At 33.8% G+C, this 57,671-nt stretch carries 48 protein-coding genes and 6 pseudogenes (1 of these 54 running past the window's edge); 18 read left to right on the plus strand and 36 right to left on the minus strand.

The genetic code is table 11. From position 1 onward, the window contains the following. Positions 1 to 296: 296 nt before the first annotated feature. The gene (locus TZ01_RS07750; protein WP_048102507.1) at positions 297 to 2,213 is read right to left on the minus strand and encodes a DUF2075 domain-containing protein; all 1,917 of its coding nucleotides are present in this window, start codon (positions 2,211 to 2,213) and stop codon (positions 297 to 299) included. Between the two features lie 168 nt (positions 2,214 to 2,381). Here TZ01_RS07750 and TZ01_RS07755 point away from each other — a divergent pair. Next, positions 2,382 to 2,720: pseudogene (locus TZ01_RS07755) on the plus strand (transposase); the annotation flags it as partial. A gap of 44 nt (positions 2,721 to 2,764) precedes the next feature. Here the strand turns inward: TZ01_RS07755 and TZ01_RS07760 are convergent. The 3 genes from TZ01_RS07760 to TZ01_RS09875 are packed head-to-tail and all read right to left on the minus strand — an operon-like array spanning position 2,765 to position 3,983. Then, a complete protein-coding gene (locus TZ01_RS07760; RefSeq protein ID WP_048102278.1) occupies positions 2,765 to 3,355 on the minus strand; it encodes a DDE-type integrase/transposase/recombinase in 591 nt (196 codons plus the stop codon). A gap of 30 nt (positions 3,356 to 3,385) precedes the next feature. After that, positions 3,386 to 3,685 (minus strand): IS3 family transposase, encoded by a 300-nt coding sequence (locus TZ01_RS07765; RefSeq protein WP_231563457.1) that lies wholly within the window; start codon positions 3,683 to 3,685, stop codon positions 3,386 to 3,388. 28 nt (positions 3,686 to 3,713) lie between these two features. After that, positions 3,714 to 3,983, minus strand: coding sequence for a transposase (locus TZ01_RS09875; protein WP_052656854.1), 270 nt, complete (start codon positions 3,981 to 3,983; stop codon positions 3,714 to 3,716). Between the two features lie 195 nt (positions 3,984 to 4,178). Here TZ01_RS09875 and TZ01_RS07775 point away from each other — a divergent pair, with 195 nt between their 5' ends. Genes TZ01_RS07775 through TZ01_RS07785 form a run of 3 tightly spaced genes read left to right on the plus strand, consistent with a single transcriptional unit; the run spans position 4,179 to position 7,881 of the window. After that, entirely contained in the window at positions 4,179 to 5,255 is a 1,077-nt protein-coding gene (locus TZ01_RS07775) for a DUF917 domain-containing protein (protein ID WP_048102281.1), read from the plus strand. Further along, on the plus strand, positions 5,252 to 6,799 hold the full coding sequence (locus tag TZ01_RS07780; RefSeq protein WP_048102282.1) for a hydantoinase/oxoprolinase family protein: 1,548 nt from the start codon (positions 5,252 to 5,254) through the stop codon (positions 6,797 to 6,799). The genes TZ01_RS07775 and TZ01_RS07780 overlap by 4 nt, the downstream gene beginning before the upstream one ends. Next, positions 6,799 to 7,881: a DUF917 domain-containing protein gene (locus tag TZ01_RS07785; protein WP_048102283.1), complete on the plus strand. Its 1,083-nt coding sequence runs from the start codon at positions 6,799 to 6,801 to the stop codon at positions 7,879 to 7,881. Before TZ01_RS07780 ends, TZ01_RS07785 begins: the two co-directional genes overlap by 1 nt. Before the next feature lie 100 nt (positions 7,882 to 7,981). Here the strand turns inward: TZ01_RS07785 and TZ01_RS07790 are convergent, their stop codons facing one another. From TZ01_RS07790 to TZ01_RS07800, 3 genes are all read right to left on the minus strand, one after another. Beyond that, positions 7,982 to 8,389, minus strand: a complete 408-nt coding sequence (locus TZ01_RS07790; RefSeq protein ID WP_156150343.1) for a hypothetical protein — start codon at positions 8,387 to 8,389, stop codon at positions 7,982 to 7,984. After that, a complete protein-coding gene (locus TZ01_RS07795; protein ID WP_082180487.1) occupies positions 8,376 to 9,791 on the minus strand; it encodes a cytosine permease in 1,416 nt (471 codons plus the stop codon). Before TZ01_RS07795 ends, TZ01_RS07790 begins: the two co-directional genes overlap by 14 nt. A gap of 175 nt (positions 9,792 to 9,966) precedes the next feature. Beyond that, positions 9,967 to 10,704, minus strand: a complete 738-nt coding sequence (locus TZ01_RS07800; protein WP_052656855.1) for a transposase — start codon at positions 10,702 to 10,704, stop codon at positions 9,967 to 9,969. A gap of 370 nt (positions 10,705 to 11,074) precedes the next feature. On the opposite strand from TZ01_RS07800, the gene TZ01_RS07805 reads away from it, so the two are divergent. Together TZ01_RS07805 and TZ01_RS07810 are read left to right on the plus strand one after the other, a co-directional pair. Beyond that, positions 11,075 to 12,253, plus strand: coding sequence for an IS110 family transposase (locus TZ01_RS07805; RefSeq protein ID WP_231563447.1), 1,179 nt, complete (start codon positions 11,075 to 11,077; stop codon positions 12,251 to 12,253). Positions 12,254 to 12,556: 303 nt separating this feature from the next. Continuing rightward, positions 12,557 to 13,558 (plus strand): radical SAM protein, encoded by a 1,002-nt coding sequence (locus tag TZ01_RS07810; RefSeq protein ID WP_156150344.1) that lies wholly within the window; start codon positions 12,557 to 12,559, stop codon positions 13,556 to 13,558. Here TZ01_RS07810 and tcmP read toward each other — a convergent pair. From tcmP to TZ01_RS09630, 3 genes are all read right to left on the minus strand, one after another. Then, complete coding sequence (gene tcmP, locus TZ01_RS07815) at positions 13,548 to 14,492, minus strand: three-Cys-motif partner protein TcmP (protein WP_048102286.1); 945 nt, start codon at positions 14,490 to 14,492, stop codon at positions 13,548 to 13,550. The genes TZ01_RS07810 and tcmP overlap by 11 nt on opposite strands. A 119-nt stretch (positions 14,493 to 14,611) precedes the next feature. Beyond that, the gene (locus TZ01_RS07820; protein WP_048102288.1) at positions 14,612 to 15,154 is read right to left on the minus strand and encodes a hypothetical protein; all 543 of its coding nucleotides are present in this window, start codon (positions 15,152 to 15,154) and stop codon (positions 14,612 to 14,614) included. Next, positions 15,141 to 15,284: a hypothetical protein gene (locus tag TZ01_RS09630; protein WP_156150345.1), complete on the minus strand. Its 144-nt coding sequence runs from the start codon at positions 15,282 to 15,284 to the stop codon at positions 15,141 to 15,143. The genes TZ01_RS07820 and TZ01_RS09630 overlap by 14 nt, the downstream gene beginning before the upstream one ends. Positions 15,285 to 15,421: 137 nt before the next feature. Here TZ01_RS09630 and TZ01_RS07825 point away from each other — a divergent pair, with 137 nt between their 5' ends. The 3 genes from TZ01_RS07825 (at position 15,422) to TZ01_RS09250 (ending at position 17,379) form a co-directional block, all read left to right on the plus strand. Then, positions 15,422 to 15,733, plus strand: coding sequence for a DNA adenine methylase (locus TZ01_RS07825; RefSeq protein ID WP_048102512.1), 312 nt, complete (start codon positions 15,422 to 15,424; stop codon positions 15,731 to 15,733). A gap of 63 nt (positions 15,734 to 15,796) precedes the next feature. Then, positions 15,797 to 16,504 carry an aspartate/glutamate racemase family protein gene (locus tag TZ01_RS07830; RefSeq protein WP_048102289.1) on the plus strand — a complete coding sequence of 236 codons (708 nt, stop codon included), beginning with the start codon at positions 15,797 to 15,799 and terminating at the stop codon, positions 16,502 to 16,504. A 5-nt stretch (positions 16,505 to 16,509) separates the two neighbouring features. Then, entirely contained in the window at positions 16,510 to 17,379 is an 870-nt protein-coding gene (locus TZ01_RS09250; RefSeq protein ID WP_052656856.1) for a DUF6282 family protein, read from the plus strand. A gap of 12 nt (positions 17,380 to 17,391) precedes the next feature. Here TZ01_RS09250 and TZ01_RS07840 read toward each other — a convergent pair whose 3' ends face one another. Both TZ01_RS07840 and TZ01_RS09635 read right to left on the minus strand, forming a co-directional pair. Continuing rightward, positions 17,392 to 18,687, minus strand: coding sequence for an MFS transporter (locus tag TZ01_RS07840; RefSeq protein ID WP_048102290.1), 1,296 nt, complete (start codon positions 18,685 to 18,687; stop codon positions 17,392 to 17,394). Between the two features lie 313 nt (positions 18,688 to 19,000). Next, positions 19,001 to 19,166, minus strand: a pseudogene (locus TZ01_RS09635) (IS256 family transposase); the annotation flags it as partial. 158 nt (positions 19,167 to 19,324) lie between these two features. Between TZ01_RS09635 and TZ01_RS07845 the strand changes: the two are divergent. Further along, positions 19,325 to 20,623, plus strand: a complete 1,299-nt coding sequence (locus TZ01_RS07845; RefSeq protein ID WP_048102291.1) for an ATP-binding protein — start codon at positions 19,325 to 19,327, stop codon at positions 20,621 to 20,623. Between the two features lie 265 nt (positions 20,624 to 20,888). Continuing rightward, positions 20,889 to 21,758: pseudogene (locus TZ01_RS09460) on the plus strand (DDE-type integrase/transposase/recombinase). Here TZ01_RS09460 and TZ01_RS07855 read toward each other — a convergent pair. From TZ01_RS07855 to TZ01_RS07875, 6 genes are all read right to left on the minus strand, one after another. Next, positions 21,696 to 22,160, minus strand: coding sequence for a transposase (locus tag TZ01_RS07855; RefSeq protein WP_052656858.1), 465 nt, complete (start codon positions 22,158 to 22,160; stop codon positions 21,696 to 21,698). The pseudogene TZ01_RS09460 and the gene TZ01_RS07855 overlap by 63 nt on opposite strands. A gap of 284 nt (positions 22,161 to 22,444) precedes the next feature. Continuing rightward, positions 22,445 to 23,437: a proline racemase family protein gene (locus tag TZ01_RS07860; protein ID WP_048102292.1), complete on the minus strand. Its 993-nt coding sequence runs from the start codon at positions 23,435 to 23,437 to the stop codon at positions 22,445 to 22,447. A gap of 488 nt (positions 23,438 to 23,925) precedes the next feature. Next, complete coding sequence (locus TZ01_RS09990; RefSeq protein ID WP_369796409.1) at positions 23,926 to 24,051, minus strand: hypothetical protein; 126 nt, start codon at positions 24,049 to 24,051, stop codon at positions 23,926 to 23,928. Positions 24,052 to 24,090: 39 nt separating this feature from the next. Further along, positions 24,091 to 25,686 carry a prolyl oligopeptidase family serine peptidase gene (locus TZ01_RS09995; RefSeq protein ID WP_052656859.1) on the minus strand — a complete coding sequence of 532 codons (1,596 nt, stop codon included), beginning with the start codon at positions 25,684 to 25,686 and terminating at the stop codon, positions 24,091 to 24,093. 801 nt (positions 25,687 to 26,487) lie between these two features. After that, positions 26,488 to 27,711, minus strand: a complete 1,224-nt coding sequence (locus tag TZ01_RS07870; protein WP_197065872.1) for a hypothetical protein — start codon at positions 27,709 to 27,711, stop codon at positions 26,488 to 26,490. An 8-nt stretch (positions 27,712 to 27,719) separates the two neighbouring features. Continuing rightward, entirely contained in the window at positions 27,720 to 28,403 is a 684-nt protein-coding gene (locus tag TZ01_RS07875; protein ID WP_048102294.1) for an MvaI/BcnI family restriction endonuclease, read from the minus strand. 923 nt (positions 28,404 to 29,326) lie between these two features. Here TZ01_RS07875 and TZ01_RS07880 point away from each other — a divergent pair. Both TZ01_RS07880 and TZ01_RS07885 read left to right on the plus strand, forming a co-directional pair. Further along, positions 29,327 to 30,748: an APC family permease gene (locus TZ01_RS07880; RefSeq protein ID WP_048102295.1), complete on the plus strand. Its 1,422-nt coding sequence runs from the start codon at positions 29,327 to 29,329 to the stop codon at positions 30,746 to 30,748. A 2-nt stretch (positions 30,749 to 30,750) separates the two neighbouring features. Continuing rightward, the gene (locus TZ01_RS07885) at positions 30,751 to 31,881 is read left to right on the plus strand and encodes an aminotransferase class III-fold pyridoxal phosphate-dependent enzyme (protein WP_048102296.1); all 1,131 of its coding nucleotides are present in this window, start codon (positions 30,751 to 30,753) and stop codon (positions 31,879 to 31,881) included. Positions 31,882 to 32,058: 177 nt separating this feature from the next. Here the strand turns inward: TZ01_RS07885 and TZ01_RS07890 are convergent. Further along, positions 32,059 to 32,295: pseudogene (locus TZ01_RS07890) on the minus strand (transposase); the annotation flags it as partial. Positions 32,296 to 32,813: 518 nt separating this feature from the next. Here TZ01_RS07890 and TZ01_RS07895 point away from each other — a divergent pair. Together TZ01_RS07895 and grrM are read left to right on the plus strand one after the other, a co-directional pair. Continuing rightward, positions 32,814 to 32,999, plus strand: coding sequence for a hypothetical protein (locus TZ01_RS07895; protein WP_048102298.1), 186 nt, complete (start codon positions 32,814 to 32,816; stop codon positions 32,997 to 32,999). Further along, positions 32,972 to 34,129, plus strand: a complete 1,158-nt coding sequence (gene grrM / locus TZ01_RS07900) for a cyclophane-forming radical SAM/SPASM peptide maturase GrrM/OscB (protein ID WP_048102299.1) — start codon at positions 32,972 to 32,974, stop codon at positions 34,127 to 34,129. Before TZ01_RS07895 ends, grrM begins: the two co-directional genes overlap by 28 nt. An 88-nt stretch (positions 34,130 to 34,217) precedes the next feature. On the opposite strand, the pseudogene TZ01_RS07905 reads toward grrM, so the two are convergent. The 6 genes and pseudogenes from TZ01_RS07905 to TZ01_RS09465 form a co-directional block, all read right to left on the minus strand. Further along, positions 34,218 to 34,649 (minus strand): annotated as a pseudogene (locus TZ01_RS07905) (IS481 family transposase); the annotation flags it as partial. 105 nt (positions 34,650 to 34,754) lie between these two features. After that, positions 34,755 to 36,272 carry a glycosyltransferase family 2 protein gene (locus tag TZ01_RS07910; RefSeq protein ID WP_048102301.1) on the minus strand — a complete coding sequence of 506 codons (1,518 nt, stop codon included), beginning with the start codon at positions 36,270 to 36,272 and terminating at the stop codon, positions 34,755 to 34,757. Position 36,273: 1 nt separating this feature from the next. Continuing rightward, on the minus strand, positions 36,274 to 38,913 hold the full coding sequence (locus TZ01_RS07915; protein WP_231563448.1) for an AAA family ATPase: 2,640 nt from the start codon (positions 38,911 to 38,913) through the stop codon (positions 36,274 to 36,276). Positions 38,914 to 39,142: 229 nt separating this feature from the next. Then, on the minus strand, positions 39,143 to 39,619 hold the full coding sequence (locus tag TZ01_RS07920; RefSeq protein WP_048102303.1) for a PIN domain-containing protein: 477 nt from the start codon (positions 39,617 to 39,619) through the stop codon (positions 39,143 to 39,145). Continuing rightward, on the minus strand, positions 39,600 to 40,142 hold the full coding sequence (locus TZ01_RS07925) for a hypothetical protein (protein WP_048102304.1): 543 nt from the start codon (positions 40,140 to 40,142) through the stop codon (positions 39,600 to 39,602). The genes TZ01_RS07920 and TZ01_RS07925 overlap by 20 nt, the downstream gene beginning before the upstream one ends. Before the next feature lie 139 nt (positions 40,143 to 40,281). Next, a pseudogene (locus tag TZ01_RS09465) lies at positions 40,282 to 41,168 on the minus strand (DDE-type integrase/transposase/recombinase). 356 nt (positions 41,169 to 41,524) lie between these two features. On the opposite strand from TZ01_RS09465, the gene TZ01_RS07940 reads away from it, so the two are divergent. Together TZ01_RS07940 and TZ01_RS07945 are read left to right on the plus strand one after the other, a co-directional pair. After that, positions 41,525 to 43,174 carry an acyl-CoA dehydrogenase family protein gene (locus tag TZ01_RS07940; RefSeq protein ID WP_048102306.1) on the plus strand — a complete coding sequence of 550 codons (1,650 nt, stop codon included), beginning with the start codon at positions 41,525 to 41,527 and terminating at the stop codon, positions 43,172 to 43,174. 4 nt (positions 43,175 to 43,178) lie between these two features. Beyond that, complete coding sequence (locus TZ01_RS07945; protein ID WP_048102307.1) at positions 43,179 to 44,684, plus strand: AMP-binding protein; 1,506 nt, start codon at positions 43,179 to 43,181, stop codon at positions 44,682 to 44,684. Positions 44,685 to 44,705: 21 nt separating this feature from the next. Here TZ01_RS07945 and TZ01_RS07950 read toward each other — a convergent pair whose 3' ends face one another. The 10 genes from TZ01_RS07950 to TZ01_RS07995 form a co-directional block, all read right to left on the minus strand. Beyond that, the gene (locus TZ01_RS07950; RefSeq protein ID WP_048102310.1) at positions 44,706 to 45,335 is read right to left on the minus strand and encodes a hypothetical protein; all 630 of its coding nucleotides are present in this window, start codon (positions 45,333 to 45,335) and stop codon (positions 44,706 to 44,708) included. A 68-nt stretch (positions 45,336 to 45,403) separates the two neighbouring features. Beyond that, entirely contained in the window at positions 45,404 to 46,699 is a 1,296-nt protein-coding gene (locus TZ01_RS07955; RefSeq protein WP_052656863.1) for a TldD/PmbA family protein, read from the minus strand. A 5-nt stretch (positions 46,700 to 46,704) separates the two neighbouring features. Then, positions 46,705 to 48,054, minus strand: coding sequence for a TldD/PmbA family protein (locus tag TZ01_RS07960; protein WP_231563449.1), 1,350 nt, complete (start codon positions 48,052 to 48,054; stop codon positions 46,705 to 46,707). A gap of 34 nt (positions 48,055 to 48,088) precedes the next feature. Continuing rightward, positions 48,089 to 49,168, minus strand: a complete 1,080-nt coding sequence (locus TZ01_RS07965; protein ID WP_048102315.1) for a CBS domain-containing protein — start codon at positions 49,166 to 49,168, stop codon at positions 48,089 to 48,091. Positions 49,169 to 49,172: 4 nt separating this feature from the next. After that, on the minus strand, positions 49,173 to 50,327 hold the full coding sequence (locus TZ01_RS07970; RefSeq protein WP_048102316.1) for a DegT/DnrJ/EryC1/StrS family aminotransferase: 1,155 nt from the start codon (positions 50,325 to 50,327) through the stop codon (positions 49,173 to 49,175). A 171-nt stretch (positions 50,328 to 50,498) separates the two neighbouring features. Then, complete coding sequence (locus TZ01_RS07975; protein WP_048102317.1) at positions 50,499 to 51,764, minus strand: M20 family metallopeptidase; 1,266 nt, start codon at positions 51,762 to 51,764, stop codon at positions 50,499 to 50,501. Between the two features lie 9 nt (positions 51,765 to 51,773). Further along, the gene (locus TZ01_RS07980) at positions 51,774 to 52,568 is read right to left on the minus strand and encodes an SDR family NAD(P)-dependent oxidoreductase (RefSeq protein WP_048102318.1); all 795 of its coding nucleotides are present in this window, start codon (positions 52,566 to 52,568) and stop codon (positions 51,774 to 51,776) included. A gap of 68 nt (positions 52,569 to 52,636) precedes the next feature. After that, positions 52,637 to 53,692 carry an isocitrate/isopropylmalate dehydrogenase family protein gene (locus tag TZ01_RS07985; RefSeq protein WP_052656864.1) on the minus strand — a complete coding sequence of 352 codons (1,056 nt, stop codon included), beginning with the start codon at positions 53,690 to 53,692 and terminating at the stop codon, positions 52,637 to 52,639. Positions 53,693 to 53,814: 122 nt separating this feature from the next. After that, the gene (locus TZ01_RS07990) at positions 53,815 to 54,720 is read right to left on the minus strand and encodes a P1 family peptidase (protein ID WP_162200882.1); all 906 of its coding nucleotides are present in this window, start codon (positions 54,718 to 54,720) and stop codon (positions 53,815 to 53,817) included. Further along, positions 54,710 to 56,014 carry an MFS transporter gene (locus tag TZ01_RS07995; RefSeq protein WP_048102321.1) on the minus strand — a complete coding sequence of 435 codons (1,305 nt, stop codon included), beginning with the start codon at positions 56,012 to 56,014 and terminating at the stop codon, positions 54,710 to 54,712. Before TZ01_RS07995 ends, TZ01_RS07990 begins: the two co-directional genes overlap by 11 nt. Positions 56,015 to 56,295: 281 nt before the next feature. Here TZ01_RS07995 and TZ01_RS08000 point away from each other — a divergent pair, with 281 nt between their 5' ends. Next, positions 56,296 to 56,955, plus strand: coding sequence for a metal-dependent hydrolase (locus tag TZ01_RS08000; protein WP_048102322.1), 660 nt, complete (start codon positions 56,296 to 56,298; stop codon positions 56,953 to 56,955). A 5-nt stretch (positions 56,956 to 56,960) separates the two neighbouring features. On the opposite strand, the gene TZ01_RS08005 is transcribed toward TZ01_RS08000, so the two are convergent. Continuing rightward, positions 56,961 to 57,671: the final stretch of a DUF2079 domain-containing protein gene (locus TZ01_RS08005; protein WP_048102323.1), read on the minus strand. The gene runs 1,293 nt beyond the window's last position; 711 of the gene's 2,004 nt are visible here — the last part of the coding sequence; the start codon falls outside the window, past its right edge — the gene reads right to left on this strand; its stop codon occupies positions 56,961 to 56,963.

Genomic DNA, 57,671 nt, shown 5'->3' on the forward strand with positions numbered 1-57,671 from the left:
ATACTGCAATATTTTAAAATTTGAATTTTCCTGGATTTGGCATAAAAATTAAGAAATTTTAATACTAAAATAATAATAATAGAAGATAATTAAAAATAAAAGGATTATTTGGTTAGACTTGCTATTAAGTACTTTCCTATATAATAAAACAAAACATTTTTAAAATTTTCCGTCCTGATAATCAAAAATTAAGTGACATTATTAGATATAAATTATTAAATTCAATAGGCGGGAATATATAAAAATTCCTATTATGAGATACCATTTTAAATATGATTGCCTTGTAGATGATAAGTTTAATTTTTAATTTTATACATTTCTATTCTTGATTTCACAAATTTTTCAGTATCCTTGTCAACAAAATATACATAAACACCATACCTTGCCCTGGTAAGCAATGTTCTGTATATATTCTTAATATGTATGGTAAAATTTTTATCCCTTTTTATTACAGGGTCCTTTGAATTCTCCGGCTTGCCAACCCAGTCATGGATATTATAATCATAAACCAAATCATTTCCCCATATGAGGCCAATATAATCAAATTCAAATCCCTGAACTGTGTATATACTTCCAACCTGTTCGGCGCATTTTGGATCTATGGGCCACAAATTCCAAGGTGGTGTTTCAGGCTTTTTATTAAATTTTACATGATTGAAGTCCTTTAATTCCCATGTGGCCCTGAAATTGCCTATGACAATATCCTCCTTTAATGTTCCATCTTCAGTTGGATCGCTCCACGGCCAGCAGAATCCGGCAACCATCCTTGCAGAGTTTGGATTTTTCTTATTTAAATTTCTTATTTCATCTCTAAGTTCCTCTGGAGAATCCATAATGATAAATTTCATTTTATCATTTTTTGTTAAAAATTCATTTCCGGTGTCATTTATATTTAGCATGGAATCGACCCAGTTTAGATAACCATCTGAGCCACTGCACCTGAACTGTGTTTTTAATGTGAATTTATACACATCAGCGTTATATTTTTTCGCAGTTTCCTCAATTAATTTTATGCTTCCTATTTCTTCAGGCCTGACAACCTGGTTTTCATCTATAAAAAATACGGAAACCTTTGCAACATTTATTAATTCATCTATTTGCGGGATGTTGCTGCGCCTTTCCTTTTTTGTAAACCTGTTGTTGCTGGATTTCCTCAACCTGTGTGCCTCATCAGCTATTAAAACATCTATTTCATTGCTTTTTGTATTTGAAAATGAATTAAAATAAAGGAACAAATTTTTTGCGCTCTGGTTTTGCGGGCTCTTTACCCTATCAGAGCTTAATATTTTCTGAAGTGACGATGTAAATGATTTCGACCCTGTGGCATGGTATACCTTTAATCCCATTGATAAAAGCTCTGCCATTGCATTTAATGCAATTACTGATTTTCCTGTTCCCGGACCGCCCGAAACTATTATGACCGATTTGTTTTTTAATTTAGATGCTTTTTTTGCCCGGTCTATTATAGTATTGTTTGCAAGTATTTGGTCATCTATTAATGAGAATATTTTCTGGTTCCTTAAAATATTGGATGTAAAATCAATCAATTTTTTTGATGGTTTAATGCTGCTATGTATAAAATCATTATAAACATCAAGGCCGCCACCATTGTTTAGCTTTTCCTTTAAATACATTCCAAAATTTTTAAAATCATTTTTGGTGAATAATGGAAATTTGGATATAACATCATGGAAAGGATCGCTGAACATCGGGTCATTGATTTTAGGCGAATAATTATGACAGTATGCACATGCATATATTCCATAACAGTTTTTTGAGAATATATCCATAAAATCCTTTAAATAATAGTAATAACCTGATACCTGTATAGATGGATGAGGCTCACACCTTAGTGCATATCCTACATATGTTTTCACATTCCCATCTATTGGTGATAGCTCCACACTTGACCACTGCTTTAACTCCAAAATTACAATATTTTTTATATTATCATTATTTTTGCCAAGTAATATTGCATCTATCCTTTTTGCACTATATGGCAGCTCATATTCTATTATGACCCATATGTTAAATAAGTTATTTACCTGAAGTTCATTTTTAACAAACTGAAATGAATTATTCCATGCATTTATCTCTGCTTGGGATGGCCTGTGGCCGTAATATGATATAAAGGCGTTTTCCAATTTATCAGAAAGTTTATTGCAGTTTATATCATTTATTAATTGTTGAGCAGAGTTTTCATACAAACGCATAATAATAGTATAATTATTTTATATATAAATTATTTTTATATTTTATTATTTATTATTTTTGGGTTGTGTACCATATTTTGTGTAAATATAAATCCCCCTGTTAATAATGAAATGATCATTAAATAACAGGGAGAAATACCTCTTCTGAACTCAAGGAGGTAATAAAATATGGAATATGGCAATATAAACATATCGGATATAGAGAAATTAATAGAACAGACAGTAAATGAAAAAATAGAAACACTTATGAAAATAGAGCATGATCAGTACTTAGAGGAGAATCCTGGAATAAAGAATGGTTATTATAAGAGGAACCTAAAAACAAGGTATGGCGAGATCAAGGATTTATCAGTGCCAAGGAACAGGGATAATAAATTCCACAGTGCTATAATAGACAATAATAAGTCCATAAGCCTTGATGAATTAATAACATCAATGTATTCAAATGGTATATCAACAGGAAGAATATCAAATATATTAAGGGAGATATTCAATAATAAGTATTCTCCATTGATGTTGGATAGTGATTCTTAAACAAAAATCTTTCCATTTCATGAGACATTTATCATCGACCTCCTATAATAATTGTGTTTTCTTCTTTTATAGCTGTCCTTAAGATTCTTTATAAATCCTCTGTAATACTCCCTGAAGGTGCTGTCATTATTCCATTTATCCAGAAACTGCATTGGTGAATAGTAATCCAATGTGGAATGTGGCCTTATGTTGTTGTAATCATAGAATGCTTTTTCTATTATTATTTTGCCATCACTGAAATTGTTGATTTCATTGATCCATGTGTAATCAGTCTTAATTGAATTATGGAAACTTTCTATGTCACCATTATCCTCAGGTGTTTCCCTTTCTATATATTCATGCTTAATTCCCATTGTTTTAAGATAATTATTGAACTCCCTAGAAATATACTGTGGACCATTGTCCGTCCTTAATGTAATATTATCAGGCAATTTTCCTTTAAATTTCCTGATAATGGCATTATCAATGGCATTTATTGCATCCCTAGATGTGCATGATGTATTATAATTATGGCCATACCATTCCCTGGAAAATGCATCCTTAATGCACATTAAATAGGTCATTCCATTGTTTGTTGGGATATATGTAATGTCTGTTTCTATCAGCATTTCTGGTTTATCAGCCCTTAGTAATTTTAATTACCTTATATTCTTATGGTTATGCAATGGCAATGTTAAATTATTGTTCCTCATTATTTTATACACTGTTTTCTTAGCTATATTTATGCCTGAATTCCTCAATAATGCCCGGATTCTATTATAGCCATATGTTATTCTTTCTTTGCATGGTTCTATTATTTTATTTATAATATTATTATCAATCCTTGTTATACGCCTTTTATCCTCTTTATTTTGATGCTTCTTATTGTAATAGTATGTTATTCTGTTAATTCCAGAATAATAGCATGCTTTTGTTATTTCAATTCCATTATTATTCATCTCATCCACCGAACTCACCTTTTACTTTTCATATAATTTTTTTTAATACTTCATTTGCTATGGTCATCTCACCTATTATTGACTTTAATTTTTCATTCTCTTTAATTAAGGACTTATCAGCGTCCTTTCCTTCCAATCCCTTTTTGCCTCCCTCTAAAAACTGTTCCCTCCATTTATAAAATAGTGATACTGCTATTCCATGGTTCCTGCATATTTCTGCTATTGTAATATTTGGATTCTGGAATGATTCCATTATAATATTGAATTCCTCCTCACCTGTATATGTTCTTTTAAGTATTTACATTACCTCTTTTATATATTTATATAAATCATTCGTTATATATCTCTTTAGATGTGTATAAGTTCAAACTATCAATAACCAGTTTTATTTATTGAATCCTTGAACAGATATAGTTATTACTATTAATCAGACACACAGGGAGTCTAACTTACATAAAAATATTTTTATATTCTTGACAAATTTAGCCATATAATGAGGAATCTAACAATATGTGATCTAGATATGCTAGAAATTGGCTCAGGAATTTTAGGTGCAGGTGGAGGAGGAGACCCTTATATAGGAAAATTAATGGTAAAGGAACAGATTCTGCGTGGAAGATCTATTAGTCTTATAAGCATTCAGGACATAGAGAACGATTCTGAAATTCTTCCAGTAGCAATGATGGGAGCACCCGTTATTATGATTGAAAAGATTCCTAGTGGTAATGAAATAATAAAATCATTGGAGTATTATGAGCATGCTTTAGAAAAAAAGGTCGATTATTTGACACCTATTGAAATTGGGGGAGTAAATTCCACTATTCCACTTGTTGTGTCGGCATTAACTGGAAAGCCCGTATTAGATGGTGATGGAGAAGGAAGGGCCTTCCCAGAATTGCAAATGGTTACTTTCCATCTTGGTGGGGTGCAAGCATCACCTGTGACAATGTCTGATGAGAGGGGCAATACGAATATTATTATAGCCACAGATAATCATTGGGCTGAGAGAATAGCAAGGTCGGTAACAGTGAGATTTGGCGGGAGTGCGTATATTTCACTTTATCATATGACCGCTGACATATATAAAAAATGGGCCATTAAAAACACTATTACGAAATGCATCGCTATTGGAACAGCAATATTAGATGCAAAAAAAGGTGGAAGAAATATATTAGATAGTCTTCTAGATGAAATTAGTGGTATTCTTATATTTACAGGCAAAATTATTGAAGTCCAAAGGAAAGTGGAAAATGGATTTGCAAAAGGAACTGCCATAATTGAAGGAAGCGGGGATTTTAATGGGAAAAAGATGAAGATAGATTTTCAAAATGAAAATTTAATCGCTGAAATAGATGGCTTGGTCATTGCCAGCGTTCCAGATATCATAACTGTGCTTGATGTCGAGTCTTTACTAGCTATAACTACAGAGCATTTAAGATATGGTTTTAAAGTAAATGTAGTAGCTATCAAATGTGATGAAAGGTGGAGAACTAAGAAAGGTTTAGAAACTGTTGGCCCGAAATATTTTGGTTATAATATAGAATACAAACCTATAGAGGCATTAATATGAATATAAGAATAGGTATAGATGTTGGGAGTACCAACACAGATGGCGTAGCTATAGATGAAAATAATAAAATACTCGTGACAGAAAAGAATCAAACGAGTGCAGACATTTCAACCGGTTTATTTAAAACTCTTACGAACGTTATAAAGAAGCTCGGCACCGATAAAAGCCAGATAAAGCAGGTAATGATAGGAACTACACATGGGCTCAACGCAATATCAGCTAGAGTGGGATTAGAAAAAGTTTTAGCAATAAGGATAGGTTTACCAGCGGGTGAAGGTATTCCTCCCATGTCTGATTGGCCTCTAGACTTAAAAGAGGCCATTGGTAATAATATTTTAATGGTACGTGGTGGTCATGAATATACAGGTGATGAAATAGTACCTTTCGATGCTGAAGGTCTCAAAGAAAAATTAAAAGAATATAAGGGCAAAATTCATTCAGTTGCAATTACCTCTATTTTTTCATTTGTAAATCCTAAGCATGAAATAGAAGCGGAGAATATAGTTAAAGAGGTGTTAGGTGATGATACATCTATAACTTTGTCGCATAATATTAGTAGCCTAGGTTTATTGGAACGTGAGAATTCAACAATCCTTAATTCTGCTATAAGACTACTTATGATTAAAATAATAAACTCTATTAAAGAAACTTTAGTAAAACTAGGTTTAAATGCAGTTAATTTATATTTTTCCCAAAATGATGGTACAGTAGCTTCTTCAGATTTCGTAGAGAAGTTCCCAATATTTACTGTTGCAGGTCCTATTTCAAATAGCATAAGGGGGGCTTTTGTTCTTACTCATGTAGAAAATGCCGTTGTTTTTGATATTGGTGGTACTACCACCAATATAGGGGTTTTAACAAACGGATATCCTAGGGAATCAAGCAATCCAGTAATTATTGGCGGAGTCCGAACAAATTTTAGAATGCCAGATATCATAGCAATTCCTTTGGGAGGAGGAACCATAATTGATAAAAATGTAGGGCCAAGATCAGTTGGGTACAAACTTACAAAAGAAGCTATATCTTTCGGAGGAGATACGCTTACAGCAACAGACGTCGCACTCAATATTAAAAAGATAGATTTTGATAGAACAGATAGAAAAAGAGTATTAGAAAAATATAGTATAGATTATTTAGATAATACTTATAGTAAAATGAGGGCTATATGGGAAGAAAATCTGGATAAAGTTAAGGTAAAAGGTGGTGATGTAGAATTAATAGCTGTTGGTGGTGGCTCTTTCATGATTCCAAACAATCTGAAAGGTGCTTCTAAAATAAAGATCCCTGAAGGCGGTCAATATGCCAATGCTATAGGAGCAGCAACATCATTAATTGGAGCTAAAATAGAAAAAGCGTATTCTTATGACGCTATAAAAAGAGATGATGCAATTTTGGAAACTATTAATGAGGCCAACTCTTTGGCTATCCAAGCCGGAGCCCTCCCATCTTCAATTGAAGTGAAAGAAATAGACGAGGTTTCAATGCCTTATCTGCCTGGCAACTCGGTAAAACTCTCTGTAAAAGTTGTTGGAAAGATGATATAATGACATCATATCTTTACATTGACGACATTGAAAATCTAGCTCTTGGTAGCTCATTTTTAGGGTCTGGTGGGGGTGGAAATCCCTATATTGGAGCATTATTATTAAAAACAGCAATGAAGAGATTCGGCATAGATAGGATTGAACTAATTGACCCAAAGAATTTAAAAGATGACAAAAGAGTTATTTGCTCATCCGGAATGGGTTCACCTACAATTGGTTCAGAAAAAATACCTAATGGTACAGAATATGCTTATGCAGTTAAGAAATTAGAAAGCATACTTAATGAAAAATTTGATTATTTATCTCCAATTGAAATTGGAGGAATAAATTCCATTGTTCCATTTATAGCGGCTCTGCATCTTAATATACCTGTATTAGATGGTGATGGAGAGGGGAGAGCTTTCCCGGAATTGCAAATGACAACATTTAATTTATATCAAATCAAATCAACACCAATGGTTTTAGTGGACGAAAGGGGAAATGACATAATTGTAAACTCAATTGATAACAATTGGGCTGAAAAAATAGCTCGAGTTGTAACTTCTAAATTCGGGGGTCGTGGGTATGTTGCCAATTATCCTATGACTGGAAAAGATTATAAAAAGGCTGCGATATTTAATTCTGTAACACATGCAGTAGAGCTAGGAAAAATGTTAAATACTCTTAAGAATACTGAAGGCGTTGAAGAAATATTGACTTATAGAACATTAGCAAAAAAATTATTCGAAGGGAAGCTAGTAGACTTAGTCAGAGACAATAGTGGTGGTTTTTCAATTGGTTATGCAATATTTAAATCAGAAATTAATGGGATAAGTGTTTTATCACGGGTTAGATTTCAAAATGAATATTTATTTTATGATAAAAACATAAATGGAAAATTTATAGAAACTATTACAACCCCACAAATTATCAGCATTGTTGATGCAGAATCATATAAACCCATTACAACAGATGAATTAAGGTATGGGATAATGTGTAAAATTTTTACAATTCCTATAGATACAAAATGGAATAAAAATTCGGCTAAGGAACTTGTGGGAAAAAATGCATTCAAATTACTTTCAAATTTTAATTTTCATTAAATAAGTCATGACGGTTCAAGTCGTGGTTTAATAAAAAATCATGTAAAATTAATATTTTCTACGTACACTTTATAAATTATAAATTTAAATATTTAGGTTATTAGTCAAATATTGGTATTTTATTAAAAGCAGAATCTAAAACAGCAATTAAAGTTACTATCGATATTAAACTAACAATAGTTATTGAAATATCCTTTATTAATATAGACCCTGGGTAAAAATAAATTCCGAATAGGAGAGAAAGTACTGCGGTAGAAAGTGAGAATACCATCCATAGATGCTGACTTGCCATCCTACCTATTTCTGTATCACTATTTGCAAGTCTTATTCTGAAAAACCCGACAACTAATATTATGCTATTTATAGCACCTATTACTATATCCTGATATTTAGATGCGTAAGGCTTAACTATAAATCCAAGACCAAAGAAAGCGATGGATAAAATAAGGGCTATTCCCATACTTATGTAAAGTAATTTCTTGAAAGAATCAAGTTTATCTGATTTCATTTTTATGCAACTCCTTTTCAAATGTTTTTGTTTCTGTCTCAATTTTATAATGTTCATATTGTCCAATTTCATAATTGAAATTAAATTTCATTGCAAGATACGCTATTAGTAGATATAGTAGAAATGCACTTAATATTGAATTGATTGCGCCTATTCCATAAGGGACGAACAAACCAATAAGTGAACCAAAAATTAAGGATAATATCCCATTAATATTGTATTCTGGATATTTAGAATTCCTATTGAATGTGTATCGCTCTTTCATATCTTTTATGCCGTTTATTAATGGTTTTTTAATAAAATAATCTGCAAAAACCACTCCCGCTGCAGCTGGAAGAAAGTCGCCCAAATATCCAAGGAATGACTCAAATGGGGCTAATGAAGTTCCAGAAGTAAATCCAAGCCAAGTAGCAACAGCTGTTCCAATTATTCCAGAAATAATTGCAGCTTGTGTCCTTTTTATCCTTAAAAAGTTGACAAAAGATAGAGAACCCGAATATAGGTTAGCAGCATTTATAGCTAGTTGACCTAGTATAATTATCAAAAGAACGGCTATACCTAGACCTATGGAAAGCATGGCTGCAGTTACAATGCCAGAACCAGTTACCAAAACTAATGCCGTACCACCCAATATTAACATAGGATAAAATATATACATGTGTGCAGTCCATGCTGTAACAGCTGTTTTTCCATTTTTAGCAAATCTAGTTATATCACCTGCTATTAAGGCACCAGCTATGTATAACCCAACTGCATCGGTTATTCCTGTAGACATAGAAAATGGGGTTTTAGGTGAAATTGACCATATGCTTGAACCTGAATGTACAAGGGCAAGAGCTGCAAAAAAACCGACTAAAAGTAACCAAACATGTTGGGGAAATGCCGTATATGTTATAAAAGATAGAGCCCTATAGCCTACGTATGTCATCAGTATCATAAGAATACCACCCCATAATGTATCAAACCAAATTGAATGTAAATACCCCGATGGAAAGATCTCTGACATGATTATACCAAAGAACCAAGTTTCATACGCATACCAACCTATACCTGTAGTTATAAGAATTAAAATAACCCCGATAATTTTGGAAGGAATTCTACCGAATCCATATCTCCAATTTAGATATGTTGAACCCCCGCTGTTTGCTGATATATAACCACTTCCGGAGCCTATGATTGCTAATATAGTGGAGGCTATTAGAACAACAATAATCGCATCTGCAAATGAAAGCCCTGAACCTAAAACAGAACCACCAAATACCACGGCAATAGCTGCAAACGAGGCATTCAAAACCATGAATGTATTAAAATAACTTTTTCGCATTGATTTTGGCACAGCCATACCAGACGAATCATCAAAACCTGATTCTATACTTTCATCAGCCTCTAAACCCTCCTCCATATTTATCAATTAACCAACACTCTCTAATATTTAATTTTTTCTAATTTAATTTAAACATTATGTTATCTTCGATCAAGTTTCTATTTACAACTAACTTAAATATGGAGGGGAATCTAACAAAAATCTGGAGTTAAACAATAAAAAATTAAAATATATTAAAGTGCCCAAACATACGTCAGATCACGATATACATTATTTTCCTCCCTGAGATTCCGGTTATTTTATTTGCCATTACAATGCAGTTGTATGAAACTATTATTTCTCCAATTGATACATCATAATTCCTGTGTTTAACATACCATATATATTCCATTTCAAGTATTTCATTTAAAATAGAAAATGTCCTTTCTATCTCCCATCTGAATTTGTACCTTGATGATTCCTTTTTCCTTAATGCTATACCCGGTTTCCTGTTATAAGATAATTTATTTTCAACAATTCCCCTTCTTCTGTTAGTGTCTATAACAGGCATGGCATGTGTATTCTCAAAAATATAATCATATATATCAGAGGAATCATATGCAGCATCCATTAAAATATAATTATAATTCCTTACAGAATCTATCATTTCAAATGCCATATTCTTGTCATATGCAGATGCAGATGCAGTGGTCATCTTCCATTCCATTATGGATAATGAATCGGCATCTATTGAAGCATGCACCTTTAGTATTCGTGGCCCATTGTGCTTTATCCATGGGCTATCATTATCCCTGTATTTCTTATTCTTCCTTCTCCTCTGTGCTGTTGTATCCCTGCAGGTCTTTACAATGGATGAATCCACTGCAGCATTATCATTATCAGGATTTATCATATCTATTATTGATGAATTTATATAATGCCAGTCTATCCTCAATGATCTGTAGGATAATGTCCTGAAGTTGGGTATATCATTTATATTCAATAATTCCATGAATTCTTTATGGTTGTTGAAGAAGTATTTAAAGACCTGTAGGATACTCCATAGATTTTCAAGATTACAATAATCTTTACAATAAGTTTATTTGAGTACTTTCTAATTCTATCCTCCGCAACTATTTTATCCAACCTTTGCATAATTATTGGGATATGGTTCGCTGCCATATCCCACTTATGATTTTCAAATTAATAAATATGACAATTGTCGAACAAATATGGAAGCTTGGACACACTTGTATAATGATTTTAACCATAACTCCATTATGGCCATGATCAGGGAATATCGGGACACTCTTGTGGTATAATCCACTGTATTTAGCCTGTATTTACCCTTTTCATACTCGAGTGTGCTGATAGAGTATATTGTGCTTCATGCACTGATAATAGGCAAGACTGCTGCGGGTATGGGCAGGATAACTGATCCGGAGGAGTATATGGAATATATTGGAATAGATATAGCCAAGAGAAAGTTTGATTTCTGCATTATAGACATTGTGCTCAATAAGGTAAGGGCCGGAATAATCATAACCAATGATACTGGCTTCAAAGAGTTTTTGGGGACAATAGAGGGCTATGACAATATAAGGATAGGAATGGAATCGACTAATATTTACCATGCCAATCTATATAACTTCTTGATAGAAAGCGGTTACAATCCTGTGCTTCTGAGCCCAGTAGAGACAAAACTCATGAAGAGGTGCAGAATAAGAAGGAACAAGACAGATAAGATAGATTCATGGGGCATAGCAAGATACCTTGTAATATCAAAAAATAATACAATCAATATGGTGGAATACCCTGAGCTAAAACAATATGTAAGTACATACTTCAGGCTGATAAAGAAGCCGGCAGCAGTCAAGAACCAGCTGATCGGGGATTTGGACCTGCTGTATCCAAGAATGTCATCCATGGTTAACATCAATGCAATGCACTTCAATGATATAATCAACAATATTGACAGCATTGCAGATAACAATTATAGAGTCAAATATTTGAACAGTGAAAAATATGAAATCCTGAAATCTCTTATAATCATGGGAAATAGAAACAGCAGCGCAGTGAACCATGACATAAGAATGAATATCCAGTTAATGGAATTGCTGAATAACCAGCTGAAGGAAACCATGGAATTAATAGGGAAACAGTACAGCAACGCAGATTCCGGGATTAAAACAATCCCAGGAATAGGAACATTGACAGGATCTATTATATTATCCCACATAGGAGATATCAACAGATTTGATTCTGCAGTAAAGTTTAGGGCATACGTGGGCATGGATCCTGTAACCAAACAGTCAGGAGGTTACAGCATATCATCCCACATATCAAAAAGCGGCAATCCATTGATGAGGTATACACTGGAGCTATCAACAGTATCTGCAATAAGGTATAATCCGGTTGTGAAAAGATACTACAGCCATAAAAAGGAGCAGGGAATGAATGGAAACAAGCTAATGATAACATGTGCAAACAAATTACTGAATATCTTATACTCTTTTATGAAGAACAATATGGATTTCAAGGATCCAGAATTAGTAGATTGAGGAAGAGTAGAATATAATATTCGTATATTGTAATGATATTAGCGTAAGCTATGGTAATGGTGCACGATAAACAGAAAATAGTAAAATTAATATGGTATACTAATAAAACTAATAAATATAAATTATGATGATTTATAATTAATCTATTTGGAGAGCCAAATATGAAGATAGATATTAAAAATAATTCTGTGAACAATAAATAGATAAAAAATTCAAAGAGGTATGAATTGTTTTATTATAATTAATTTTATATAAATATGAAAACGAATAAATTTATAGGGTTATTTTAATTATATATATGAAATGCTTAACATAATTAAAGATCCGAAAAAGGAAAGACAGCACATGGCTGCTGTCAAGGCCTGGAAGACCATAAGGATTAAGCGCATTGAAAAAATCAAATCAGAAAATGAATCGATAGAGGATTACAACTTCTCACTGGATTTAAAGAAAGTTTATTACGGGGAATATAAGATAAACGCGCCATTAATAAAGCCGTCAAAATTAACATACATTGAAAAGGGCGGTGTGGGAAAGGAATTATCTGATGGCTGGGCATTGAATTATGCAGTAGGCTGCACTCATGCATGCAGGTTCTGCTATGTGGATTCAATGCATAAAAGATATGATGTTAGGAGAATAGGCAGTGGCGTTAATAGATCCTGGGGTGATTACTTTTATACACCATATAATATAGATGATGCTATAGAAAAAACAAAATGGTCTAAATGGGCCGGTGTCGAGGTTATGTTATCATCCATGCATGACCCTTATTTGCCGCAGCTGTATAAAACAACAAGGAAAATAATAGTGAAAGCACTGGAAAACGGTGTTAAACTATGTGTGCAGACCAGATCTCCCCTGGTAAAAAATGATTTTAACATATATGAGAAATATAGAGACCGGGTTAGGATACAGGTATCTGTTTCCACAATGAATAGAGACCTAGCTAGATTGATAGAGCCGAGGGTTTCACCTCCAGAGGAGAGGATAAATATAATAAGGGATGCAAAGAAATTAGGCTTAAAGGCCGGAATTATCATTGCACCGGTAATGCCCCCTCTCAAGATCAGGCCTGATATAATATCAGATATGGAGGAGATAATAAGGTCTATTTCAGATATAAAGCCTGATTTCATATACGGAGAGACAATACATCCCAGGGGTTCAAATATAAAGGAAATTGAATCACTGCTTGGGGAGCAGCTTTATCTAAATGGCCTTGACACAGCTGTAGAAAAGCATTTCTATTCACTGCTAGAAAAATATGGCTTGGAAGGAATATGGTGGAAGGCTAAACATTAAAATGGTCCTGCCTGCCAAATATTTCGTGGAGAAAATTTAATGCAGATTTATCATCAAGTGTGCTTATATAATGGCCAAAAGGCTTCATACCTTCTGTCCATTTAGAATTGGTTTTTGTACGGTTTGTTCGTAAAATAAGAGAATAGGCCACCTTTTTACCTATGTCGTGTATATCTACTGCATCTCCGATGGGCTTTGCTAATGTATCCTCAAAAAAATTGAGTAGTTTTTCGTCCGGATTATCTCCTGGAGTATAATCTGGAACCATTCTCTGCATTGCCTTTATATCTGCTTCATTGACATTTTTTTGTATTCTTCCATTCAATCTTTGGATTCCCCAAGTTTTATTTATAATTAGATCTACTGCCTTTACAGATTCAAATAATGGCATAAATTGTATGAGATTTGCCTCCATACCTTCTGGGTCTATAAAGAATATTGCACCGGTACCCTTATCAAGGTTATATCTCGCTGCCAGATCTTTTATTATATCATTGGTGTCCCCACATTCAATATGTGTATTTTTTATACCTAGGGCCTGAACTCTGGACCTCAATAAATCCGATTTATCCTGGTCTTTATCTATTGATATAACCAGGTTAAAACTCTTTCCACTCACTTTGGCCGTCGCTGCCATGAGGGTCGACCCTAGAACCGCATAATTTGAATTTTCTATTTTGACAATGCCAGACCCGCCAAAAGCATCTATAAATACAATTTTATTAAAATGTTTGTGGGCAATTGGAAGAAATATGCCCATATAATAATTTAGGTATGCGAGCTTTAACACTGTATGGGCCTTATATTCTATGTCTCCTGGTGATGGCCCAAGATTATTCCTAATGAGAGTTTGCATTATTCCTTTATTAACCTTATCTGAAACGACCTTGAGCTGGCCGATTAGTCTATCATGACATGATTTCTTAGGGGGCATTCTTTATCAATAAGGAATAATGCAAAAGCATATAAATATAATTTAGGCGTTTATATTCTATTACGGCTAAAAAAATCTTATATAAACCACACATAAGACACAGTTTGGCAATCGGGATTTCAAGGGTTTATTTTACTAATTTTACCATTGCCCTTTTTTACCTCTAGAATGATATACCCAAAATGTAATTCTTTATTATAATCATATGATGTGTTTAATATTTTATCTTTAAGATCAAGGTGATTTCCAAAAAAATGGTCTAACTTATTTTTCAGATCGTATGATGTCTCAATTTTTTCCTTGATTTTTGATTCTTTGCCTCCTTCTTTGTCATAATTTGTAGATACAAACACAAGTGAATATAGATGCAGGTTTTTATCTAGATGACATACGTTACGCAGTTTTTCAATATCATTGGCAATATATGAATTATCCGAAAAATAAAAGCTCAAAGATATGGGAGTTTTAATTTGATAGCCAACAAGGATGTGCTTTAACTCTATCCAGTAATCTTCACCATTGAGCGTCAATTTTAGATCCACCTTTTGCCTTTCATTGCCCTTCTTATTAGATAATTTTTCTTTATAATTTATATCATCACATAACGGGGTCTCCCTATTCCTATTAGTCAATTCAATAACATTGCCATCAAAATAATTCATTAGTTCCCCCCCTAAACCACCCCTCTATCTGAATTTGGAGCCTGGAAAACAACTGCAAATATTCCTTTTTGCTGTTAATCAGTTCATTATAAAACGAGCTTATCTCATGCTCCAATTCATTATTCTCCATTATAAACAATGCATAATTTATGGGCATAAAAAACTTTGCACCATCATAAATTTCCTCATTTTACATTCCAAAATGTCAAAACCATTCAATAAAGATTTATATAACAAACCGATATATTTATAACAGGTAATCTTAACATGGAATCATTATTAAATGAATATTATAAACCGATTCTTAAGTGGGCAGGTGGAAAGAGGCAGCTTCTTCCTGCTCTTCTCAAGAATATTCCAGATAAATCTAATACATACTATGAGCCATTTATAGGCGGTGCAGCCCTACTCATATCGCTTTATTCATTAAATAAGATTAACAATGCAGTAATATCTGATACCAACACAGGTCTGTACAATCTATACAAAACCATAAGGGAAAATCCACAGCAGTTAATAGATGAACTGAATAATTTAAGATTCAGGAACACTAAGGAAGATTACTATAAGACCAAGTAAAGTGAATTTGAAATTTGCTTAGTTATTAGGGAATAATTAAATATTAAAATGGTATAAAGTTTTATGGATAATAAAAGGGTTGGTATTATTATACCTTCATCCAACACAACCGTAGAAGATGAATTTTCCCCAATATTTTTGGATGCTGGAATATCCGCTCATTATGATAGAATACCCCTAGAAAATGTTACTGTCGATGATTTAGCTGCTATGGAGAAAAACACAAAGGATTCTGCTGCCCTTCTCAAAACTGCCGACGTAGGTGTAATTGCTTATGCATGTACAACTGGAAGCCTTTTTAAGGGTTTAGGGCATGACATAGAGCTGGGTAAAGTAATATCTAAGGAAGCAGGTGCTGAAGCAGTAGTTACGTCAGGAAAAGTGGTGGAAGCTTTAAATCTAGTTAAGGCAAGAAACATAAAGGTCATAACCCCGTATACAAAGGAATTAAATGTGCTCGAACGCAAATTTCTCGAGCAAAACGGATTTAATGTTCTTGAGATTAAAGGCATGGATAAGGTTAAGAATGTTGATATTGGAAGAATTTCGTCTGATGAGCTCATGAATTTTATTGATGGCACCGATATGCAAGATGCAGATTGTGTTTTTCTCTCCTGTACAAATTTACCGACATTCTCAGTTATTAACGTACTGGAACAGAAACTAAATAAACCTGTAATATCAAGCAATTCAGCAACATTATGGGGCATTTTGAAGGCATTAAACATCAGGTATGAGAAAGGTCCAGGATATATATTCAATGCACCTTGATTATTATGCAATATGAAATAAAGGATGCCTTTGATTTGCATGTACATTCCTTCCCATCATTATTTCCAAGACAATTTAATGATTTTTATTTAGGAAAGATGGCTATTAAGAACAACATGAAAGGTTTTGTTATAAAAGACCATGATTCTATTACAGCTAATAGAGCGTATTTGGTAAATGAACATATAGGGCAGAAAAAAGCCTATGGGAGCATGGTATTCAACAACTCCCAGGGAGGATTCAACCCAAAGGTCTTTACAACGGCCATAAATTACGGAATAAGAATAGCGTGGATGCCTACAAACCAATCATTATACCATATTAAGAACTTTGGAAACAGTGATTACGGCACGTTTAAAAGAGAACACAGCTTACCCAAATGGGGTGGGCTTAAAATCCTAAATAGAGAGGGCAAAATAAAAGATTCAGTTTTGCAGATTCTGGATATTGCTCAGGAAAACAATATTTGCTTAGGGACCGGGCATTTATCACCTCTTGAAATAACAGAACTGGTTAATTTTATGCCTCGCCAGCTAAGGAGTAAGACAATTATAACACATGTCAACTGGGGCATTTTTAAGTTAAAACAGGATATGATTGCAGCTTTAAAATCAAAAGGTGTTTACTTTGAATTAACACTGGCACCTATCTATTCGAAGCAATTCAAATCAGAAAATCTAGATGAGTTTTCAGGTTTAATAAGGTTTATTGGTATTGACAAGTGTATAATTTCTAGTGATCTGGGGCAGATAGGCAGCATTGATCCTATAGATGCTATGCGCTCAAGTGCAGAATATTTGCAATCCAACGGTTTTTCGGAGAGAGAATTGCATGCATTATATTCTGAAAATGCTATAAAATTTTTGGATATTTGATAAAATCGGTAGTCAGGCGTTTTTATCAAAATCTACATCTTTGGTTTCCGGACCTAATAAAGCACCTGCTATTACCAAAACACCGCCAATGAATAAAAGTGGCAGGGTCTCCGCATATTTGGCAGGCATAACATAGCTTAAGCCTATTATAAAAAATGAATTAAATGACGGTATTAAAACCCCCCATGTATATCCCATCCCAAAACCGGAGGAACGAGTACTTGTTTTAAACCTCTCAGTAATATAAGCTGTCACAGTTCCGCTAAAACCTATGTCTGATATTATCCAAAGCAGTAGTATTGCAAAGAATACACCAATTAGCCCCCAACCTTTACCATAGTTTATAAAAGCGTAAAAAAAAGGCACCCCAATTATAAATAGCAATCCGCCAATTACAAGCACTTTTTTTCTTCCGATTTTTTGTGATAGCATACCCCAGGGAATTAGCAAAAATCCACCTATGATAGCCGATATCGAAATATAGAGAAGATATGTTGTTGCAGATATTTTCACAAAACTCTCTGATATGCTTCCTATGGATGAGACAATAGTTAACAAACCGAACCAAAAGCCTGTCATTAGGATAAACACCTGCCAAAATTGTTTTGATTGGGAGCCGAAAAGTATTTCTGAAATTGGAGATTTGACCTTCTTGCTCTCTTCCCAAATTTCTGATTCTGGTACAATTTTCCTATAATATATGTATAGAATAACCAATAAAATAGTCTCTATGGCGAATGGTATCCTCCAAATCCAAACCTCATAGGTTGAGGTTGAAGAGGTTGCAGGGAATTCGAACAGCAAAGGCAGTGATATTAAGGATATAGCGGCAAATGCAAATGGGTAACCTATATTTAATATTGCACCGTAAACTCCTCTTTTGCTTTTTGGGGAGTATTCCATTGCAAGAGGGCTGGCACCTGTGTACATACCACCTAAAAATATTCCTACAAAAAATCTGAAAACCAGTAAAAGAGATATAGAAACTAAGCCAAGTAATGAATACCCTGGCAAAATTAGAATTAAAAATGTAAACACAGAAGCCATGATAACCGATTTTTGAGTGGCGGATTTTCGCCCTTTCTTGTCTGCGTAGTTGCCGAATAGTACAGTTCCTATAGGTCTGCCAAGGAGAGTTGCCGCCAAGGTAGCGTAGGTGAGCGCAAATAAATAAACAGGCTTGAGGTTAGATGGCTCGAAGTAAGCCAATGCTGGAGCTAAAACAATAATTGGCAGGTAGATATCAAACATATCTATGAAAAATGTAAAAACACCACCACTTAATGCGCTCTTTAATTTATTTTCCATAAAAATATATATACAAGTTTTATTTAAATATATCTAACATATCATAATCATATTTCTATCCATAGGTTTATTAAGAATTAATGAACAGATTATATAGAGTTTCTTTATATCTATAAATGCTACATAATATTCTATAGTAATTATGGAATAAACATGTTAATTTCAGTAGAAATTCATAATTATATATAATAATTTTGTTTTAGAGGCTATCGTTATTTAATATTTTTTAATATCCTATATAATATAGGGTTGTGTATCATATTTGTGTAAATATAAGTCCCCCTGTTAAGATCGTGTACCATATTCTGTGTATTTATAAAGGGTACCTCTTGTTGAACATCTCTTTAATCTCATCATGGCATTTATAGGGGTCATTCATCTTCCTGAATGCATATCTAGAATTGAAATCTATTGATTTTAAATATCTTCATCGCAGAATCCTCATCAGGGAATGATAATGCTACTTTAACCCTCTTCTTATATCCTCATTCATTCTTAATTTAGAAAATAATCAAAACCATGAAATTTAAAATCTATATGTAAAATCAAGTATTTTATAAGACTGTTTATAATCTGCTTAAATTGTACAGTATAATATACATAAAATATAATAATATGTTCAGTATACTGTACAAGAATGGTAACAATTGATGATTTCAAATATGTTTTAGCGCTCTGGAAGGAATATAAAATACCAAATATGATAGAACGTGATATGCACATTGATCTGGAAACTGATAAGATAATTGCAATTGCCGGTTCAAGGAGAACAGGTAAAACCTATATCATGTTCCAGTGCATAACTGAACTTTTAAAAAAAGGCATTAAAAATGATAATATTATTTATGTGAATTTTGAAAACGAGAGACTTGTAGGAATAGTTGCATCAGATCTTGACAACCTTCTCATTGCCCATAAGGAACTTTTCAACCCTGATGGTACCATATACCTTTTTCTTGATGAAATTCAGGTTGTTGAAAACTGGGATAAATGGGTTAGAAAAATCTATGACATGGGAAAATATAGAATTATTGTAACAGGTTCCTCATCCGAATTGTTAAGTAGTGAAATTGTCACCTCGCTTGCAGGCAGAAACCTCACATATATTGTTTATCCATTCTCTTTTAAGGAATATGTGGCCGCAAAGGGGCTAAAAATTAACAAACTGTATAAATATTCTATTGAGAAAGGAACCGTATTAAAATTGGTTGATGATTTTTTGGAATATGGGTCATTTCCTGAAATCGCAATGACAGACAAACCATCAAGAAAACTTGAACTTCTTTCATCCTACGTTGATGCAATTTTCTTCAGGGATATAGTGAGAAGATATAATATCAGAGAGGTTGGAGATTTAAACATATTTCTAAGATTTCTTTCCAGCAGCTACTCCTCCTATTTCAGTTCGGTAAAGGCGTTAAATTATTTCAGAAGTACCGGAAGGAGAATAAGCAGAATAACACTGTTAAATTTTCTTTACTATTCCAAATCTGTCTTTCTCGTAAATATACTTGAGAAATATGAAAAGAGTGTACAGAAGCGCATGGCCACGCAACCAAAGATCTATATAACAGATATAGGCATTTCCCGGCTTTTCTCTGACATTGATAGGGGAAGGGCACTGGAAAACGCAGTTTTTATGGAATTATTGAAGAATGCTTCTCCTGCTATGAGTATAAATTATCTTAAGCTAAAATCAGGAAAGGAAGTGGATTTCATTCTTACTGGAAAAAATATAGAACTCATACAGGTTTCTTACTCAGTGTCGGATCCTGGCACAAGACCCAGGGAAACGTCTGCCCTTGTGGAAGCCGCAATGAACCTTGGTTTGAATACCGGTATCATAATAACCTATGATTATGAAGGAGAAGAATCAATCAATGGTATTTTAATAAAGTATATTCCATTCTGGTTGTGGGCTTTATTTAACTTCTAAATATTGATTTATGACACCGATTATTATACAGGGAATCCTCTTTTTAAATGGTCTTTTTGGATTAATAATATTATTATGTTATCCCAAAATGAGTTTCCATACACCTATTGTTTTTAATATTTAATGATACTTTAAAGGACCAAGAATCATTATGATAACAGCAATGGATTTAAAGAGTTTTTAAAAATAATAATAAACTATGTTATCCCGAATTGAGTTTCTATTTAAAGACCACTTAAATATAGATAGAAACTCTAAACCTAAGGTGAAGTTAAACAATAAGAAATTAAAATACATAATAAACCAGAAAAAGAAAGGAACATCATCTGCTGAATTAGCAGCAATATACAGGGTAAGTACCAGGTATATCAATAAGATCTATTATAATTACATAAACTACGGTAAAACGGAATTATACAAAGCAGGAAGAAAAGAGAAAGTCATAGATCAGGGGATAGAGGAACTGATAATAGGAATAAGGTATAATTATCCATTGTCAGGGCCAATGGCTATAGAGAACTACCTTATGGAATCAGGCATTAATGTATCCCACAATATTATATACAGAGTATTATTGAAATATAATATGGTATATGAGAATCATAATAAAAAGAATCAGAGGAAGTATGTAAAGTATGAGAGGGAACATAGCAACTCATTATGGCATATTGACTGGACTTGATATAATAAAAATGAGAAATTAATAATCATAGAGGATGATGCATCAAGATTCATAGTAGGATTTGGAGTATACAGTGAAGAGACCATAGACAATACAATAGAAACACTGGAAAGGGCCATAGAATTATACGGCAAGCCATTAGAAATACTTACAGACCATGGAACACAGTTCTTCTCCAACGGAAAGAACGGTATACCTGGAGACCATAATAAGTTCCATGAATACCTTGATAGCAATGGAATAAAACACATACTTGGAAAGGTAGACCATCCACAGACCAATGGTAAACTGGAAAGGTTAAACGGTACAGTAAAGCCATTGAAACCGTACTTCTCCACATGGGAGGAGGTAGTATACCATTATAATTATGAGAGAATGCATGATTCATTGTCAGATGGTGATAATATTGTTACACCTGCAATGGCATATAAATCTAAAATGGTGGTAAAATGAAAATGTATAAGTTTGTAAAGTATATAAAGGAAATAATAATGGGACAGAACACTCTATCCTGGTTTCAAGGAACTCCTTAACTTTAATATCAAGCTCCTTATTCAGTGATGAAACATACTCAGGAGATACATTTACACCCAAATTATTTATTATACTGTTTACTGATCTGGTGGATACACCATTGATATATGATTCTGCTATTACAGAGTTTAAAGCCTTTTCCACATTTGAATACCTGTCAAATACCTTGGTTTTAAATGAACCTGATTTTAGATCCGGCTTGTCCAATATTAATTCACCATCCAGAGTCTTTAATTTCCTCTTCTTGTATCCATTCCTGTATCCTGTCCTTCCATTAGTTCTTTCATATCTTACAGCATTTAACTGTAATGGCCTCCTCATCCATTACATTGTTTAAAAACCATGTAATCAGTTATTTCTTTCCCTCTTTTCTGGCATTTATGAAAAGCTTTATTAATTCTTCTATACTTATTAATTGATTCTTTGCATTTGTCATTTTTTCATTTCCTAATGAATTTATGATATTGCAAAGAGTCATTTTAAATTTACAGCAAACATATTACATTATCATTGGAATGACTAAATAATTATTTATAAGCGTATATAAATCTATTATATTCATTATATAAATAATGAAACCTTAAATGGGCTATAGCCCTTGATCATTATTGTACAAGAAATCCATGTTTTAACGGATCTTTAGGGTTAACTATAATTTTGCATAGCTGTGTAATCCATGCCCTTCCTGTAATTTCAGGTACAATGATAATATTATCATTAACCTTTTCATATGAGATTATTTTACATGTAAATCTTGATCCAACTATGGATTCATTTGTGTATTTTCCATTTATATCGAGTTTTCCATCATGGACAAGCAATGCAGCCCTTGCTGCTGTACCTGTACCACATGGGGACCTATCAAAACTATTGCCTCCAAAGGTAACAAAGGCACGGTAATCATGTTTACTATCTGTGATCATTGCCAATGGCTCAAGATTTTTTTTGCCCTCAGGGTACATATTCATAATTGTTTGTTCTGATTTTTTTCTGATAATATTCCCATATTCCATAAGTTTTCCTATGTTTGCTGTATTAACATCAATTCCTATGGAATCAGATTCAACTATGGCATAGAAATTGCCACCGTATGATATGTTTACAGGTATAATTTTTCCATCAATATTTATATCTATTTTCTTTACAAAATATGATTTTACATCAACTATGGATACAGAAACTGGCTCACCATCCTCTATTTTTACCTTTGCTTTGACTGTACCTGCAACAGTATCATATGTAATTATTTTTTCACTGCCCTCATACTGAACATATCCAAGGGCAACAAGTGCGGTACTTACACCTATTGTGGCATGCCCGCACATGTCCAAATAAGAATGAGTAGTTGGATATATAACCGTGTAGCTGCTTCCAGGATTTACAGGAGGAAGCAATACAGCACCAAACTGGTCTTTATGCCCTCTTGGTTCCTGCAATAATGTTGTTCTAATATAATCATAGTGCTTGATAAAATAATTTCTTACTGATAATGCGTCTGGTAGATTTTTAGGTATGTCATTCCAGAAAATTATACGTGTGGGCTCACCCTCTGTATGTGTATCTATAACATCCAAGGTTAATTCGGATTTAAGGCTCATGTAATTAAAATTAATATTTTCTTAAATAGTTTTGGATAAATTATAGTCAAAAATCATGAAAACCTTATTTAGCCTCGGCTACATGAACAATTTCTCGATCTCTAATGTAATTCGAATTATATATAACAATATCAATAAATTTCTGGGTATATAATAACATAATTAATATACAATATTACATAAAATGTCCAAAAATAGTTCAACCCATGATATACATTAATTTCCTCACTGAGACCTGCTTATTTTATTCGTCATAATAATGTAGTTTTATTAAGCCATTATTTCTCAAATAGTTACATCACAAATTTAAGTTTATTCAATAATTTTTTATATATAAATGATAATTACAAAAATTTTAAAGTTTTATGATTAAACTAAACCTAAAAAATTATCATTTTGTTAACTTTAATGATATATGAATCTTGTAGAAGAAATGGTAAATGTTATACCTGACCGATATCAGGATATAGAATGTTATTATCAATATTTTACTTCTTCAGGTGTCTTTCGAACCATTCCGTTTTCCTTCTAATCCTGTCGACCATGTTCTTGGGGACGCCCGTCCTAGCGTGTTCGTGGTTGTCACCGGGATATCTAACCAGCACTGATTCCACACCGTTCATCTTCATTGCAACGTGAAACTGTTCGGCCTGCTATATTGGGCATCTGTAATCTTCTTCCCCAGTTATAAGCATTATTGGCGTTTTCGATTTCTTCACGTAACTGATTGGCGAAAAGTTCATGAGTTTCTGCATTCCCTCCTTTGAATATGGATCTTTCAAATCAAGTTCTAGGGCGTTGAACCAGAATCCTATGTCGCTAGTTCCTATCATGCTGAATAGATTTGATATGGACCTCTCTGATATTGCACAGGCAAATTCGTTAGTCTGCGTAACTATCCAATTCGTCATGTAGCCGCCATAAGATCCCCCTGTTACTCCTATTTTTCCTGTGAGGCCATACCTGGATCTGCACTCCTGAACGAACTTAAGTAGATAGTGCATATCTCTGCCGCCCCAGTCGCCTATGCACGCCTTCTCATATTCCTGCCCGTATCCTGAACTTCCTGGAGGATTGCAGAAGAGTATGTTGTAACCATTTCTGTAGAAATACTGAAATTCTATGAAGTACGTGTTTCCGTAAGCCGTGTGAGGGCCTCCATGTATGAAGAGTATGGACGGGTTCTCCTTTGAAGATACCATGGCGAAGCATTCTCCACCATCCAATTCAAATGAATCAGCCTTTACGCCCATCACGCCGGGATTAAGATCGTAATCAGTACCAAAATTGACAACGGAAGGATTTTCAATGTCCGAATAAACATAAGCAAGTGAATCTTTGAAATCGAAATCTACTATATTCCTGTTCTCTGGTGTTATCCTTTCCGCCTTATCACCGATCCTGTAAACATATGATGAGGATCTCTCCTGCCCGATGGCGTACAATGCATCGCCGTCAAAGACTAGGCGATAGTGTGATCCGCCGAAAGAATCACCTATTACCGAGTTGGCTGCATCATTTCCCAACGGTATTTCAATGTCTTCTTCCGGAAAGATGATGTTCGACACCCTTCCCACATCCAGGCCATAGTAACCAGAGAAGGCTATCCTCCCGGACTCTGAAACAGAGAAGTCATTAACTTCTGCAGGCTCTTTGGTTATCCTCTTTAGCTTCTTTCCGTCCGCATCGATTTCAAACAGATCTATGAGGCCATAATCATTGGAATTCTCAGTAGTGGATATTATGATCCGTCTAGCGTTGGACCTTATTGCGATAACATCGAAATGGCCAGAGTATATCTTCTCAGGTTTTTCATGAATCCTGTAAAGCGAATTGAAGGATCGCAGGAGACCGCGGCCGTTGAACCTGTACTTTATATCAGTTGCTTCAAATGGTTGGGTGTTATCAGCGGTGTCCTGTGCTATGACGTAGACCTCTTCACCAATGTATGCGTACTCCGATATCTTGGCAAAGGATGCGATCTCCCTGGGCTCCGATATGCCATCCATGCGCATCAGCGACTCTTTATCCTTCGAATACTTGACAAAAAAGAGCGCTTCTCCATAGGCCTTTGGATACCGCTCATTCCCTCCAAATGTAACCTGAACAACCTTTCCCGATCTATCCACCTTCTTTATCACGGAATGGTACTCATCGTCTTTTATATATTTCTCAGTAAAATATGCCCATCCTCCGCCAATGGATATATCAGTGGCAAACCGTATCCTGTAGGCTTCTGATGGGTCCATAAATATAAATTGTCATATAATATTTAAAAATTAGCCTTATTACGCCGTCTCCAGAGGCGAAATGTTTTAATAGCATGAAAGTGATTGACATTCATGCAGACCACAAGAAAAATGGCAACGGATAGCCTTATGGTGCTGATCACGGTCTTCGCGATCGGCGCACTGCCTGCATTTACCTAAGACTTTGATAGATCTTCCTATACTTTTGCCTCCGCAACCATAATATCGAGTCTAAAGATTCATTAGTATTATCTCCGCATCTTGATAAGCGGGTATGCAGTAGGTATAACGATATTCAGCCTTCTAGGGGGATTCCTTTTCGTCAGGTTTTCATCAAAAACTATCGTGGTGATATCTGTTCTATTCTTATCGATATTCACAATTAGGGCTAGCTACTCCGTGACTTGCCTCGAGCTTTTAATTTTCATAGTTCTGGGCGGTTTTAAGGTTGGAATATTCTAGGCAACTTCGGTTGCATTCCTTGGCGATGCGAATCCAAAGTCAAGGGGAAGAGGCATCATGGTCTGGGGTGTCATGGCAGGAATCGGTCTTCTTATGGCACCTTACATATTCCTACCATTCAACCACAATTATAAGCTGCCATTACTCATTTCGTGAATAATAGGCTTAGGATATCATTGATATTCTATGGATGCATACCTAACGTGTACAATGTGGAGAAGAAATCCAAGAACCCCCTGAGTGATATAGTGAACGGCTACTCAATATTCACAATTATTGCCATGTTCTTCTTTGGCTTCCCACTTCTCAACGTTCTACACTAATTCAATTTTTATGACATTAATTTTTAATCTTTTTCATTACCACAATGTGCTCATTAAGCATTGTATTCATGGTTTCACCAGCAACATTTGTAGGGCTATTCTTTATAGGCATCCTTTTATTTGGTATTTCCCTTATATAAGTATTTATATGGTCAAAACCATAATATTCAAAGAAATCCTTTATTGCCTCTGATGTAGGCAATATAACAGAGCTTACTGTCCTATTGGCGACAACATAGCATGAATATCCATTTAGCTTAATAATTTTAGAGACATTTTTAATTGACATTTGTAAATCATTATAAAAAGATGCAACCTCCAATGCCCTTTTATTATTTTTAGATGCTATTATATTTATAGCTTCGTTTAAAGTTTTTGATGGAAAATCAGGAATGGACTTTAATTTTATTCCACCCATAAGTTTTTTATCAATATTTTCATTGATTAGAGATAACCATTGTGATGATAACCTTGAATATTGGCCATATGCAACTGTTGTATGGGAATCACCATATGGTGGGGATGTCACTACAATATCAGCATAGTCTTCTTTTATATTATTATTAGGTATTTCATTTACAGAGTTGTACCCATATATTTTTATTTCAGGCATTTTATCTAATTTTTTAATTTTCCTTATAAATTCCGCCAATCCTTTTACATTTCTATGGAGCTTTTCATTTATAATTATAAATGGATCAGGATTCCATTTACTTAATTTTTCTTTACTATATCTAAATAATTTAAATTCATTTCTTCTAGTGTTTGAGCTTTCTCTTACAGTTTCACTGAATGCTATTTTAAAAAATAGATTTATATGATCGTCTTCTATTAAATTTATAAATGCCTTGATTTTGCCCAGTTTTATTATAACATTATTATTAAACCAGAAATCTATATTTTTTATTTCAGGTATTTCTGGTTTTAAGTTATTAACTTTTTCATTAAATTCTTCAATGCATTCTAAAAGTTTCTTTATATTTATATTGTAATCTGATTTAGACTGTGCTATAAGCCTAGCTAAAGGATTTAAATCAGTGCCTATGCCATCTATACCCATGAGCATCCCTTCTACTAATGAAGTACCTGTTCCGCAGTAAGGATCAAATAATGTTTTTGCTTCTTTGCCATATATTGATAATAACTTATTTGCAACTTGAGGTATCATCCTTGCAGGGTAATCATGGTAAATATGTGTATATCCTCTTGTATTTGCGTTATTGAATGTCCAATCATCCACTTTAGTTATTATGCTATCACCTCTGACATGGAAAAAATTAATGGTAAATCCTTTTCATGAACTCTAAAGCCGGTGCCATGGTTTCTAGCCATTGTGCCTTTGTCATGGAGCCTTAAATCTATTAATATAACTCCATTCTTAATGCTTTCTTTTAAAATATCCTTAGTTGTACCTTTTAATAATAATGCTTTATAGAATTCAAAGTATTCATCATCTCCCCTAAATTCTGATCTGGCATAAACTAATACTAAGGCAGGTATCTTATTGTTAAATTGCTCTTGAAGGTCAGAAAATTTCCATCTTACTAGTACATTGCCGTCAATATGCCTTACAGAAACCGCATCATTTTCTAAATATAAATATAATCCTGCGCTGTTTTGGGTGAAGCTCATTGTAAAATAAAGGCCAAGCCTGCCATTGATATCTTTTGTCCCATACCTTTTAACAGCCTCTAAAGGATCCATTATCCATGCGCCCCTATTAAAGGTAAACAATGTAATCATATTATCTGAATTATATCTATGTGCTTTTAGTTCTGCTCCTTCGAGATCTGGTAGATTAATATTATTTTCCTTTATTCCAAGATATGTTTCTAATGTTTTGCCTACGCCAGTAGGGCCTTTTCTTAATGATTTTATAAACCCCAGTTTTTTTATTTTATTAAATCTAGTAATAAATTCATTAATATCCATTAATCCACCTATGATTATCTTTCAAATAAATTTAAACATTTGTATATTAATAAGGAATCATGAAAAACAATAAATTTATTAAGGAATTCATTTCAGGATATGACACTATGGTATATTGTGTTTAATACACTGATAACAGGCAAGACTGCTAGGATATGGGAAGAAACAACTGATCGGAGGAATATATGATATATAGGAATAGACATAGCTAAGAAAAAGTTTGATTACTGCATTATAAATAATGAAATGAATAAATTAAGAACATTATAATTATAAATAATAACAATGGTTTCAAAGAGTTTTAAAAAATAATAGAAGTGTAATAGATTAAATGACAATAAATTAATGATAGCATGCTTCAATAAGCTATTGAATACCATATATTCCGTAATGAAGAATAATACCAATTTTAAGGATCCAGAAATAATAAATTAAACAATAACATTCGAAAATATCAAGGAGACCAGAGTAAGCTCTAACAATTATGTATAATAAATAAAAATAGTAAAATTAATATGGTATACTATTTCATAAGTGCTTCTATTTTTTCCTTTATTGTCTGTTCTATTAATTTCTCTATATCCGATATGTTTATATTACCATATTCCATATTTTATTACCTCCTGCTTTCAAAAGAGGTATTTCTCCCTGTTATTTAATGATCATTTCATTATTAACAGGGGGATTTATATTTACACAAAATATGGTACACAACCTTTAAATTTTATTAACTGAAGGTTTTTATGCAGTTACACATTATAAATTAAATTTTTTAAATTATAATATTTTCCTCTAAATATTTGGATTTAAACAATAGCCTGATTATTTGTATGAATTACATAAAATCGAAAAATTAAAATTTTTCTAAAATTTTAACAGAAAAATTATAATAATATTTAAATATTGAACTATTTTATCATTTTATGACTGCTAATTCTAAAAAACTTAAGGAAAACTCAATAGGTTTCTGGGGTGTTGTTTTTTATGCTGTATCGGTAATATTTCCGGCAGGGGCATTTGCTGTTACCGGCGTCACCGCAATGACCTATGGTGGGGAAACTGCACCGCTGGCATTTCTCATTGGAGGAATAACACTATTTCTGGCAATTATTGCCATTTATGTTTTCAGTGAACATATAAACAATGCAGGCGGATATTATAAGTATGTTGAGGCCGGCACACAGAATAGGGTTTTCTCAAAAAGCGTTGGCTTATGGAATGCATTCTGGGTTATTGGTGATATGATTGCGGCCAGCATTGTTGTTGGCTGGTTCACGTGGGTTGGTTTGTCAACACTTTTAGGTATAACAATTCCATTGTATGGCGTGGTTTTGTTATCATTAATCGTTCCAGTGCTTTACCTGATGGTGGGATATTTTGGAATAAAGGTTGCATCAGGAACAGCAATCACCATTGGTATGCTCCAGCTAATTATTTTTTCCATACTTGCAATAGGCTTTGTTACAAAGGCCCATTATAATAGCCTGGTATATTTTAATATTAATAATTCACTTGATGGTCTTCACGGCTTCTTCCTTGCCATGGTCGTTGGGGCATTCCTGGCATATGGTGGTTATGGCTCGGTTGTATCCCTCGGCGAGGAGGCAAAATTATCAAAACATAACCTTAAAAAATCAATTATTGTGGCCCTTCTGATCATGGTTGCATTCGATACCTTTGTTGTTTACAGTATTGTTGCTGCAGCCGGGCCGAATCTGGCAACTGTGGATGGGTCATTTGCACCGGGACTTTACATAGCCCAGCAGTTTTATGGTCTTGATATAGCTGTATTTGCATTTATTTTTGTTGTCATTGCACAGATATTTTCACCGGTTATATTCGGAAATAGCGGGGCAAGGACATTATTCGCACTTGCCAGGGATGGACTGATGCCAGAGAGCTTTTCAAGGGTACACAAAAAATATGGCAGCCCTTATGTTGCAACCATATGGTTATTCCTGATTGTTGTTATTGGAGTATTGCTAACAATAGTGCCAATGGTTTATTATTATGGTGAATCAAATGGCCTTTTTGACAGTTTTGCATTATGGGGCACTGCAATAACAATATTCACCCTTCTTTACCATATAGCCACAAATAATTCCCTGGCACTATTTATAAAAAAGAAAAAATTAAAAATGAAACCCATATCTTATATTATGGCACCAACCGCAGCATCTGTACTAATGGCCATAGCCATTTATTATTCTCTTTTGGGCCTGACAATGCCCCTTTCTGTTATATACATATTAATACCTACATGGATAATCATTGGCGTAATAATAATATATGCAAGGAGGGACTCAACAAATGTTGAAACAATTGACGAGTTAACAGGGGATTAATGATGGTTAAACCTGAATTTAAACCATTTACATTAGAGATTGATGGCGCATCAGAATTTTATGTGAAAAGTGGAAATAATCTTATATTGGATTTTTCAGGATCGGCAATGACAACAGGTTACAATTTCATAAAACCGGAATGGCTGGTGCCGCAGGTAAGCAGCCTTGTATTCAGAAATTTTTATAAATGTGAATTAAAAAATACGCTTAAAAAATTATCCGGATTTGAAAATTCGGCTTTCACCACAAGCGGAACAGAGGCCTGCGACACAGCACTAACAAGATATGGTTTTCCGGTTATTTCCCTTGAGGGTGCCTACCATGGATTAACATATCTAACAAAGATTGTTTCAAATGGTACCGGATATGATATAAATAATAAAATAATCCATCTAAAGATACCTGATAATAAAATTTCAGTGGAAAATGCCATTGAATATAACAACAGCCTGATTAAAAAAAGTCCATTTTCATTGGATAATGGAACAGTTATAATAGAACTTATACAGTCAGATGGGGGTGTGAATGTTTTACCAAAAGAGTTTATAAATTACATAATAGAAATATCAAAGAATCTTGGATTTCATTTAATTGTTGATGAGGTATATACTGGTTATGGCCGGTCTGGTGAAATGTTTTTATTTAAAAAATACAATATAAAACCAGATATGGTTTGCATTGGCAAGGGCATGGCTGCCGGCCTTCCACTTGGGGCGGTTTTATATAATAACTCCTGGGATTTGCCATATAATGATGTATTAAGCATGCAGGGCGGTAATATGTTTACCTCAAGGGTGGCACTTGAGGTTATTAAATCACTTGATGAAAAAAGGTTGGATTTTGTCAGGAATAATGGTGTTAATATAATTAAAAAACTATTGAAGATTTCAAATGATAAAATATCATCTGTAAGGGGGCTTGGATTTATGATTGGAATCGAATTTTCCGATGATAGGGGCAATCCTGATCCGGAATATGCATTAAACATTAGAAACAGATTATTTTCTGATAATCTGGCATGTTCACTTACAGGTGAATCAAATAATGTATTAAAGATCACACCACCTGTGCTTATAGATAAAGAAACGCTGGATTCAGGAATTGAAAAAATTATTAATGTACTTGAAGGATAATATTTAGAAATGGCAAAATCAAAGATATTTAGTTATTTACCAATGAAAAATCAGGAAGATTAAATTATATAATTAAATGATTGGGGCCTTATTTTAACAACATGGATTTGGAATATTTTATTATAATTATGATTTCTCATTCATTCTTTCTATCTCATTGGTTGATTTTCATCAATTCCTTATTTTATAAGGATAGTCATCGAATCTTAATAAATGTCCAAGTTTAATCTCGGTATTGTATATTACATTGGGATACTTATTCTCCCATTTATTTTTCATTTCATTGAATCTTATTTTGGCCTTATTCTTATTATCGCATTTAAACATTTTATTGGCATCATCCATTATTTCTAAATCCTTCTCCTTTACCTTGGATTTCAATCCCCTTATATAATATATGGTGCATAATTGAAAAGTTTAAAATTAAACGCATCTAAAGATCTATAACGAATAATTTATATACCTATAAAAGGAAGATAATGTAAATGCCGGGACGATTATATACAGGTGAGGAGAAATATAATATTATAACGGAATCGTTCTATAATCCTAATATTACTTTAACATAAATATTAAGAAACCATAGAATAGCAGGAGCACTATTTTATAAATATAAAGAACTCTTCAATGATAAGTCTTCTAATTTCTCCTTTACTACCTCTTTTATTATTTCTTCAATATGCCATATGTTTATATTGTTTTATTACACATTTTATTACCTCTGTGGTTCAAAATAAATATTTCTCCAGTTATTTAATGATTACTTCATTATTAACAGGGGGATTTATATTTACACAAAATATGGTACGCAACCTGTATTATGTAGGTAAGTGATATGAAAAGCAATAAATTTATTAGGGAATTCATGTGAGGATATCACACATTATACATTGAAATAGAAATCTTTAAATAATGTTATATTATAATATTTTATGATAGAAATAGAATATTGTGGAGGGAGAAGTGTAAAACGTAGAATGGAAGCAATTATGGCTGCTCCTAGAATAAATTTTTGTCCTGTTTTAAATAATAAAGAAGCAGATTATATTAGAAAGGCATGGGATAAAGACGCCTGGCCAGATGGAACAAAATGGGAAAGGATATGGGGGACTACATAAAGCATTCGGATTATTACCCCACATTTGTTATTTTACAACCAACAAGTTTTTGTAATATTTCATGCGAATATTGTTATCTCCCTCAAACAGAAAGAAATAAGAGAAAAATAATGGATGAAAAGATTTTAATTGCAACAGCAAAGCTTGTATTGTCTAGCAAAAATTTAGGAGATCATATTTCATTTGTTTGGCATGCAGGTGAGCCTCTGACATTGCCAATTGAATTTTATGAAAAATCCTTCGAAATAATTAAATCCTTAAATAAATTCAATTTAAAAATTTATCATAGAATTCAAACAAACGGAACACTTATAAATAGTAGTTGGATAAACTTATTTAAAAAATGGGATATTAGTGTGGGAATAAGTATAGATCCACCTAAATTCGTGCATGATAAATACAGAACAGATAGAGGAGGTAACGGTACATTTGATAAAGTAGTAAAATCTATAGAGCTATTAAACAAAGAAAATTACCCATTTCATGTGATTACCACTTTAACTCCCGAGGCGTTAAACTATCCAGAAGAAATATGGAAATTTTATGAAGAAAATGATATAAAAAATGTTTCTTTGAATCCCGTAAGTATAGATGGATTTAATAAAACAATCAGTTTAAGCTCAAGTGTTGCCTATAATAAATTTAGACTATTCATTTATAAATTATTAAAATTAAGAGAACAATCCAGAAAACAAATATTTTTTAGATGGGAAGATATGGAAAGGTTAATTATAGAAAATGGATCCCAAACAATACGGGATGCATCGCAGCCTCTAAAAATAATTACTATTGATAGTGAGGGTAATATATCAACGTTTACTCCAGATTTGGCAACCGAATACCATGACAAATATAATAATTTTATATTTGGCAATATTCTGAATATCAACTCGTTAGAAATAATTTTTGATAATCCAAAGTTCAAAGAAATTAAAAAGGATATTGATACGGGAATTACGATGTGTAAAAATACATGTGATTATTTTTCTGTATGTGGTGGTGGTGACCCTGCTATAAAATTATGGGAAAATAAAACATTTGCCAGTACAGAAACGTCTGAATGTAGATTATCTATAAAGTCACGTACTGATGGTTTACTAGACTACCTAGAGACATTACCACTAAAATAAAATGCAGATATTTAGCGATTTATGTCATAATAAGGTTTTGTTCTGTCCTGTTAATATTTCCTTTATATAATTTATAACCTATACATTTTCATTTTATCACCATTTTAGATTTATATGCCATTGCAGGTATGACGACATCATCTCCAAATGACAATGAATCATGCATTCTCTCACAATTATCATAATATATAACTTCATTCCATGTTGTAAAATAAGGTCTTAATGATTTAATTGTATAATTTAATATCTCCAATTTTCCATCGGTTTGAGGATGATCCATTCTTGCCAGTATATGTTTTATATTATTATTCGAATATTGCTGTAACCTATTATTGCTCCCTGTGATTCTATTCTTATCATTAGAAAAGAGCCGTGCTCCATGATCTTTAAGTATTTCTAATGGTTTGCCGTATAATTCTATTGCCCTTATTAATGTATTAATTGTATTATCGATTGTTTCCCTATTATAAACACCAAAGCCTGCAATGAATCTTGATGCATCATCCTCTATTATTATCAATTATTATTAATTTCTAGTTTTTATTGTATTCATTTTCTAATAATTTTAATGTTTCTCTACGATTATCAATTAAGAATACGGAATTCATTAAAATTAACATTTCTGTTAAATTGATTTGTAAAAGTGTTCATGATCTATTAAGTTTGATGATTTATCTGAATTTGATTTTACTGCCATTAATATGGAACCTGCAAGGAATATACTGAAATAGGCTGACCAAACAACATTCAATATTATCGCAATTTTCAATAAATGGTTATTAGTGCTGTAATACCATAATATACCGGCAAATATTGCAAGTATTTCTAGAAATAAAATAATAATCTGGGGTATTGCTATCTTTGCATTGCTTTTTCCCTCTCCCTTGGGTGTAACATTAAACGGCTTCTTTTTTCTGGAGATGGCATTAATAAACGATACAAATATATATGGGAACGCTAGGATTTCTACACACTGATGTATGTAAAAGGATTTAATGTTATAGTTCCGTGTATTTTTCATAGTATAAATAAATGTTATTACAGTTATCAGGAGTATTGGATAATAAATTACTATGTACATATATAAATTCACATTTAAAAATGCGATTCTGAAGAGTAAGAAAATTATCGGTGCAATAAGCATCATAAGCATTATAGGCCCTGATTTAAGCCAGTATAGGTATCCTGATAAATAATCATTAAACTGTTTGAATTTTAAATTACTTTTCAGTAAAGTGGGTAATAGCTGAAAACCACCCAAAGACCACCTGCCCTGCTGCTTCACATATGCCAGTGCGTCCTGAGGCGGTTCACCATACCATATACCAAAGAAATCTGCATATACCGATTCATACCCACGGTCATGGAGCATTACAGATGTTGCAATATCCTCTGTAACCGTGTCTTCCTTCAGACCTCCAACTTCCAGCAATGCATCTATCCTGTAAATTGTTCCGGAACCCAGGCTGAATGCTGATGTTTTATTTCTTCCCCTCATAACCACGTGCAAAAACGGTATCTGCTGCGCTGCTGCACCCTGGGAAATTAATGTTTTAATCTCTGTATAAGACTGTGGTACCTGCACAAAAGCCACATTTTTATCATTAAAATAGTGAAAAGTTCTTAGAAAGAAGTCAGGAACAGGTCTTTGATCTGAATCAAATATGGATATAAGGCTGTATTTATAACCATAGGTGAATAATGCATTATTGATTGCACCGGCCTTGTAACCCCTGCGATTTAACCTGTGTACGTAATAAATATTGTTATTTAAACAGAACTTTTTCAGAGACATTGATATACCATAATCTGTGGAATCATCCAATAAATATAAATCGCCATAATTATTCAATGCTGATTTTACGGCAATCAATGTTCTTTTTACCATCTCCGGGGATTCATTGAATGCTGTAACACATGCCATTACATGCATTGAAATTGACACATCGTTGTTGTGGATATTATAATCCTTTGAATTTTTATAATTACCATAAAAAACCAAAAATGTAAAAATGCCGATGGAAATGCCAAGCCATAGTAAATAGTTAAGCCAGATAAAATATATATTATTTACTGTAAAATACGTAATAATCACGGGAATTATAAATATTACCAAAACAATTCCAATGTTTTTTATTTTCATATTAAATCGTATTTTTTTCTATTGAAACATCAATATAATTATTCTCAACTTTCGTTTTAATTATTGTATTAACATACATTAAAATATTCTCTGTATAAAGTTCATTATCTGCAGTGAGCAGCAAAAGTTGCTGTTTATTTATTGAATTCATGAACTGGAAAAATACACGCCAGAATTCATTCTCGTATATTATACTGTTGCCCTTTTTATGTATGGGAATTACATCATCTATTCTATACATTATAATTAATGAATTATCTATTTCTTTTATACTATTTTTAATTTCAACATATAATTTTCCTGCAAGTGTCATTGCCTGGCCAACATCAGTTACCAACCTCTGCCTGAAATATGCCGGTGATAGAACCAGTATTTCAGTATCAGTATAATCAATGTTTAACTGGTCTCTTATATCCTTTTCCCTTGATGTTGCAAGTATAATAATATGCCTGTTATTATTCTTAGCATATTTTATGATTTTAGATAAAAGCATGGTTTTTTTTAGCCCACGTTGATCAGATAATAGTGCTATTCCACTGGAAACAGCTATGCTTAATATTTTTCCCTCCGATTCAAAGGAAAATTCATAATTTTTCTCACTATAACCCGGGATTGTATTTTTTATATTTTTGATCTTCCTTGAAAATAATTTTGAAATGAAACCACCGCCTATACTGCCTGATGATTTGCTAGTGCCCTTCTCGCTATCGGCTTTTTCATTTGTAATAGCATTTTCCATGGAATGGTAAGAGTAATCCTCCTCAACAATAAATGGGAAAACAATATTATATAAATTAATAACCAGTGAATCGTAATTACCAGATTTTAATAAATTTATTATTTCATTTGCCGTACCAGAACGATCATAATCAATATTATTTTTTTCTGAGTATTCATTTAATATTCTAATAACACCCTTTCTATTCCTTAATATTGAGGTTAAATACTGTAACTGATCCTCACTGTATATTTTATGGTGTTTTACATAGGCTTTTGCGATAATATCAGGATCAATGAAGTCCTCCACTGTTGATTCATCCACACCTATTTTTGATGGTATTAATTTTACATGTTCATCTATGTTCATTCTGGATAATTTCTCTTTTAATGATTGACCATATTTACTGTCATTTAAAATAATATAGAATGGAAAATTATTATAACGTGCCCAGAGCGCGTATGAATATATGCTATCATCCTCATTCTGGCCGATAAATGCGACATCTTTGCTCTTTATATTGTTTTTTATAACATTATATCTATCCCAGATAAAATTGAGTATTATCTGATCTGCTATGGACGATACAAAGAAAATCGTTTTATTTACAAAAAATGAATCCAGAATACCATAGCCCAGTGCGGCCCTTACAGGTGCAAGGACATCACGCTGATCTTTCCAATCATCCTGGAGATTCATAAGGTCTAAAATTTTTGTGGATGTATCAACCCTTGATAGGAGCAGAATGCTCTCAGGTATGTCAAGAGGAATAAAAAATGGTAGATGTGTGGTATAAATTATGTATATATTTACAGGTAAAGACTCTCTCAGGAATTCAAGAAAATTTTTCTGTTTCCCCGGATGTAGAAGAACACCAAGGTCATCAAGCAACAAAAATGAATTATGATAATCTCCATCTGTACTTGCATTTAAATTTATAAATACACTTAAAAACCACTGAAACCCATCACTTTCCATGCTTGGTGGCACAAGGTAGTTTCTTGTCGTCTCCGGGGTAATCATGACTAGAAGCATGGGCTCTTTACCGTTTTCATATCTTATTTCAAGCTTTCCCTCATTCTCGCCCCATACATCAGAGAGTTTTTTACTTATTATGCTGCTTGCCTTTTCAAAATATGCAATTTTCTGGTCAACGTCAAGTGTATCAATAATGTTAATGTTAATCTGTGCCATTTTTAGCAGATTAATAAACGTCTTATGCTCATCAGGATTCTCATTTAATTCCGTAAGCGTTACCTTATCCTCAAGCCTCTCATATGCTGAGAAATATACAAATCGTGGTATGCTCTTTAATGGCTCCGGTATTTCTTTGCCTGCGATCCGGGCCAGGCAATCGTCAACTGCCTGCGTTATATCTCTTTTTAATGGTCCATCTGGTACAGTTGCCTTAATTGTGTCAAGTATCATGAAAATTTTATTGTAATCCAATCCATTATCAAGCATATTTTTAATTTCCTTAATGTTCCCAAGTATCTGGGATAATATATCCGGGTTTTTTAGTTCATGTGCTATTATTTCTAATTTATCAACATAATTAAAAATGTCAGAGGTTAGATTAATATCATATTCCTTTGAACCCTGCTTTATATGATATGATGAATCGTAATACTTTGTTATAATAATCTCATCATCATCACTCCTCTTTACAGGTGAGAATTTTGCCTCAATAATTTTAATTTTATCTCCTGTAATTTTTTTATTCATATAGTTAAAGCTGATATCTCCAAGCTGCGTTAAATCAAACTTATTAAATGTTTCATCATAATTTAATTTTTCAAGTGCATTTAAAAGGCTACTTTTTCCAGCCCTGTTAGATCCAATTAATACTGTAGCCCTATTTTTTATGTCGATATATCCAGAGTCTATTATTGACCTAAAATTGGTAACCCTAAAACTTGTCAAGCACCATTTTGGTAAAGGGTTAACATTTAAATTGTCCGGGTTAATATTTATCTCCGTCATACATTGTCGGCTAATATTAATAGAAATTAATATTTAAGTCTATCTATTTCAGCTTAATAATGAAGAAAATAAATATATTGAGAAAATAATTATTGTTACATATTACTCTGAAGGAAATGAAATGTTATTTGGTAAATGCAAGTGTATAAATAAAAAATATATTAATGGTTCATAAAAAATTTTCAATAGAAATAAATTTATGGGGATTACATGCCAGCGCAGTTGAATTCTCAAACGTATTGTTAAATGCATCAATAAATTTCTTATCATTAGTTATTATATATTTAGATTTGGTGATAGCCGCAAGTATAGCCAGATAAATATCATTTTCATTTATTTTGTACCTATCTCTTGGATCCCAGTTTAATGATAGTTTAACTTTATTTATATCATCCATTTTTACATCATTCATGTGATTTAAAATTTCTTCAAATCTTGAGTTAAAATAAGGTGGTTTAACTTTACTTAATTTTGGATCAGTGCTTGCTATTCTAATAGTTTCTCCAGAAAAGATGTCGCACCAATATGCATCAAGCTGATCTGATACTAATAAATCATATATCTTCCTTGAGGGACTTATATTGATGGATTTATGGCTATACAGCATTGCAAGTATAACATTAGTATCAATAACTATTCTCAGCACTATTCTCCCTACTTTTACGCACAATTTCAACAAAATAATTATCTGATAATTGATTTTCATTCCAGAAGGTATTAAAATAATTATCTACATTTTCCTTTTTTAATGCGGACTTCTTTGCAAATTTTGGATAATAATCATATACATAATTTATTAATTGATCAGTATTCATTCTATTAAATTCTTCCTTAATTTGTATTACTGTTTTCCTGTAATCCACGTTAAGTGAATTCCATATTTTAGATGCATATTTGAAACCATTAGGTGTAAGCAATATTACATTATCGCATGCTATTAATCCCGAATCTATTCCTGCATTGAGATCTGCTGCAACCTGTTTTGAAAATGGACCGTAATATAAGGGTATAAAATTATATTTATGATTTAATTCGGTAAAAGGATATCTTCTTTGAAGAAGGAATATCTCCTTTTGAAGGTGTATTTTTGTTGGTATGGATTCATTATCCTTTAGCGATTTTCCCCTAGCATATATTAATATATATAACAGGTCATTAGGGTTATCCATGATATGTTAATGCTTTCATACATTTAAAATTTTTTATTTTATAATTATAATAAATTTAAAATGATAATATTATTAGTTATATTAATTTTTTAATTATCCTAAGGATTTGTGATATCCTGAAATGAGTTCCCTAATAAATTCATTGCTTTTCATATAACTTACCTCCCTTTTCTTCATATGCCATTGATGGTGTTACCACAGGCCTTTCATCCATACATAATGACATATGCCTTCTCTTATAATTATAATAATATACAACCTCATCCCATGTTGTAAAATAGGGTTTTAATGATTTAATTGTATAATTTAGCCTTTCTAATTTACCATTTGTTTGGGGATGATCTATTCCTGCCAGTATATGCTTTATATTATTATCATCCAAATACTGCTGGAACTTATTCTTATCTCCAGTAATACTGTTTTTACCATTGGAAAAGAATTGAGTTCCATGGTCTGTTATTATTTCTTTGGGTTTACCATATAGTTCTATTGCTTTTATTAATGTATTTATTGTATTATCAATTGTTTCCTCCTCATATACACCAAATCCTACAATAAATCGAGATGCATCATCCTCTATTATTATTAATTTCTCTTTTTTATTGTATTCAGACCAATCTATATGCCATAATGAATTAGAATATTCTCTTTCATACTTTACATACTTTCTCTGGTTCTTCTTATTTAAATCCTCATTTACCATACTGTATTTCAATAATATTTTGTATATAATGTTATGTGAGATTTTAATTCCATTTTTTTATTAGGTATTTCTCTATGACCAATGGACCTGATAATGGATAATTATACCTTATTTTTATTATTAAATTCTCTATATCTTTATCTATAATTTTGGTTTTTCTTCCTGTCTTGTATAATGTATTCTTTCCATATTTTAAATAATTGTAATATATTTTATTGATATACCTTGCTGAAACATTGTAAATAAATGCCAATTTAGTTGATGATTCTCCATTTTTTTTTCTGTTTTATTATATATTTTAATTTTTTATTGTTTAACTTCACCTTTTCTTTAATTCTCTTTTCTATATTATAATGTTTATATAGGAACTCAATTCGGGATATGATAATAAAACCAATTATAATCATTTTAAGTTTATCACGATTTTTGGAAAACAAAAACAAAAATTCCAGCCTCTCCAGTAATTCATTATTCATATATTGGTTTCATAATTCCACTGCATAACATCTGTTCTGCATTACTCAAATCATTATAAACATATAAAATATTTTTACCTATATTATTAATAATTTTAAATAATTTTAACCTGATTAAACATACCCTCTGTTTATTTTGATGTATCTGGTCTTACATTATTCTTTTTAAATATTTTTATATATCTATAAGCATTTAAATTATTATGGACGATACATACAGTCATATATCAAATATTTATGGGATGAACCATTATGAAATAGATAAGCCATTCCAGGAAATCCTTGAATTTTATGCTGGAAAAAGATTAAACCTTGACCGGCTGGGTTTATATGCCGGAAAGGAACTCTATGAAATTACAGATTATATAGATAAAATATCACCACCGGTACTTAAAATGTGGGGAATAGACGGTAATAGAATAGATAGCGTTCTTATAGATACCATGGAGAGGCAGGCCATTGAAAGGCTGATTAAGGACTTTGGCATTAATAAACCATATTTTCATGGAAATCCCATAATAGAACATTATGCAATGGGTTATCTTGTTGCAGATCCGGGAATATACTGCATCATAACACTTACACATCAAACCGCATATGCCCTGCACAAGTATGGCAATGGCGCCTTCAATGATTATGTTTCTGGCCTTGTTGGTGATTCAGATAATATAATGCTTGGTGCAACATGGTTTACCGAAATACAGGGAGGTAGCGATCTGGGTGCAAATCAAACAGTGGCGGAATCAAAAAATAATCTATGGTACCTTACCGGAGATAAATACTTTGCAAGCAATGCAGGCCTTGCCGATGTGTCATTAACATCTGCATTTCATGATGGAAACCATGGTGCAAAGGGGTTATCACTTTTTGTGCTGCCAAGAAGGAATGTTAATGGTGATCTAAATTACCATGTCAGGCGGCTCAAGGAAAAAAGCGCCACAAAGAGTGTGCCATCCGGTGAGGTTGAACTAAACAGATCTGAGGCCCAGATGCTTGGTGATGCAGGTCGCGGAATCTATTATATAACCGAAGACCTAATGGTTTCAAGGCTTGATAATGCTGCAGCGGCATGCGGAATAGCAAGAAAGGCTTATTTAGAGGCCTATTATTATTCAATGAGGAGAAAAACATTTGGATCACTTCTAATTGAACATCCTGGAATTAAAAGGGATTTGCTTGACATGGAGGTACTTTTGGAGGGTTCGATTGCACTGACATTTAAAACCATTGACCTCTTTAATAAATCGATAAAATCTGAACCACCATATGATGATGATTATAATTATACGAGGTTAATGACGCATATTGTAAAAAACATTACGGCAGAGTCATCTTCAATTATTACAGAGATGGCCACTGAACTTCATGGAGGTATAGGATTTTTGTCCGAGTTTCCAATAGAACGGTGGCACAGGGAGGCCTTAATAACACCCATATGGGAGGGTGCAAGCAACATACAGGCACTTGATATGATCGAGGCAATCCAGAGGAAGGAGGCACACATTAAAATGCTTCAGGACTTTAATAGAATGGTTAATGAAATTAAGGATGGCAGGGACATTGCCAGTTCATGCTATAGCATTATTAATGAATCCATTGACAGGATTTTATCCATGGATGATATGGAGTCACAGTTCCATGCAAAGTATTTAATGGATTTAATTGGCAATTCAATGGCCAGCATTCTTCTAATTTACATGGGCAATAAAACTGGGAATAATGATTTTATCACGGCCGGTAAGCTATATTTTAGAAGGTATGTGGAGAAAAAGGACTATGATAATGATGCGCTGCCATTATCTGATTCACTTATACATATAGAACGGCGTGAACGCCTGATTAAAAACAGGTGATAAAATGGCGTATGGTTATAACGTAATTAATATTTTAAAACGGGCCTACAGCCTGTTTCCAGAGCACAAGGTAATAGGAGAAAAAACAGTCACATACCGGGAACTGTACAGTAATGTATTAAAAATATCCACATCCATGAATGAAATGGGCATATCCAAGGGGACGGTATTTGCGGTGGCAGATTACAATTCTCTTGAATTTTTGGAACTTTTATATGCTGCTGCAATGACCGGATCCATAATTTATCCTGTTAATATTAAGCTTCCATGGAATATGGTTATGGAAACTATTAGAGAGTCAGGGGCAAGGTATATATTTGCCTCAGAGGATTTCATTAATGCAGGCATTGGAAGGGAGATGCCAAAAGACCACATTATTTCTATTGGTCCGGATCAAAATTATAAAAATTTTGATGATCTTTTGATTACTGATACATCATATGAAAGGGAAATATCTGGTAATGAGGATTATTCAATACTTTTTACCTCAGGAACAACTGGAAAACCCAAGGAGGTTTTATATACCAGCGAAAAGGCTGTAAACGGTGCCATGAGCATACTTTACCAGCTTGGCATGTTTCCATCCCCCGCATCACTGAACCATAATGATACGATTCTTTCATTAATACCGTTTTACCACATATGGTCCTGGGGTTCAGCATTTCATGCTGCATACCTTGGGTCCAGCTATGTTTTAACAGGAAAATATAGCCCTGACAATGTTATTTCCATGATAAAGAGAAATAAGGTTACGTGGATCAATGCTGTACCAACAATGGTTTATGATCTCATATCCCATGATGTTAATGATGATTTAAATGGAATCAAGATGCTTATAGGTGGATCACCGGTAAGCAACGGCATTGCCAGCAGGCTCAGGGCAAAAAACATAAAATTTTCCACCATTTATGGTGGGACAGATATGCTTGCAGCATCAATATCACTGGGCAATGATGGTGATTTGGAATCATTGCGTTCCATTACGCATCCTGTTCCAATGGTTGAGGCGTCTGTAAGGGACAGCTCCGGCAAGATACTTGAAAACAATACCATGGGTGAACTCTGGATAAGTTCCCCATGGCTTCCGGGAAAATATCTGAATATAAAGGAGCAGAATCCATATAATGGTGGATGGTTTAAAACAGGTGACGTTGCCATGATAACTAACAGTGGTGGCATAAAAATACTGGACAGGCTTAAGGACGTAATAAAGAGCGGAGGGGAATGGATACCAACATCAATTCTTGAATCAATAATATCTGAATTTCCTGGAATTGATATATGTGCTGTAACCTCCATTAATGATGAGAAATGGGGAGAAAGACCTGTGGCATGGATTAAGGCTTCAGGGGAAATAGATCTTGATAAACTTAGGGAATTTATGGATTTAAGAGTTGACTCAGGTGATATAAAAAAATGGTGGATACCGGTAAGTTTCAGGATAATCAAAGAAATGCCAATGACCAGTGTCGGAAAGATTGACAAGGCAAAATTAAGAACAATGGTGTAAAAATTTATCCACAAATAATATTTATTTAAAGCCTATCCATAGGAGCAGTATCCCTATGAATTCAGCATAGTAAAGAAATACAGGTATTGCCGCTATGTAAAGTGTTCCGGCAATGCTTACAACAATGACCCCGGCAATTATGCTCAGGAGTTTTATGTTTCTGGATTTTTTATAGCTTAATGCCGCTATTAAAATGATGAAAAACGCTGCCGGAAAACTTACAAACGATGAGGAAACCACAACCATCAATGGGAGTGGACCAAAAACAATATGGTGTATTATAATTTTCCCAACCGGATATATTATCAGTGTAATAAGCAAAAATATGGATGCAAGTCCTGTATATAAATAATAATAATTAAGGTATTTTTTATTCCCAAAGAGTGCAAATGACCCCATGGCAAGGAAATCAACAAGTATTGCAACCAGAAACAGGTATAGATCTATTAAAAATCTGGAGAATATCCCCGCAGCCATTAAAAGCTCAAGGAATACTGAAACAACAAAGACAAGAAGGCCCAGCCCCCAGTACAAAAGGTGCAGGCCATGATTTTTCTGATATTTCATAAAAATAACTGCGGTAAGGCCGGCTGTCAGAAGCAGGATGATAATAACGGATATTTCCACAAATGCCCTTGATGTAATAAGCATAAAACTAGGATTGTTTATTGCTATAAAACTTTATTTGCAAATTATTTAGGTATTTCAATTTAAGAAAATTAAAACCCTTTTGTAATGTTAACATCCTCAGCAAGAACATAGGGCATGATTGATGGCGATATCTCATCCCACCATTTTACATACTTTTCCTCAGATGAAACCTTTTTAATATTTTTAAGTATATTGGGTATTGAATCACTTATCCTTATTCCACCCATGGCCTTGCTAATTTTTCCATTGTTTATAAGAAATACACCGTCCCTTGGTACTGTTGAGAATATTCCATTTTCCTCGTCCTGGAATCTTGTGTACCATGCATTATTTATAAATATTCCATGGTCAACAGAATTAATTATATCATCAAATTTATTATTCCCACCATGCATGTGCAGCTGCCATGCATGTGGATATATTATCCCGGCATTTCCTGTGGTTTTTGTGCCGGCCTCCATGGCAGTGGAATATGAATGCAGGTATGTTTTAAGTGTACCATTTTTTATTATTTCAAGATTCTTTGTCAGTGTGCCCTCATCATCAACAGGATTGAAACCAATGCCATTTATATTCGCGGGCTCATCGCTTAGATTAACATAACCTGAGGCCACATTTTTGTCCAGCATATTCTTAAAAGGGCTGCTTCCTGATTCTATGTTAAAAAATGAAAAAAAGCCTGAGCTGTATGAAAGAAGATTTCCAATTACATTTGGGGACATTATAACATCATATTTCCCCTCAGGAATATCCAGATTATCATATTGTGACTGCAGTGGAAGAACTGCAGCATTTACCATGCTGTAGGGATCAATATTTTTAATTGAACCGGGGCCAAAATGATAGTTCTCCTGGCCTGATAAATTTCCCTTAAAGGACCTCAAAACAATCTCCATTCCGGGCCTTGAAAATTTTTCATCATTGTAAGGTGTTTTAACATGAACCGTTTCATATGATTGATAAATTACACCTGCAGACCTTTCAGCACCGTTTTTTAATGATGCGTCTATGAGCTGCTGTGAAATATCGTATATGTCCCTCCTTTCAAAGTTTGTTATTTCCATATTATAATCATTTTTCTCAGGATTAATACCATTATATGAAATGTAATCAGGGCTTATTGACAGCATCCTTTTTATTCTGTCTATTATATAATCATAGTTTAGGTTAATTGCATTAAATGATGCCTCTGCTATTTTCTTTCCCCTGGATGCAAATATCTTTATTCCTGAATCAAACCACCTGTTAAATATGTCCATGGTGTTATTTGAAAACCTCAATTCCTCGGTATCATCTCTTAATTCAATTATTGAATACTCATCACAGATTTCGGCAAGTCTTTTTGATATATATAAAATATCCATGGGAATCACTTTATATACATATTCCTGAGCCTTGCATGGGGTCCTCCCATCCAGACATCAACACCCTGCTCGGGGTCTCCCTTTCCGCATATGCCGGCACTGAATTTTAAATCATTTCCTACTGCATCCATGGATGTATAAAATTTTACTGTGTTTGTTTCTATCACAGGCCTTCTAACCTGTTCCATAATTTTGCCGTTCTTTATTATATATGCCTCCCTGCCAACATATTTTTCATTAAATCTTATATCGTCTATATTCCATTCGGTATAATTTTTTATGTATATTCCATTCCTTATATCCTCTATTAATTCATCGAATGTATAATCCCCAGGCTCAAGATAGGTTGTGCTCATTCTTGCAAGTGGCTCCATATCCCAGTCTGAGGACCTGCCACCGCCATTTGACTTTGAATTGTTTAATCCCGCACTTTCCCTGTTTAAAATAAATTCTGATGTGTACCCGTTTTTATACAAATACCTTTTTTTGGCCCTAATTCCCTCATCATCATATTTATAATAGCCGAAGCTTTTTGCAACATTGGGATCATCTATGATATTCACTGCACTGCTTCCTATTTTTAGAGGATAATTATCAGGCCTTATAAATGATTCGCCTGCCTGTGCGGACTCCCTTCCTGAAATACGGTCATATTCCATGGGATGGCCGGCAGACTCATGTGCGGCTATACCGCTTATATCCGGCCCTATTACAACATCGTACTTGCCTGGCTCCGGCCTGTGGGACCTTATTGCACCCTGAATTGACTTAATATCCTTTTTTATTATATCTTCCAGATTTAGTTCAAGTAGATTCTCATATCCGCCGGTATAGCCAAATTCATTATATGTCTCCTCAAATGACCCTGAATCGTAGACTCCAGCATTGTATACATAGTATATCCTTGAGTATTCTGAATTAATCTCTGTTCCTGATGAATTAATATAAAATTGTTTTATTTGCCTATCATGAAGGGCGTTCATTCTTAGGCTGGCACCGGCATTATCCATTAAGGCATCTGCTGATTTTAAAATATCAATTTTTTCAGAATCCGGGAAATCTGTAACTGCTTTTTTTCCATTTTCCCTCCATGCATCCCTTGTGCCACCACCCTGGTCAATTTTGTTCTTTCCCTTTAATCTGGATTTTTTTATTACAGCATCAAGTTTATCCCTTATGGCATCAAAATTGTCATCATTAAAAAACCCCATGGATATTGATCCGTTTTGAACCCTTACAGCATATCCAGAATCCTCAGAAAGGCCGGACCCTGTATACTTGCCATTATTATAATGGTAATAATTCTCACTGGATTGTATAAATCTTACCTCACAGTATTCGGATTGCCTTTCCAAATAACTTAAAATTTTATCTGCAAATTCCATAAAATCATTTTTCTTTTATTGTTGATTCATAATTTTTTAAAATTCTGCTTATGCATTTTCCGTAATTGTAGTCAGCGTCATCCCTTTCCATTGTCATCTTTGGCGTGATTAATTTTGTTCTAACAGAGTATTTTCCCCTGCCCTCTGTTTTGTATTTCCTAATGTTGAATATTAATTTACCTGTGTTTCCAATTATCCTGCACACATTTTTAATGAACTTGTCTGCCATAAAATATGTTATATCATATAGATCGCGGTCATCCTGGTCAAGGCCAGAAACCTCTATAAAGAAACCCTCCTCTGATCCGGTTTCAATTATATTGATTATATCAGATATGCCTATGATCCCTGTAACCTTCATGTTTTTATCCACAACCGGAACTATATGAAGGCCATTTTTAAGAAGTACATTTACAGTATCAAGCACATTTGAATCCTCATCAACATAAACCGGTGAATCCATAAGTGATGACACAACAACCTCAACCTTTGATTTTCCCGATGTGTATTCACCATAGGTGATTTTTTCCTTATCCATAACTGCGTAATTGATTATTTCCCTGGCCCTTAAGATGCCGGTAAGCTTTCCATTTTTTGTTACAGGTATTTCATACTCGTCCAGCTGCCTTATTCTATCTGCCGCAACCTCGATATCCTCGTTTTCCTCAACGGTTACAACGTCCGAATTCATTATTTCGAAATTTTTTATATTTTTTGCATTTGATATTATTTGTTCAAGATTTTTTATAATATCTGTTCTTGTTATTATGCCCTTAAGAATGCCCTTTTCAACAACGGGTATTGAATTAAGCCCGCTCTCCTTTATTAACCTTACAGCCTCTATTACATCAGCCTTTTCCCCAACAACAGGGGTATTGATTGAAAAATTATAAACCTTGGAATTTGTCTTAATGCTTCCCCTTCTAAGTATATTTTTATAGGTTAGCATTGCCACATATTTTTTATTATCCACTATTGGAAGCTGCTGGATGTCATTTGTATTCATTTTTGAAATTGCCTCAGAAACTGTCGCATCCTTTTCAATTGTCACAAGATCCCTTGTCATTAATTCCTCAACCTGCATTTTATCACCAGTATTTTAAACTCATTTTATCTATTATATTGTTAATTTCATTCGACATATTTAATTTATTGGATATTCCATAAAAAATGTCTGATATTAAATCCATGCAGCTTATATTATATCTTGTTATTTCCTGTGTACCAACCCTGCCAACCCTGTCTATTATAATTTTGCTTTTTTCCATTTCCTCTGAAAAAGTTATAAAATTAAAACCATTGATTTTTAAATAATTTTCATTTAATATTATCTGGTGTGTTTCTGTATCCTCCGTGCCGGGCTGGATCATGTCTCCATTTTTTGCCATGCTGTGTGCCAGGTTCCTGGTGTTTTTAACAACATTGCCGGCATATTCCTGACCAAATTTAAGCATCTCTTCCACTGCAATGGAAAGGCCGGCAAATCTTGATAAATTAAAATTATCGAATGTTTTAAAAATTGAATTTTCCTCTATTTTATCAAATAATTTATTATCATTGGTCATTATTATCCCACCCTGCGGCCCAAAGAATGTTTTATGTGTAGAACCATACAAAATATCTGAATATTTCATTGCATCATCCTGAAATGCGCCACCTGCAATAAGCCCAAGTACGTGTGATGCATCATATAGTAATTTTATTTCATATTTATCACATATTTCTCTTATTCTTTTAAGGTCATAATGCCTAATAAAAACAGACTGGCCCAGTATAATTGCATCCGGTTTTTCACTGGATGCCACATTTTCCAGTCCATCATAATTTATTTTATAGCCCTCCATTGGTACTGGAACAGATTTAAAGTTCAGTATGCGGTCAAGATTTCCGCCAAAATATCCAGGATATCCGCCATTATCTTCAGGTATTGCCATGATCTTTCTTTTATTTAAAATGGAAAGTATAGATATTTCTGCAGCAATGTGCCCTGATAGTGGCCTGGCCTCGGCATATTCAGATTTAAACAGTTTTTTTATATTTTCATGGGTTTCCGTATAAATTTCCTCCATGTATCTTGTTCCACCGTATATATTATCACCGTTTATTTCCAATGAATATCTGGATCCAAGGTCTGATGACATTGCGAGTTTCACGTTTGGGCTCAGCATATTTTCAGATGCCTGCATATTTATAACAGAATTCCGGTATGCATTATGTCTCATAATAAGGTCCAATACAGACATAGGACATTATTCCAACATTTTATAAATATTATTTTAAAATTAAATTGAACTTGAAGTTATTTCATATAAACCATATTTGTAATTAACGTGATATTATCATAATCAAGGAATGGTTAAATTTTATTTTATACAATTTTTATATTACCATAAAACGATTTTTTAAAAATAATTTTAATAATTGTATGCCATTGAATATATTCCCGATGCCAGTGTTATAATGCCCTGCCTTAAATCCTCAAGGGAAATCTTCTCGTCATTCATGTGTGATTCCTCAAGTATGCCAGGGCCATAATTAAGCGACGGAATTCCATAATGATTTGTAAACCTCATGTCAAATGTTCCCGGTGATAGTACCAGTGATGGCTTTTTTCCATTTGCCATTTCAAAACCCTTTATAAATAGTTTATAATATTTGCCATCTTTGTCCTCCAGAATTGAGTCAGTTATATAATGTTCCTTTATTTCAATGTCATATCGTGAGCTTCTTCCAAAGCTTTTTATCAATTCATATAATTTATCCCTTTCATCATTAAGGTTTTCTTCAGGTATTAACCTTCTGTAAACTGAAAACTCACATTCATCTGCAATTGTATTTGCCCATGTACCGCATCTTAAATAGCCAATTGCCATACCAGGTTTTTTTGAACCCTCTGGTATAATATTATATTTTGAAATTCTTGACATCTCAAGGTCCCTTGAATATTTATTTAAAAGTGTTATCAGATCAACTGCACCTGAAATTGCATCCTTGCCCAGATATGCCATTGACCCATGGCTTTTCCTGCCAAAGACCTTCACTGTGATAAATATTGCGCCACGGTGACCATAGCATATGTTATCCACGCCCAGTGGCTCTGTAAATATAACAAAATCTGTATTTTCCCGGGAGATTATTTTGGATTCCATTAAATAATACATTCCTGCATTTTTGTTGCCAACTGTTTCCTCGTCAGGCACTGCTGTTTGCATGATGCTTATTTTATCAAATATCTGCCCAACTGTATTTTCCAAGAGCTTAATGGCATAAATTTGCATTGCCAGACCACCTTTCATATCACTTGACCCCCTGCCATAAAGATATGAGTTGCTTATTAAAGGCTTGAATGGATCGGTTTTCCATCCTGTTCCGGCAGGAACAACATCGTAATGGCCATTCAGGGTAATTTTGAGTTTTCCATTTCCCTTAAGACCAATAACTGATGGCCTTGGGCCTGTTCCAAACTGGCACAACTCTGGAAGCCGGTTTTCTGGGACCTCAATAATTTTTGAACTGTACCCCTCTGAGTTCAATTTTTCTGAAAAAAGCTTTGCAAATTCCTCATAATTAGATCCCGGAGGATTTTCTGTGGGTATTTCAACCATTTGCCCAAGAAAATTTACAGCATCATCCATTATGTTATCTGCATTATTTTTAAGTCTTGATATTACATCTTCCATGATTATTACCTATAATTTTGGCTCGAATCTTCCATCTATGGCAGTCCAGCCCCCATCGACAAATATTACCGTGCCATCTATAAATGATGCTGCAGGCATGGTCAGGAACACTGCCGGGCCTGCTATTTCATCAACGGATGCCCATCTATTAAGTGCACTTCTCTCACTGTACGCCCTGTACCAGTCCGGATCCTTTTTTATCTGCTGTGTCAATGGTGTGTCCACAACCCCGGGTGCTATGGCATTAACCCTTATGTTATTTTTCCCAACCTCGGAGCAGAGGCCCCTGACAAGCTGTACAAGGCCGGCCTTGGTGGCAGCGTATGCTGACTGTCCGGGCTCAACAACAATGCTTCTTATTGATGAGAGAACCACAATGCTCCCCGCAACGTTTTTACCGATCATTGATTTCGCAATCTCCCGCATGGCCATGAAATTGCCCTTTAAATTAAGGTTTATAACTGTTTGAAACTCATCGTCTGCATAATCCAGGAACTTTTTTCTTATATTTATTCCGGGTGTAATAAAGCCTGCATCTATTTTTCCAAATTTTTTTTCTGTTCTTTCAACAAGGTCATGTATGCTTTCACCAGACCTTATATCAACAGGCATAAATTCAACCTTTTTATTTTCGCCAATTAATTTTTTTGCCTCCCCAGAAAGCCTGTTTATGTCATAATCGGCCATCATGACATTCCCGCCAAGAGCTGAGTAAAGACGGGATATTGCAAGGCCAATACCGCTAGCGGCGCCGATGACAAGTGCTGTATTACCGCTTACACTGAAAAGTTTGTTATCATCCATAAAAATACCTCTGTAAAAATAATGATAATTTATATATATTGTTTTTTATTTAAACCAAATAAATAATTTTACATATTTTTTAATATTGATTCAGTAAAATAGGATGTCGTTGCATTGCCGCCCATATCCGGTGTCCTTACACCTGACCTTATTGCATTGAATAGTGAATCCTCAATAATCTTACTAAATTTACCAAATCCAAGCCAGTCCAGCATCATGGAGGTGGACATAATCATGGCCGTGGGATTTGCAATATTCCTTCCTGCTATATCCGGAGCACTTCCATGGACAGGTTCGAACATCCCCATATTATCAGATATATTACCGCTGTATGCAAATCCAAGCCCCCCAACTGTGGCCGCACCAAGATCTGAAAGCACATCACCAAACATATTCTCTGTAACAATGACATTTAGTTCATCAGGCCTTATTATCATGTGCTGGGCCATGGCATCTGCATACATATATTTCGCAACGATTTCATCATATCTGGATGAAACCTCAGAAAAAATCTTTCTGAAGAACGCAAAGGATCTTAGCACGTTGCTTTTATCAACACAAACAACTGATTTTTTCCCATCTTTTGGGGAACCCTTTGTTTTTTTGGCAAGCTCAAATGCAAATCTTGATATCCTTTCAGTGCCCTTTCTGGTTATTGTTTGGTTATCTATGGCCAGTTCATCCCTGAGCACAAGGCCGCCAAAATGGCTTGAGTAAAGGCCCTCGCTGTTTTCCCTTATAATCGTATAATTTATTGAATCCGGATTATTATAAGACTTTAATGGTGATTCAACACCTGGTAAAAGCCTGACCGGCCTGACATTTGCATACAGGTCCAAGTTAAATCTAAGTGATAAAATAACGTCAAGTGCCTTCTCTGTTCCACCAGTATTCCTCAGCTTTGGATCTCCCATTGGCGCCTTTAATATTGCCTTATACTTACGTGCCTCATCCAGTATATGATCAAGGTCCCATTTACCATTATCAAGTGTTACTGCACCAATGTCATATTCAACAGGATTTATATTTAATCCAAAATTCTCATGCAGTTTATTTATTATTTTAATTGCCGCGTTCATAATCTCAGGTCCAATGCCATCCCCATTCAAAACCATTACATCCATGATGATAATAAACCAATAATGTATTAATTATTTTTTATTTAAACACAAAATATAATCATTGCAGAATATCATTAAAAAAGTTCTGATGCAATGATATCTTATTAATAATCTACAATTAGGCCCTAAAAAAATATTGAAAGAACAGCCAATTCTGCGGCCATTCTGGCCATTTCTGCAATTTTGTCAACTGGTTCAGTATATTTGCATGATGATACACAAAACACGGTATCGCCATCTAGTGAGGTACTGTATGGCCATATTCTTGAGGCAAGACCAAAATTTGCAGCCTCTGCTATATAATTTGCCTCACTGTGAGATATTATTGCATTTGTTATAACAGCCGAAATGGTTGTATTAAATTTAAAATCTCTTGTAAATTCATTCCATATTGTTCCTTCAATAATTTTCTCTTTTAATTTATTAAGAGACCCAATACTTTTATTTGTTAGATTCCGGCCATTTAGGTCATAAATGTCGCCAAGGCTATTTAATATAACATAGACGCCGACCCTGACATTATTTAGTGAAATTTCATAATAACCCTGCCCAGACCTAATCCGCCTTCCATTGCTGTACTTGCTCACTGTTGCACCTGTGCCTCCCCAAAATGGGCCAACTGGTATATTTTTTCCAATGGTTTTAAATGCCCTTTCAATCCATTCACGGTCAGGAATTTCTCCATTGACATCAAGGTCGTATATGGCTGCAGCGGGAACAATTGGAATGTAATTATCATCAAGCCTGGAACCAGCATTAATGTTCCTTAAATAACGGTATACCTCAGATATAAGTGCAAGGCCAAATACGCTTCTGCCTGTCATTAATATCCCATCAATGGAGTAGTCCGGCCTGTGGTTTGAGTTAAGCAGCGAGATTTCATGGCTTGCCGGGGAACCACCTGATTGAAAAATTCCTGATGTGTTTGGCCTGTCGCACAGAAGCATTGTCATTCCGGAATTCCTGTTAATGTCAGTGTAACCGCATATGCTAAATCCATCTATGCCCATTTCCATAATTTTAGTCTGCAATTCTATCAGGTGCCCCATGCCTAAATGTTTCTGCGGAGAGCAGCATGCCTGAAACCATGATTAATTCAGCAAGGAATAGCCAGAGTGTCCATGCAGCAAATAAACTGTGCATAAAGGTTGAAAAGAAGAGTACTATGCTTATTGCAAATCCACCAAAGACGGCACCACCATTGTAGGCAAATCCCACCCCTGTGGTCCTGAACTGCTTGCCAAAGGACTCTGCCAGAAATGCGGGAAGCGTTGAGAATATCATTGCCTCAAAGAAGGCCTGTACACTGAATGCTATTAAATCATTTATTGCACCGCCCCTAAACGCAAGGAATGCAATTGGGTATGTTAAAATGATGAAAATTAATGAATATACAAGTATGCTTTTTTTCCTTCCAACTATTAAGAGCGCTGTAATCCCGCCAATCCAAACACCAAATAATGATACAAGATTAATCAGTGCATTATATGTTCCAACCTTTGTATTGCTCATTGCAGGATTAAGTATTGATAAAAGGGCCGGATAAAATGAAAATGTAACGGTATTTATGAATAATAGACCGGAGGTAAAAATTAGTGCGAATATTAGTGGTTTACCACCCTTTTTGAAAAGTCCAACAACCGGCTCCCTTAAAACCTCCTTATTTTTTTTCATATCATCAAAAACAGTTGTTTCAGATGTTATATACCTTATTATTAGGGTTAGCATCCCAGGGATAATTGTTGTATAAAATAAAACCCTCCAGCCTATTATTGCAAATTCTGTTTTGCCATAATATGATGAAAGCGCTGCAAAAACAAAGGAAACTATAAAAAATCCAGTTCCATAACCACTCTGAACAAAAGCTCCTATTGGTGCCCTTTTTGCTGCAGGTATGTCCTCCATTGAAAGCGTGGTGCCACCACCGTATTCCGCCCCTGCAAATGTCCCCTCTATAAACAGAATAATATAAAGCAAAACGGGTGCAAGTATGCCTATTGATTTATAAGATGGCAGGAGTCCCTTTGATGCAGCAAAAACTGAAAAACCGACTATTGTTATTGTTAACATGTTTTTTCTTCCTATTCTATCCCCCAAAAAATTTCCAAGTGCCACAGAACCCACAGGCCTTGCTATTTCCTCAACGGCAAGCCCGCCAAATGTGGCAATAAGCCCGTATATGCCAATGGTGCTTGGGAAAAACACAGTTGAAACTGTAACCGCAACAAGTGCATATGCAATTGTTGTATAGCCATCCATTAACCATCCTGAATATGCCGAAATTACCTGAAACCATCTCTGTTTATTTAAACCATAAACTGCCATGTTAATCATACACACGATGTGTATATAAATTTATTTTTTGCAACGAAATATAACATCATATTAAAAATTTATGCATTTTAATTTTATTTTTTTATGTAATTTCAAATCATATGAAGTGATTATTTTAAATAATAGAAAAATTCAGCTATTTTTAACACTTATTTATAGCATAAATTTAGATTAAACCAAAAATAATGGGCTGGCGACCTAATTGTAAATCATAATTAAAACTTGTAAAATTACATAAATAATTTTTTGTATTAATTTGAATTATTGTTTTTATGATAAAAATAAAATGGTTAAGTCATGCATGCTGGCTTATAGATTTTGGAGATCTTAGAATAATAATAGACCCGTTTTTAACAGGGAATCCAAAGGCACCTGTGCGCGCTGATGAAATTAAGGACGTAAAATATGTGCTTGTTACGCATAATCATTTCGACCATATAAATGATGCCTTCAAAATTGCAAGGAACAACAATGCAAAGGTTATAGGAATATACGAACTAACAATGTATCCCGATAGGGATGGATTCCCTGATGAAAATATTATTGGAATGAATAAGGGATCCTTAAGTGATCTTGGGGACATATCCATTGGCATGGTAAATGCCGTGCACAGTGGAAATGAATCCGGATTTATAATTAGAAAGAATGGTGTAACAATATATCATGCAGGGGATACTGCCTTTTTTGGTGATATGAGGTACATAAGGGAATTTTACCATCCTGATATTGCAATGCTTCCAATAGGTGGATTCTACACCATGGGACCGATGGAGGCGGCAAGGGCTGCAGAACTCATTGGTGCAAAAATTACATTCCCAATGCATTACGGTACATTTCCTGCAATAGATGCTGACCCAAAAAAATTCAAGGAACTTTCTGATAAATACACAAAGGTTGTTATACTTAACCCCGGTGATGAATATACATTATAATAATTTTAGGCGTTTAGCTGTGTTATTTTTATATTTTTAATATTTACATCCTGATTTTTAAGGTATGCAATATAAATAACATTGCTGTAAAAATTTTTAACATTTATTGAAAATGTTATATAATCCCGGTTTAAATCATTATTTACTGTTTTGTTTAAAACAACGCATTTCCCGGAGTTAAATTTTATTATAAATGTCGTGTTTTTCTCCACTGTGCTGTTTAATATAAATGTAATGCTATAATTTCCCGGAAGAAGATATGTTTTATTTGAATCATAGATGTTTAATGCATTCTCATCAAGCTTACCAAAATATGATGTATTTTTATTTATAAAAGGCCCCTCCGAGATGCCATTAACTGTCTGAAAATAATTATAACTGTAATTATTGTTTGATGGAACATATAATTCCGGACTTCCAGTATAATTTAATTTCAAAACCATAATGCCGTAACCCTCTGCCAGTATCCCATATAAGCCACTTGATATGTATTCCTGTGCCAGTTCAGCAAGGCTTATATTCTGTGAATTTTTTACATATGTCTGGGAATCCGAGAAATCTGCTATAAGGTATTTATAGTATGGAACCTTTTCGGAAATTGTTGCATCAGGGAATGCGGTTGCATTGTAATTTTTGTAAAATTCAGGGAAGATATTATTTCCTGTTATTAATGATGAATTATTATTAATTATGCCCTTTATTTCATGCATAAAATT

The organism is Acidiplasma sp. MBA-1, from assembly GCF_000949015.1.
GTDB lineage: Archaea > Thermoplasmatota > Thermoplasmata > Thermoplasmatales > Thermoplasmataceae > Acidiplasma > Acidiplasma aeolicum.

Bases quoted from the DNA above. Each gene is read 5' to 3' on its own strand.
- TZ01_RS07750 (WP_048102507.1), bottom strand. From the start codon at position 2,213: ATGCGTTTGTATGAAAACTCTGCTCAACAATTAATAAATGATATAAAC.
- TZ01_RS07760 (WP_048102278.1), bottom strand. From the start codon at position 3,355: ATGCTGATAGAAACAGACATTACATATATCCCAACAAACAATGGAATG.
- TZ01_RS07765 (WP_231563457.1), bottom strand. From the start codon at position 3,685: ATGAATAATAATGGAATTGAAATAACAAAAGCATGCTATTATTCTGGA.
- TZ01_RS07775 (WP_048102281.1), top strand. From the start codon at position 4,179: ATGAGGAATCTAACAATATGTGATCTAGATATGCTAGAAATTGGCTCA.
- TZ01_RS07780 (WP_048102282.1), top strand. From the start codon at position 5,252: ATGAATATAAGAATAGGTATAGATGTTGGGAGTACCAACACAGATGGC.
- TZ01_RS07785 (WP_048102283.1), top strand. From the start codon at position 6,799: ATGACATCATATCTTTACATTGACGACATTGAAAATCTAGCTCTTGGT.
- TZ01_RS07790 (WP_156150343.1), bottom strand. From the start codon at position 8,389: ATGAAATCAGATAAACTTGATTCTTTCAAGAAATTACTTTACATAAGT.
- TZ01_RS07795 (WP_082180487.1), bottom strand. From the start codon at position 9,791: ATGGAGGAGGGTTTAGAGGCTGATGAAAGTATAGAATCAGGTTTTGAT.
- TZ01_RS07800 (WP_052656855.1), bottom strand. From the start codon at position 10,704: ATGGAATTATTGAATATAAATGATATACCCAACTTCAGGACATTATCC.
- TZ01_RS07810 (WP_156150344.1), top strand. From the start codon at position 12,557: ATGCTTAACATAATTAAAGATCCGAAAAAGGAAAGACAGCACATGGCT.
- tcmP (WP_048102286.1), bottom strand. From the start codon at position 14,492: ATGCCCCCTAAGAAATCATGTCATGATAGACTAATCGGCCAGCTCAAG.
- TZ01_RS07820 (WP_048102288.1), bottom strand. From the start codon at position 15,154: ATGAATTATTTTGATGGCAATGTTATTGAATTGACTAATAGGAATAGG.
- TZ01_RS09630 (WP_156150345.1), bottom strand. From the start codon at position 15,284: ATGGAGAATAATGAATTGGAGCATGAGATAAGCTCGTTTTATAATGAA.
- TZ01_RS07825 (WP_048102512.1), top strand. From the start codon at position 15,422: ATGGAATCATTATTAAATGAATATTATAAACCGATTCTTAAGTGGGCA.
- TZ01_RS07830 (WP_048102289.1), top strand. From the start codon at position 15,797: ATGGATAATAAAAGGGTTGGTATTATTATACCTTCATCCAACACAACC.
- TZ01_RS09250 (WP_052656856.1), top strand. From the start codon at position 16,510: ATGCAATATGAAATAAAGGATGCCTTTGATTTGCATGTACATTCCTTC.
- TZ01_RS07840 (WP_048102290.1), bottom strand. From the start codon at position 18,687: ATGGAAAATAAATTAAAGAGCGCATTAAGTGGTGGTGTTTTTACATTT.
- TZ01_RS07845 (WP_048102291.1), top strand. From the start codon at position 19,325: ATGGTAACAATTGATGATTTCAAATATGTTTTAGCGCTCTGGAAGGAA.
- TZ01_RS07855 (WP_052656858.1), bottom strand. From the start codon at position 22,160: ATGAGGAGGCCATTACAGTTAAATGCTGTAAGATATGAAAGAACTAAT.
- TZ01_RS07860 (WP_048102292.1), bottom strand. From the start codon at position 23,437: ATGAGCCTTAAATCCGAATTAACCTTGGATGTTATAGATACACATACA.
- TZ01_RS09995 (WP_052656859.1), bottom strand. From the start codon at position 25,686: ATGGACCCATCAGAAGCCTACAGGATACGGTTTGCCACTGATATATCC.
- TZ01_RS07875 (WP_048102294.1), bottom strand. From the start codon at position 28,403: ATGGATATTAATGAATTTATTACTAGATTTAATAAAATAAAAAAACTG.
- TZ01_RS07880 (WP_048102295.1), top strand. From the start codon at position 29,327: ATGACTGCTAATTCTAAAAAACTTAAGGAAAACTCAATAGGTTTCTGG.
- TZ01_RS07885 (WP_048102296.1), top strand. From the start codon at position 30,751: ATGGTTAAACCTGAATTTAAACCATTTACATTAGAGATTGATGGCGCA.
- TZ01_RS07895 (WP_048102298.1), top strand. From the start codon at position 32,814: ATGATAGAAATAGAATATTGTGGAGGGAGAAGTGTAAAACGTAGAATG.
- grrM (WP_048102299.1), top strand. From the start codon at position 32,972: ATGGGAAAGGATATGGGGGACTACATAAAGCATTCGGATTATTACCCC.
- TZ01_RS07910 (WP_048102301.1), bottom strand. From the start codon at position 36,272: ATGAAAATAAAAAACATTGGAATTGTTTTGGTAATATTTATAATTCCC.
- TZ01_RS07925 (WP_048102304.1), bottom strand. From the start codon at position 40,142: ATGGATAACCCTAATGACCTGTTATATATATTAATATATGCTAGGGGA.
- TZ01_RS07940 (WP_048102306.1), top strand. From the start codon at position 41,525: ATGGACGATACATACAGTCATATATCAAATATTTATGGGATGAACCAT.
- TZ01_RS07945 (WP_048102307.1), top strand. From the start codon at position 43,179: ATGGCGTATGGTTATAACGTAATTAATATTTTAAAACGGGCCTACAGC.
- TZ01_RS07950 (WP_048102310.1), bottom strand. From the start codon at position 45,335: ATGCTTATTACATCAAGGGCATTTGTGGAAATATCCGTTATTATCATC.
- TZ01_RS07955 (WP_052656863.1), bottom strand. From the start codon at position 46,699: ATGGATATTTTATATATATCAAAAAGACTTGCCGAAATCTGTGATGAG.
- TZ01_RS07965 (WP_048102315.1), bottom strand. From the start codon at position 49,168: ATGCAGGTTGAGGAATTAATGACAAGGGATCTTGTGACAATTGAAAAG.
- TZ01_RS07970 (WP_048102316.1), bottom strand. From the start codon at position 50,327: ATGTCTGTATTGGACCTTATTATGAGACATAATGCATACCGGAATTCT.
- TZ01_RS07975 (WP_048102317.1), bottom strand. From the start codon at position 51,764: ATGGAAGATGTAATATCAAGACTTAAAAATAATGCAGATAACATAATG.
- TZ01_RS07980 (WP_048102318.1), bottom strand. From the start codon at position 52,568: ATGGATGATAACAAACTTTTCAGTGTAAGCGGTAATACAGCACTTGTC.
- TZ01_RS07985 (WP_052656864.1), bottom strand. From the start codon at position 53,692: ATGGATGTAATGGTTTTGAATGGGGATGGCATTGGACCTGAGATTATG.
- TZ01_RS07995 (WP_048102321.1), bottom strand. From the start codon at position 56,014: ATGGCAGTTTATGGTTTAAATAAACAGAGATGGTTTCAGGTAATTTCG.
- TZ01_RS08000 (WP_048102322.1), top strand. From the start codon at position 56,296: ATGATAAAAATAAAATGGTTAAGTCATGCATGCTGGCTTATAGATTTT.